Source organism: Streptomyces sp. NPDC043861 (assembly GCF_056435905.1).
Map to the genome: position 1 here is coordinate 287,218 of NZ_JBWKDP010000001.1, position 57,493 is coordinate 344,710.

Sequence of the window (57,493 nt, forward strand, 5' to 3'; positions counted from 1 at the left end):
CTGAGCGAGGAGGAGCTGGCTGCCCACGGGGCCCAAGGACTCGCCTTCTTCGGCGAACGGCTGGCCTCCCAGCCGCTGGCCGCGCTGCCGCTCGTCGCCCTCATGTTCTCGGCCGTCGCTTCGCTCCAGTCGGGCGTGATCCCCGCGGCCCGCGGGATGTTCGCGATGAGCCGGGACCGTACTCTCGGCCCCGTGTGGGCCAGGGTCAGCTACCGCTACGGAACACCCGCCGCCGGGACGCTGCTCATCGGGGCGCTCGCCGCCGCCGTGGCCGTGCTGGCGCTGGTCGTCCCGAGGCTCGGCGACATGATCCTGGCGTCGGTCAACGCCATCGGCATCGTCGTTGCCCTGTCCTATGCGCTGATCGCCCTCGCCGCGGCCGTCAGGTTCCGCGGGCTGCTGCGCGAGGCCCCATGGCAGGGCGTGCGCACCGTGGTCCTGCCCGCCCTGAGCGGTGCGGCGCTCCTCGCCCTGGGCTGCTACCTCGCCTGGAGCTTCGCCACCTCCACCGACCACTTCGACGTCAGCCCCGACAACGGCTGGTTCATGCTGCTGGCCCCGGCACTGATGGTTGCCTCCGGTGTCGTGGTGGCGGCCTGGGCCAAATGGGTGCGCAGATCACCGTACTTCCGCACCGGTCGTGGCACGGACGCCGACGCCGTCACACTGCTCACCACCGAGTCGGCGACCACCACCTCCTGACGGCAGCACTCCCGACGACCGGGCGCCCGGCGGCCGATGCCCGGACAGGACTCATCCCCGGCCCCCCGCCCCCGGCCTCCCGACCCCCCGACAAGCGAACACCCCACGACCGAAACGGACGTCGTATGCACCCCCGTCACGCCGACCTCGTATTCACGGGCGGCCCCGTCCTCACCCCCGGCGCCGCCCCCGACGGCCGCTCGGCCACGGTCGCCGTCACCGGCGGTCGCATCACCGCGGTCACACATGACGACGGCGCCGTAAGGGACCTGGCCGGTCGGCGGACCGAAGTCGTCGACCTCGCGGGCCGGTTGCTGATGCCCGGCTTCCAGGACGCCCATGTGCACCCCGTGCCGGCCGGGTTGGAGCTGACCCAGTGCGACCTCACCGGAGCGAGGACCGCGGACGACACCCTCGCCGCCGTGCGCGCATACGCCACCGCCCACCCCGACCGGGAGTGGATCACCGGCGGCGGCTGGTCCATGGAGGCCTTCGAGGGCGGTACGCCGACGAAGGAGCTGCTCGACGCGGTCGTCCCCGGCCGGCCGGTCTATCTGCCGAACCGGGACCACCACGGCGCCTGGGCGAACAGTGCGGCCCTGAGGCTCGCCGGAGTCACCCGGGACACCCCCGACCCGGCCGACGGCAGGATCGAGCGCGATGCCTCGGGCGAGCCCACGGGCATGCTCCAGGAAGGAGCCATGCAGCTGGTCGCCCGTCTCACACCCCCGGCCACGGCCGCCGACCGGCTCGCCGCGCTCCTGTTCGCCCAGCAGCATCTGCACGCCCTCGGAATCACCGCATGGCAGGACGCGCTCGTCGGTGACTTCCTCGGCATGGACGACCCTTCCGGCGCCTATCTTGCGGCCGCCCGCGACGGGCTGCTCACCGCCCGTGTCGTCGGCGCCCTGTGGTGGGACCGCGACCGCGGGGCGGAGCAGATCCCCGAGCTCGTCGAGCGCAGGGCCGCGCTCACCCACGGCCGCTTCCGCGCCACCAGCGTCAAACTCATGCTGGACGGTGTCGCCGAGACCGGCACCGCCGCGCTCCTGGACCCTTATCTCGACCGCTGCGGCTGCGCCACTGCCAACCGCGGCACCAGTTTTGTCGACCCGGCACGACTGGGCTCCTGTGTAACCGAGTTGGACCGGCTCGGTTTCCAGGCGCACTTCCATGCCCTCGGCGACCGCGCCGTGCGGGACGCCCTGGACGCGGTCGAGGCCGCGAGGGCCGCCAACGGCAGGACCGACACCCGCCCGCATCTGGCCCACCTTCAGATCGTTCACCCCGATGACGTTCCCCGGTTCCGCCGCCTCGGTGCCACGGCCACCGTTCAACCGCTGTGGGCCGCCCACGAACCGCAGATGGACGAACTGACCATCCCGTTCCTCGGGCCGGAACGCGCCGCGCAGCAGTACCCGTTCGGCGCACTGCTGCGCTCCGGGGCAACCCTCGCCGCGGGCAGCGACTGGCCGGTCAGCAGCCCGGACCCCATCCAGGGCATCCATGTCGCCGTCAACCGCGTGCTTCCGGGCGGGAACGGCCCGGTGTTCCTGCCCGACGAACGCATCGATCTGACCACCGCACTCACCGCGTACACCGCGGGCTCGGCCCATGTGAACCACCTCGACGACAGCGGAGCCGTCCGCACCGGGGCGCTCGCCGATCTGATCGTGCTGGACCGCGACCCGTACCAGGGGCCGCCCGGGGCCATCGCGGAGACCAGGGTCGCGCTCACCTACGTCGGGGGAGAACGGGTCCACGCAATGCCCGACGCCTGAGAAGGAGGCGGGCCGGACGGCCGGGGCGACCGGACCTGCTGACAGCGGGTCAGTGCCGCGCCTACCGTGACGGCATGGCAGCAGAGGACGGGGGGTCCGCCGCCACGGCCGACCGGGCCCCTCTGGTGGTTCGGGGCGTTTTCGCCTATGTCGGGGTGTCCCTCGCCATCGGCGGGCTGATGGCGGCGGTGCTCTTCGGCGCGAAGGTTCTCGCCGGTGCCGGGTGGGTCGGCACCCCGGGCCGACTGGCGGTCGAGAAGTGCGTGGACGTCACGTCGGCCTCGGCCGACCGTGGCGTCGTCCGAACGCACTGGTGCTCCGGCACCTTCCGCCCGGACGACGGCGGACCGGAGATCGGTCACGTCATCCTCAAGGGCGGTGCCGGCGAGGCGTACGTGCCGCCGCGGCCGGGGAGCCGGTGCCACGGCGACCGGCCGGACCGGCCCTGGTGGTGCAAGGGTGACCGGCCGACCTCCGTGGCGGTGCGCCATCTCGACGGCCAGGCATGGATGTTCGGCAGCGGCATGTTCCTGCCGGGTGCCGTGGCGCTCCTCGGCCTGTGCGGATTCGGTCTGGGACTGCTGCTGGTCGTCCATCAGCTGGTGTGGCCGGACCCCGAACGGCGGCCGCGGTGGCTGCGGCGCACCACGTACCGCGTCGGCATGATCGGGGCACTCGCCGCGGTGGGGCTGGTGATCGCCCTGGCGTTCGAGGTCAACGGCTGAGGCCCGCCGCTCCGCCGGTCCCTCGACGGCACGGTGGAGCGGCGCGCGCGCCGTCACACGACGCAGAACTCGTTGCCCTCGGGGTCCTGGAGCACCACGGCGTAGTACTCCATGTCCGGCTCGTCCATGGTGCGCAGCACGGTGGCGCCGGCCTTCGTCAGCCGCTCCACGGTGCTCGTGACCCGCTGCGTACGGACCGCGACCGGTACCCCACGGCCGCCGCCGACCTTCAGATCCAGATGCACCCGGTTCTTGGCCGTCTTCGGCTCGGGAACCTGCTGGAACCACACCCGTGGTCCCCGGCCCTCGGGGTCGACGATGGACTCGGGCGTGTCCCCGGCGCCGTCGGTCAGCTCCTCCTCGGGCACGCCCATGTCCGCCCAGTAGTCCCGCCAGGTGGCATGCCCCCCTGGCGGCGGTTCCGGCACATAGCCCAGGGCCTCGCACCAGAAGGCCACCAGCCTCCGGGGGTCGGCACAGTCGATGGTCAACTGCAGTGTCGTCTCCATGCGGCGAGCATCCCAGACGGGTCCGACAACCCGTTCGGCAACCAGGTCCGAGAACCAGGTCCGGCAGCTTCTGCGCAACCGTTGACCGGGACGGCACAAAAAGCGTTTCATTGCAGGTGAAAGGGCTGATTCACGCTTCCGAGGAGGCGGCCCGCAATGACCACACACCCGAGCATCGAGCAACACCCCGACCTGGCCGAGATGCGCGCCCGCTTCGAACGGGCCACGAGCACTCCCCGCGCCCAGGCGATAGAGACTCTGGCCCTGCTCACGGGCCTCTACCTGGCGGCCTCTCCGTGGATAGCCGGGTTCAACGGCCTGACCACGCTGGCCATGTGCAACCTCATCACCGGTGTCGCCTATGTGCTGTGCATGAGCGGGCTCGGCTCGGCGTACGAGCGGACCCATGCCATGGCCTGGTGCGCCATAGCCATCGGCGTATGGACGATCATCAGCCCGTTCGTCGTCGCGGGTGATGTGGCCGTCGCGCGCACGATCGTCAACAACGTCATCGTCGGTGTCCTGGCCCTCTGCCTGGGGCTGGCCATGGCGGCCATGACGGAAGGAAGCCCGGACGGCCGCAGTCGTTCCTACCGGGCACCCATGCGCGGTGGCCGTTCGAACATCGACCCCATGCGGTGACACGCCCCCTCCTTCAGGAAGGTCCCGGCCCCCGCAGGGCCGGGACCCCCATCTGTGCGCCGGGCCCTCTTCAGTCGCGCACACGGGCGATCAGCAGCGCCACATCGTCCTGGCCGGTGCCCGGCCGCAGTGACTCGAGGAGCCGGTCGCAGGTCTCCTCCAGCCCTGGATGCGGGTCGTCGAGCAGGCCGAGCAGCACCTCCAGGCGGACATCGATGTCCTGGTCGCGGGTTTCGACGAGCCCGTCGGTGTAGAGCACGAGCCGGTCGCCGGGGGCGAGGTCGACCGTGACGGCACGGAACGGGACGCCGCCGACGCCGAGCGGAGCGCCGGTGGGCAGTTCGAGTAGCCGCGGCGGGCTGCCGGGCCGTACCAGGACCGGAGGCAGATGGCCGGCGGTGGCAATGGTGCACTGCCCCTGGTGGGGGTCGTAGAGCGCGTAGAGACAGGTGGCGATGTACGACTCGAGCCCGATGGTGATGGCGTCGAGGTGGCGGAGCACCTGTGCCGGGTCGAGGTCGAGCACGGACAGGGTCCTGGTGGCCGTGCGCAGCTGGCCCATCGCCGTGGCGGCGTTGATGCCGCTGCCCATGACGTCGCCCACCACCAGGGCGGTCCGGTCACCGCTGAGCGGCAGGATGTCGAACCAGTCGCCGCCGACCTCCCCCGCTGCGCCGGCCGGCTGGTAGCGGGACGCGACCTCCAGCCCGACCACGGGCGGCGGTTTCTGGGGCAGCAGGCTGCGCTGGAGCGTCAGCGCGGTGTTGCGCTGCTGCTGGTACCAGCGGGCGTTGTCGATGCACACCGCCGCCCGGGCGGCGAGTTCCGAGGCCAGGAGGACATCGTCCGAGTCGAAGGGCAGCGGGTTGCGGAACCGCTTCAGATCCAGTGCGCCGAGCACCTCGCCGCGGGCGATGAGCGGCACGGCGAGATACGAATGGACACCCGCCTGGGCCAGGAGCACGGCGGCGTCGGCGTCCCGCGCGATGTTGGGCAGGTCCGCTTCGCCCACATGGGGCACCACGACGGGTTCGCCCGTCTGCACGCATTTCGTGACCAGGCGGTTGGCCGCGTATCTGGCGAGTTCGCCGGGGGTGTCGGCGGCCCGGACCGCCGGCGTGGGATGGGTCGCGGCCACAGCGAGGGCGCGGATGACCGCCTGTCCGCCCGCGGGAATCATCTCCCGGCGGCCCTGGACCGCGGAGTCCAGGACGTCCACCGCAGCGATGTCGGCGAGCTCGGGCACGGCGACGTCGGCCAGCTCCCTGGCGGTCTCCCGCAGGTCCAGGGTGGTGCCGATCCGCACCGATGCGTCGGCGACCATGGAGAGCCGGTGCCTGGCCCGTTCGGCCGCCCGGGCGGCCTGGTGCCGGTCCGTGACGTCCACGACCGAGGCGGCCACCCCGAGGATCCGCCCGCCGGGGTCCTCCAGCCGGTACAGGGACACCGACCAGGCGTGCTCGGTGTCCGGGTCGGCCGGGGTCCGGCCCAGGACCTGCCGGTCCAGCACCGGGGTTCCGGTGTCCAGGACCTTGCGCATGGCGATCTCGATGGTGCCGTCGTCCCGGAACGGGAGCGTCTCGCCCGCAGGGCGGCCGATCTGCTCGGCCGCCGGGATGCCGTTGACCCGCTCCAGTGCCGCGTTCACCGCGACGTAGCGCAGGTCCGAGTCCAGGACGGCCAGCCCGATGGGGGACTGGTCCACAAGGCGTACGGACAGGGCCAGGTCACGCTCCACCCGGCGCAGGGTCGCCTGCTCGGTGGCCAGGCCGAGCGCGTAGTAGCTGCCGTCCTCGTCCTGCAGCCGCATGTTGCGCATCTCGAGGAGGCGGATGCCGCCGTCCTTGTGGCGGATCGGGAAGACACCGGCCCAGCTCTCGCCGCTGCCCATGACCTGCGAGAACAGCTGGAGCACAAGATCGAGGTGCTCATCGGCGACCAGCAGCTGGGCCGCGAACTCGCCCAGTGCCTCCTGCGAGGTGTAGCCCAGCAGCTGCTCGGCCTGCGGACTCCACAGGGCGATCCGGCCTTCCCCGTCCAGCACGATCGCGGCCATGCGCAGGACGTCCAGCAGGCCGCCCGGCGGGGCAGGCCCGAACTCCACGTGACCGACCGGGGCCGGGCCAGCGGAGAACGCGTCCGTGCCACCCATTCCCAAGCAGCTCCTCCCGCCGCCGTCACGGCGTACTCGTGCCGGCCGTGCCCACCCCACCGGACCGCGCGCGTTCCATACTCCCTCCGCGACCATGGACACGCACCCCCCGCGTGCGGCTTTCTCCGCGCGGGGGACCGATGAATCCGGCCGCACGGCGGGGTCGACACTGTATGAGAGACCTCGTGATCACCGAGAACATCACGCTCGACGGCGTCATCGACGCCTCGAAAGGCTGGTTCGCCCCGGCCGCGGAGGACGAGGCCGAACGGTCGGACATCGAAGCGGTGCTCCGTGCGCAGATGGCCGCGGCCGACGCGTTCCTGGTCGGTCGTGTGACGTTCGAGCAGATGCGCGACTACTGGCCGAAGCGCACGGACGACACGACCGGCATCTCCGAGTATCTCGGCACCGTGTCGAAGTACGTCGTCTCCCGCACGCTGGCCGAACCCGGATGGGACCGGACCACCGTGCTGCGGGGCGGCCTCCGCGAGGAGATCACGGCGCTGAAGGCCGCCCCGGGCCGGGACATCGTCACGACGGGCAGCATGACCCTGGTGCACGGCCTCGTCGCCGCCGGGCTCGTCGACGAGTTCCGGCTGTTCGTGCACCCCGTTGTCCTCGGGCACGGCCGCCGGCTGTTCGAAGGGCCCGGCGGTATTGCGCAGCTGCGCCTGGTGGAGACCCGGCCCTTCGCATCGGGCATCGTGCTGCTCCGCTACCGGACCGACCGGTGAGGCGGACGCGATGGCTCTGCCGGGGGACCCGCGGCGTCCGGCGCAGTCGACCACCGGGCGGCCGCGCTCGGGGGCGCACTGGGCGAGTCCGGCATCGCGGCGTGGGGGTGTCTCCCGGGTCCGGCGCGGTCGACCACCGGGCGGCCGGCCTCGGGGGCGCACTGGGCGAGTCCGGCGTCGCGGCGTGGGGGTGTCTCCCGGGTCCGGTGCGGTTGACCACCGGGCGGCCGGCCTCGGGGGCGCACTGGGCGAGTCCGGCGTCGCGGCGTGGGGGTGTCTCCCGGGTCCGGAGGGCCACGGGGGAGTGCCGTCGCAGGGCGCCGGGGAGCCGGTGAACCCCTTCTGTCGCCGCACCAGGCCGTTTCCTGCGGACAGCGTCGGGTGGGGATCCGAAGTGCCCCGGCCGCGGCGGATGCGGTGGTGCGGCCCCGGTCCGCCGCCGGTGCACGGTCGCGACGGGAGACCGGCTTCCGTCCCGGTGCACCGTTGCCTGCCCCACCGCCCGGTCATAGCGGTGCAGGTCGCGCTATGTTGAGCACGAGTGGGACAAGAAGGAGGCACACGGTGCCATCAGGGCAGCAGGCGCGTGCGCAGGCGTCCGCGATCACGCCGGGTCGGCAGACCCAGGACGCGGAACCGTCCCCCGCGGACAAGGTCCGCGCTCTGTTCGGCGGCCACCGCCTGTCTCCTGGGCAGCGGCGCATCGCGCAGTACATCACCGATCACCTCACCGAGGCCGCGTTCCTGTCGATCACCGACCTCGCGGAACGCGTCGGTGTCAGCCAGCCCTCGGTGACCCGCTTTGCGTCGTCCCTGGGCTTCAGCGGCTACCCCGCACTCCGCGAGGCCCTCCAGCCCATCGCCCTGAGCGCGGTCGCCGGCTCCCCGGACACGGGGGACGAGCTACGGCGCAACGAGCTCCAGGCGGCCGTCGACGCCGAGATCGCCAACCTGGAGAGCCTGCGCCGTGTGTTCGCCGACACCGAAAAGGTGCTGGACATCGGCCGCGAGCTGGCCAGATCGGTCCCGCTGACGGTTCTCGGGCTGCGGATCTCGGAGTCGCTGGCGGAGTACTTCGCGTATGCGGCGCGCCGGATCCACCCGGACGTACGTCTGGTCTCCCGTGGCGGCAGCGTGGCCTACGACGCGCTCCTCCAGTCCCGGGAGGCGGGCGGGACATGGGTGCTGGCCTTCGCCATGCCGCGGCATTCCAAGGAGACCCTGGCGGCGGTGCGCGCCGCCCGCAGCACGGGCCTGCGTGTCGCGCTGATCACCGACCTGACGCTCGGCCCGCTCGTGGACGAGGCCGACGTGGCCCTGAACGCAGGCACCGGTTCCCGGCTGGTCTTCGACTCCTACGCGGCGCCCGGTGTGCTGTCCGCAGCCATTCTTCAAGCCATGGCCGACGCAGACCCCGAGCGCACCCAGCTCCGGCTGGAGAAGTACGAACAGGCTGCGGAGCAGCACGACTTCTTCCTCGAGTACTGACGGAGGAGACGGTGTGCGTGCGATGACTTTCAGCCGTCGGCCAGCATGAAATTTTTCATACCCTTGCTTACTTGGCAGTATATATATTTACTGTGCTGGCACCCGGACGACACTCCTCCTCGTCGGACCACGGTGTTCTGCAGGTAATCCGCTCCCCTCGGAGTGCCTGCTCCGGCGAGCCCCGGCCGACCCCTGGGTCGGGGCCGCCGGGAAAGTGACGACCGGCAGTCCGCCGGTACGCACTTCCCGGGCCGAAGCGCGGTGACAACCCCTCGGCCGGACGGTCTCGCTCCCGCGCAACGGGTTTCCCGCCAGTCGGATCACTGTCCCACGAGCAGCGGTGTCGTCTCACCCGTATCGGCGGGACGGGGTGAAATGCAGGACCTCAGTCCGCGCCGCCCGGGGAGAAGGTCACCGGCAGGCTCATGGGCCCGCGCAGGCCGCCGAGCCGCCAGCGCAGCTCCCCGGGCGGCACGGCCAGGGCGAGGCCCGGGAGGCGGCGCAGTACGGTACCGATGGCGATCTGGCCCTCCAGTCGGGCCAGCGGCGCACCGAGGCAGTAGTGGATGCCGTGGCCGAATGCCAGATGGCCGTTGTCCTGCCGGGTGATGTCCAGCCGGTCCGGGTCGGGGAAGCGCTCGGGGTCGCGGTCGGCGATGGCGGAGGCGATCAGCACGGTCGCCCCACGCGGAACGGTCACGCCCGCGATGTCGATGTCCTCGCGGGCGAACCGGGCGATGCCCGGACTGACCGGTCCGTCGTAGCGCAGGAACTCCTCGATGGCACCGGGCAGCAGCTCCGGGTCGTCGCGCAGCATCTTCAGCTGGCCGGGATTGGCGAGCAGCGCGGCGATACCGCCGCCGATCAGATTGACCGTGGTGATGTAGCCGGCCGCCAGCAGCAGGAACGACATGGCGATCAGTTCGTCCTCGTCCAGCCGCTGCTCCTCGTCCCGTGCGGAGATGAGTGCGCTGAGCAGATCGTCCCCCGGTCGGGCCCGCTTGGCCTCGAGGAGTCCGGTGAGATACGAACGCATGTGCCGCCATGCCGCGTCCACCACGGCCGGATCCGGCTGTTCCGCCCTGCGCAGGATCATGTCGTCGGTCCACCCCTGGAAGTCGTGCCGGTCCGTCACGGGAACGCCGAGCAGTTCGCTGATCACGGTGACCGGAAGGGGCAGTGCGAAGTCCGCGACGAGATCGGCGCGGCCGGCCGGTGCGATGTCGTCGAGCAGCCGGTCGGTGACCTCCTGGACGCGCGGCCGCATCCCGGCGACCCGGCGCGCGGTGAACGCCTTGGAGACCAGCCGGCGCAGCCGGGTGTGGTCGGGCGGATCGCTGCGGAGCATATTGCTGAGCAGGGACTCCCGTTCCGTCGCCGGCAGCTGCTCCATCAGCCGGGGGTCGGAGGCGTCGCGGACGTCGCTGCTCAGCCGTGGATCGGAGAGGGCCGCGAGGCCGTCCTCGTAGCGCGTGACGAGCCACGCCTCCAGGCCGCCCGCAATGATCGCGCGGCGGACCGGGCCCTCCTCGCGCAACTGCTCGTAGACCGGAAAGGGATCCGCGACGAAGGCCGGATCGGCATAGGGGAGAAGGACCGGCTGCTGGCTCATCGTGCCTCCCGAGGCGTCGCGACCGACGGCGAGCTGTTTATGCGGTTTCGTCAGGATTTGAGGGTATAGGTAACGAGTGCGGCAGGCCGCGGGACTTCCCCGAAGGGAGCGGTTGTGACGGAACGGACCACGTGCTGCGTAGTGGGCGGCGGCCCGGCGGGAATGGTCCTCGCCCTGCTGCTGGCCAGGGCGGGCGTGGCGGTGACGGTCCTGGAGAAGCACGGGGACTTCCTGCGGGACTTCCGCGGGGACACCGTCCATCCGTCGACCCTGGCGCTGCTCGACGACCTGGGGCTGGCCGAACGGTTCGCACGGCTGCCGCAGCGGCGCGTCAGGACGGTGCAGCTGCCACTCGGCCCGGACCGGTCGCTGGTCACCGTCGGCGACATCGGCTCGCTGCGGGGCAAGTACAACTACATCGCGATGGTGCCACAGTGGGACCTGCTCGACCTCCTGGTGGACGAGGCGCGGCGGGAGCCGTCCTTCTCCCTCCGCATGAGCACCGGGGCGACCTCCTTCCTGATGGAGCGGGGACGGGTCACCGGGGTGCGGTACCGCACGTCCGACGGCCGCACCGGCGAGCTGCGGGCCACGCTCACCGTTGCCTGCGACGGCCGGGGCTCGCTGGCCCGGTCGCTGCCCGAACTCGGACTGGAGAGCTTCCCCTGCCCGATGGACGCCTGGTGGTTCCGGCTCCCGAGGCGGGAGGGCGACCCGCACGGGCTCGTCGGCGGCGTCGGCGAGCGGTTCTTCACCGCGCTGATCGACCGGGGGGACTACTGGCAGTGCGCCGCGCTGATCCCCAAGGGGAGCGACACGGAGCGCCGTGCCGCCGGTCTCGAGCCGTTCATGGCCGCGTTCACCGAGGCCGCCCCCTGGCTGGCGGACCGGGCGCATTCCCTGCATTCGTGGGACGAGGTGAAACTGCTCGACGTACGGCTCGACCGTCTTCGGCGCTGGCACCGGCCGGGGCTGCTGTGCATCGGTGACGCTGCGCACGCCATGTCCCCCGTGTTCGGCATCGGCATCAACCTCGCCGTGGAGGACGCCGTGGCCGCGGCACGTCATCTCGTCGGGCCGCTGCGCAGGGGCAGGGTCGGCCTGCGTGACGTACGTGCCGTCCAGCGCCGCCGCCGGCCGACCACGGCAGCGACGCAGGCGCTGCAGCGGTTCGCGCATGCGCGGGTCATCGAGCCGCTGCTCGCAGGGCGCCCGGCCTTCGGCAACGCGAAGAGGGCGCAGCGGATGACGGAGCTGATCACCACCTCGCGATGGCTGAACCGGGTCCCGGCGTACTTCCTCGCCTACGGCGCCGTGCGGGAACGGCCCCCGGCCGCCTCGGTGCGCTAGTACTGCGGCCGAGCGGGGCTCCGGTCGCCCGTCCGTACGGAGCCGGCCGGTGGGACGGCGCGGGGGTGCCACGGATCGGCCGTCGCCGCGCCGACCACACCTGCCCCGCCCGGCCAAGGCACCAACGGGCAGCCGTGATCCGCGCCGCCCCTCGACGGCCGGTGGACCCGCGACATATGCGGGGCCCGCTGTGCTGCCCCTCAACTGCCCGCCCCCTCACAAGAGTTCACCGGGCCACACTCCCGTTGCGGGCGCCCGCCGTGCCCGGCGCACCTCGACGCGGAACGGCACGCCCCTCGGCACGGCGACGGACGTCATGCACGGTCGGGTGAGCTTCGCCCGCGTTCGTGTCGATCGTGCCCCTACCCCCGGCACCGCAACCCGGGGCCCACCAACCGGGTTCCGGTGCGACACCGACGGCGACGATCCGCCGGTTGCCGGGCAGGAGAGTGCGGCGGTGCTCCAAGATGGGGCAGTCATGTCGTGGACCATCAGCAGCCGCGCCGCGCGCCGCACCGGGCGGGAGCCCGTCGTCGGTGCATGTGCTGCTGCCGCCGTGCGGGCCGGTGTCTTCGGCGCGACGGGTACGGTGCTCGCCGCCACCGGCCACGGGCTGGCCTCCGGGCATCCGGTGTCCTGGCGGACGACGGTGCTCGCCGGTCTGGTCCTCTTCGTCCTGGTGCTGCCGGCCGGGCGCTCCCCACGCTCACTGCCCGAGGTCGTCTCGGCCACGGCGGCGGCACAGTGCGCCCTCCACCTGTGGTTTGTGCACGCCGCGGGGCACGGAACGCACGCCACGTCCGGCGCAGCCGGTCACAGCGGCGGCGCCCCGAACGAGCCATGGCGGACGGACGGTCACGGTCTGACGATGACCGCCGGGCACATCGTGGCGGCGCTGCTGGTGGCCCGGTGCCTGCAGCGGGCGGACGCCGCCGCCAGGTCCGTCGAACGGCGCCTCGACGACGTGGTCGTGGGCTTCCTCGTGCGGCTGCTGCCGACAGGACCCGTTCCGGTCGCCGAGGGCGCCCTGCGGGCGGCGCGGGAATGGGGGCCCGAGCCGTCGTGCCGCTCCCGGGTGCTGGCGCACCCGCTCGTGCGCCGGGGGCCACCGGCGGCAGTGCTCTCGCCGTCCGACCCCCGGGCGCGCCCCGGCGTGCCCGCACACCGCACAACACTCTGGGAGCCACCGTGGCCCGTATCGCCCGCACGCGCACCGCGCGCCGTCTGTCCGTCCTGACCGGAGCCGTCCTCACCGCCTCCTTCGCCCTCGCCGCCCCTGCGTCGGCGCATGTGGAGATCGAGGCGGAAGGCGCCTCGGCCCTCGCCGAGAACGTCACCCTGGAGTTCGACGCCGAGTCGGAGTCCGACAGCGCCGGCATCACCAAACTGGAGGTGATCCTCCCCGAGGGCATCGCCCCCGCCGACATCACGTACAAAAAGGGGCCGACCGGCTGGAAGCTCACCCCCACGGAGCGCGGTTACGCCGTCTCCGGACCGGCTGCCGCCACCGGCGAGGACGTCGCGTACTCCGTGACGGTACGACAGCTTCCCGACGCCAGGTCGCTGGCGTTCAAGACGCTGCAGAGCTACAGCGACGGCAGGGTCGACCGCTGGATCGACCTGGAGAAGCAGAGCGGTCACGGGCACGGCAACTCCGCGCCGGTCCTGGACCTGAAGCCGGCCGCGCCGGGAGCCGAGCCCGTCTCCCCGACCGCCGGCGCCGAAGCCACGGCCGAGACGCCCGGTGCTGCCGCGAGCTCGCCCGCCGCGCAGGACGACAAGGCTGCGAAGACGGGGGAGGGCGCGAACAGGGCGGCCGGGCAGCAGGACGACGGCTCGTCCCCCGTGGTCCCGGTCGCCATCGGTGCGATCGTGCTCGTCGCCCTCGCCGGTGGCGGCCTGTGGTGGAGGCGCCGGAGCGCCGGCGCCCGGGGCTGAGCCCGGACCGGCGTCGCGGGAGGCCCGGGAGACCGGGCCTCCCGGGCCTCGGAGGCCGAGGGCTCAGGGCGACGCCGTTGCGCCAAGGCGCAGATTCCACCGCCCGGACCGCCCCGTCAGGGCGACCGTGGACAGCGGCGGAACATCGATCCGCCAGAACGCCGCCAACGGCGCATCCAGGGCGTGGACGACGGCGGCCCGCACGGCGGCAGGCTCGACGACGGCGAGCACCCGCCCCGCGTCGGCGGGCAGTCGCCGCAGCCAGTCACCGATCCGCTCGTGCAGCTCGCGCACCGACTCCCCGCCGTGCGGAGCGGCGCCCGGGTCGGTCGTCCAGAGACGGAAGCCGTCCGGGTCGGAGGAGGCCACCTCCCGTGCCGTGCGTCCGGTCCAGGAACCGAAAGCGCAGTCACCCAGGGCGGGTTCGACGACGGCGTCGAGACCCCACACCCCGGCGGTGTCCCGGCACCGCACCGAGGGCGCTCGGTAGCACAGCGCGTAGGACTCCGGTGCTGCGGGCGCCGAAGCCAGTGCCTCGCGCCGGGCCCTGTCGTCGAGCGGGCCGTCGCCGAACCGGGCCTCCCGCACGGCGGAACCGGCGGCCGCGCACACGAGCGTGAGCCGGATGGTCATGGCAGTGGTCCTCCCGCGCGTGGTCCGGCGTGCGCCGTGCGTCCACCGGGATGCTACGGGGGCCCGCCTGCCGTCCGGTCCCCGGGCACGGGCACTGTCGACGTGCGTCACCAACGTCTGTACCCTCTCCAGCGACAGGACGACAGCACCACGGAAGCCCGGTGGAAAACCGGCACGGTCGCGCCACTGTGAGCCGTGCGAGCGCCCCCGCGAGGGAGTGGCTGCACGGTGAGTCAGACCCGTTGCCGTCGTCGCGAGCTCCACATGAACGCGGGACGCGTGTTCCCGAGGAGGTACGCCATGGCGCAGTCCGCCATCACTCCCCATTCCACTCCGGCAACCACACCGGTCGTCGTGAAGCTCCCCCTCAAGGCGGTCGCGCCCTGGGCGGTCTTCTTCGGCCTCCTCATGCTCGTTCTGCTGTACTTCGTCGGCACCGAGCAGGGCGCCTTCTCGGTCTTCTCCGGTGAGAGCGTCCACGAATGGGTGCACGACGGCCGTCATCTGCTCGGCTTCCCCTGCCACTGAGCCGGGGGCACAGATGAACTCCATCACCGTGCGCACCCTTCTGGTGCGCGGAATGATCGCGGGCGTGCTCGCCGGACTGCTCGCCTTCGGTCTCGCCTACCTCATCGGCGAACCGCAGGTCGACGCCGCCATCGCCGTGGAAGAAGCTCAGGCCCATGTCCACGCCCATGGCGGCGAGGAGGCGGAGGAACTGGTCAGCCGGGCCGTGCAGTCGACCGCCGGCCTTGCCACGGCCGTTCTGGTGTACGGCACGGCGATCGGCGGCATAGCCGCGCTGGCGCTCTGCTTCGCGCTGGGACGCATCGGGGCCTTCGGGGCGCGCGCCACGGCCGCGCTCGTCGCTCTGGGCGGATTCGTCACCGTGGCACTGGTGCCGTTCCTGAAGTACCCCGCCAACCCGCCCGCGGTCGGCGACCCGGACACTCTGAACAAGCGCACCGCACTGTTCTTCCTGATGATCGTCCTCGGGGTGCTGCTGAGCATCGCCGCGGTGCTCATCGGACGGAAACTCGCCTCCCGCTGGGGCAACTGGAACGCCACCGTCGCCGCCGTTGCCGCCTTTGCGGCAGCTGTGGGAGTCGCCCTGGCCTTCCTCCCGGCGGGCGATCCGACCCCCAAGGAGTTCCCGGGCGACGTGCTGTGGGAATTCAGGCTCGCCTCACTGGGTGTCCAGGCACTGCTCTGGGCGGCACTCGGCCTGATCCTCGGGCACCTGGCCCACCGGGCGCTGGAGCCGGCTTCCGCGGCAGGGGACTCCGCCGATGCGGCGGACCCGGCCGCCGGCGCATCCGTACCGGCGCACTGACACCACCGCCGGATTCGGCATCCTGATCCGCCGGGGGCGCGCCCGGCGGATCGGACATGCACAGTATCCGGCTCGGTCCGGTCCGGTTCATCAACGGGTCCGCGCCTGACGTCCGTTCTCGGTTGGTACCGTCGAGGCGGAGGTCGGGCGGGAACATGAACGCGAGCACGTACGCACGAGCAGGCGGTGTCATCGGGCACCTCCTGCTCGTCGTGGTGCTCGCTCTCGGCATCTTCGTGATGCACACGCTGGGGCACCCGGACACTTCGTCCGCCTCCGGGGCCGGCTCCGCAATGGCCGACAGCGGAATCTCCCGCGCCGCCCGTACTGGGACCCTGGCCGAAGAGGTCGAGAAGGCCCAGGGCCCCGAGATACGCACCATGGCGTCCTGGCCGGCGTCCTGGGGGCGGCCGGGGCCGGGCAGCACGGAGCAGGGTGGCGGCGCCGGTCACGGCGGTCATGGCGGCACCACCGCTGATCCGCGTCAGGGCGCCTCCGGGATGATGTCCGACAAGGACATGGACGGGCTCGGGGCCGCCAAGGGCGCGGAGTTCGACCGCACCTTCGTCCGGCTGATGATCGCCCACCACAACGGAGCCATTGCGATGGCCCGGGACGAGCAGAGGAACGGCCGCGCCCCCAAGGCCAGGAAGCTCGCCGGCGATGTCGTGAAGAACCAGTCGACGGAGGTCGAGCGGCTCCGCAGGATTCTCGACCGTCTCTGAACACTCCTTGACCCTCCTTGCTCGGGCGTCCGGGCCGCCGGTGTGCCGTCCGCCGGTCCGACGCCCGAGCTCTCCGGGAAAGCCGGTGTCCCCCTGGCCGCAGCCGGGCACTGCTCGCCCGCAACGACCCGGGCAGAGGCGCTGCGTGCCCGACGCCGGCTGCGGCACGGCGCACGGGCCGCGCCGGTGCGCCACAGCACATGAGCGGCACCGGTTCCGGCGGTGAGAAGCAGGGCGACACCGCCGACGACGGGCGGGAAGCAGCATCGGCCGTGGGGCGAGCGAGCGCATCGATGCCGTGCGGGGGAACGGCACTCGGGCAGGCCGCCACGTGAGCGGCCCGGGGCCCAGGGGCGGTTCACCCGTCGTGCGCGCGAATGCCCCGGCGTCTGCGATGCGTCCCGGACAGATGCTGTGCACATGGCTAGAGTGCGGGAGGCAAAGCAGGTCGAAACGGTCTTGTCCCCCTGACGATCGAGGCGTTCCCATGAGTCTGAGCATCCGCAACCAGATCCCCGGAACCGTCACCGCAGTCAACCCGGGCGAGGTCATGGCGACCGTCAGGGTCCGTCTCGACGGCGGTCAGGACATCACGGCCGCCATCACGCTCGAAGCCGTGACGGAGCTGGGCATCGCCGAGGGCTCCGCCGTCCGGGCCCTGGTCAAGGCCACCGAGGTGTCGCTGGCCACCGGCCCGGTGGAGGGCGTGAGCATCCGCAACCAGATCCCCGGCACGGTCGCCGCCGTCTCCACCGGAGGCGCCATGGCCGGTGTCAAGGTCGACATCGCGGGCGGGGATCTCACGGCCGCGATCACCAAGGACGCGGTCACCGAGCTCGGTCTCGCGCCCGGGTCCCCGGTCGTTGCGCTGATCAAATCCACGGAGATTGCACTGGCCGGCGCCTGAGGCCCCGTCAGCGCAGCCGGACGACGACCTGCCCGGTCGCCGGTCGCCGGTCGTCGGTCAGGGCGTCCGGTCTGGAAGGCAATGCGCCCCGGCCCGAATCGGGACAGCCGCGTCCGCGCGGTGGTCCTGCCGGCCCCCGCCCGGACGCCCGCCGCCGTTTCGCAGACGATGCCGTTCCCATCCGGCCGGAGCCGACCGAGGCCCCCGACGACACCACCGCCCCCGACGACACCACCGCCCCCGACGACACCAGTGCAGGGGCCAGGTCCCCGGTCGTACCCGTCGGGGATCCCGAACCCCGGGCGACGACACGGCCGTCCGGGGTGCCGCCACTCCCGGGCCGTCGCTGCTCCCGGGCCGCCCGAATCGCGGACCGCCCGCAGGTCCGCGCGCCGGCCGAGGAGGCCGGCGAGGGCGGCGCGTGTCCTGCTCCCGGTGGGCCATTCCCGGCCGGCCGGAGCGGCACTTCTGCGGCCGGCGCGTCATGCCGGTGTCCGGCGCCCCCGGATGGAGATGCGGTGTCGTCGGTGGGAGTCGTGCTCGAGGACTCCCGTCCCGGACCGGATCCAGGATCCGCCAGGTCGGCGGCCGGAGCACGGTGAACGACCCGTTCCGCGGCGCCGAGTCCTGCCCGGGCGCCTGGGAGGCCACCGAACACCACCAGGTCGCCACCGACCTCGCCAGGGGGGAGCGTCCGTTTCGGCCAGCTCGACCGAGTGGAACCCATTCGTCCGCTATGTGCCCGGCCACGCCCTCGACGGCACCCGGGACGCCCACTGGGCCGGCGACCGGTGCCACGACCAGTGGCTGCGGATCGACCGCGGATCCACAGACCGGGTCGGCCGCGTCACCCCCGACGAGGGATCGGGCGTACGCCACGTCGTACCGCGTCGACCCCACCACGGACGGCGCCACCTGGCAAACCGTCCGGTCCATGACGTTCGGTGAAAACGGACCGGGCACGCCCCGCTCCGACGCACACCCGCCCGCTACGTTCGCGTCCACGGACCGCGGTGCGGCAGCGGATGGACTGTTCGCCGGATGACGTCGGCCGCCCACCGCCACTGACCGCCCGGCCGCACCGGCACCCCACCCGTCCCGCGGATGCCTGTGCGCCCCGTCGGCACCGTACGACTGTGGCCGGATTCATCATCTGACGGGTGTTCGAACACGGTGATACTCAGGGCTGGGCAATCCGCCCGAACCCCTACGTCCGGAGGCCATCCATGCCCCAGACCAGTGTGCACACCGCAGCCGTGCTCAACGCGTGGCTGACCGGTGCCGACACCGCGTACGGCCTGTCCAATCCGGCCGGCCCGCTCTACGTCGGCGGCGCCGCCGCCGAGGCCGCCCTCACCGACCCGAGCGACTCCCTCTACGGCTTCTGCTCCAGCCCGAGCGGCTCGCGCGGCAGCTGGTGCTGCTGACACCGTGATCACGGGGAACCGCGCTCATCGGCGCGGTTCCCTCGCTTTGTCCAGGCGCCTCGCGGGGCGCACGCGCGGCGGAGAGGGAGACGGCGGACGGTGAGCGGATCGATGACGGAGAAGCCGGAAGACCCGACGGCCAAGGAGCCGGAAGACCGGGACGCGACCGAGTGGTTCGACCGGCCCGTACGGTCCGTCGCCCGACGCTGGCGGGACGAACTGGCCCGGCGGCTGGCCGCCGTGGGCACGCTGGACGCGGACGAACGGAACACGCTCCTCGAAGCCGGCCACACCGCCCTGCTGAGGTCCCTGCACGCGAAGCTGTCCCGGCTCTTCCTCATCGAACTGCACGCCCTGCGCATGACCGCCGGCCAGAGCCCCACCGCCGAGGGGACCTCGCGGACCTGGGCCGCGTTCATCGAGCAGGCGGGAGAGGACGGCTATCTCGACCGGCTGACCGCCGAGCGGTATCCGACCCTCGCCCGGCGCGTCACCTCGGTGGCCCGGCTGTCGGTCGCGGCCACCGCCACCTTCGCCGAACGGCTCGCCGCGGACCGCGACCTGCTCACGCCCCTTCTGGGATCGGCCCCCGGCCGGCTGCGGGCCGTCGCCTTCGGCGAGGGCGACAGTCACCGGGGCGGCATGACGGTCAGCCGGGCCGAATTCACCGGCGGGACGGTCATGTACAAACCCCGCCCGTCCCGGGCCGACATCGCACTCGGTGAGCTACTGGACGACATCTACGCGGACTTCCCTGCCTCCCTGGCGCCGCACGAACGCATCCGGGTACCGCGGATCCTGGCCCGCGACGGCTACGGCTGGGCCGAGTTCGTCGCCCACCGCTACTGCGCCGACGAAGCCGAACTCGCTGCGTTCTACCGCAACGTCGGCCACTGGCTGGCCGTGCTCCGCCTCACAGGCGGCACCGACATGCATGCCGAGAACATGATCGCGGCCGGGCCGGTGCCGGTCATCGTGGACGCCGAGACACTCTTCGACGCCCCCGCCCCCTTCCCGCCCAGCGGGCGAGGCGACGCCGTGGACGTGGCCGCGGCCGCCATCCGGCGCACCGTGCTGCGCACCGGACTGCTGCCCGTGCGGGGCACCGGCTTCGCGCTCGGCGGAGTCGACATCTCCGGGATCGGGGCGCTCCCCGGCCAGCAGCCGCTCATCCCCAACCCGGTGATCGCCGACGGCGGCACCGGCGCTGCCCGCTTCCAGGTGGACCTCGTCGCGATGCCCACCGCGGGCAACCATCCCAGCCCCACCCCGGTACTGAGCACGTACTGGGACCGGATCCTGGCCGGCTTCCGCGAGATGACCGCGCATCTGCGCCGCCCCGGCACCGACCCGTACCGGCTGCTGCGCCGCTTCGAGGGCGCCGAGGCGCGGCGGATCCTGCGGCCCACGCAGGCGTACGTCGACATCGGCCGCATGCTGTGGCACCCGGCGTCCCTGCACGACGAGCCGGCCGCTGTCGAACGCGCCCGGGACATCCTGCGCCGCAACGCCGAAGTACTGCCCGGCGCGCCCCGCGACCGGGCTGCCATCGACGGCGAGATCGCGGAACTCCTCGCCGGAGACGTGCCGATGTTCACCTTCACCGTGGACACGGCCGCCGTACGTGCCACGGTGAAGGACTGGCGCTCGGCCGACCTGGCGTTCGAGGAGTCGGTGATCCAGGACGCGCTGGTCGGCGCCTACCTCAACGAACGCACCCTGCCGGGCCGGGTGCGGGCCCCCGCCCGGGAGCCGCACGCCCGGGACCGGGAGAGTCGCCGCCGTGACCTGGCGGCGCAGATGGTCCGGCGGCTGTGCGACGGCGCGGTGCGCGGCGAGGACGGCACGGTCACCTGGATCAGCCCCGTCTTCACCCCCGCCGGCTGGTCCATCAGAGTGCTGCCCGCCGATCTCTACACCGGTCAGGGCGGCGTGGCGCTGACCCTCGCCGAGTATCTGGCCGAGGTGCGGGCCGGGCGGGCCGACGAGGTGCCCGGCGTCGCCGAGACCTACGAGGGTGCCCTGCGCGTGCTGATCAGCACCGAGGACCACACGCCGACACCGTCCGCCGGGGCATTCAGCGGCGCCGGGTCACAGGTGTGGACATGGCTGGCCCTGCACCGGGTGCTTGGTGAACAACGGCTGCTGGACCGGGCCGCCGGCCGGGCCCCGCTCCTGGTGGACAGCCCTCTGGTCGAGGACGACGTCGAGGTGGACCTCCTCAACGGCGCGGCCGGCGGTATCGTCCCGCTGCTCGGCCTGGCCGCTGCGACCGGGCAGAACCGATGGCTGGATGCCGCCGCACACATCGGCCGTCGGCTCACCGGCCTGGCCACCGTCGACGCGAGCGGCGCCCGCTGGACGACCCGGCTCAACCCGGAGGGCATCGGAGGTTTCGCGCACGGCGCCACCGGCATCGGCTGGGCACTGGCCCGGCTCGCGCTCGGCGGCGCCGGTTCCGCGGCCGACCGGCGCGACTGGTTCCGCCTCGCCGAACTGGCCTTCGCCTACCAGGAGTCCCTGTACCGGCCGGAGCACGGAAACTGGCTGGACGTCCGGATCGGCGCTGAGGAGGACTTCTTCACCAGTTGGTGCCACGGCAGCGCGGGCATCGGCATCGGCATGCTCGACCTCCACCGGCGTACCGGCGAGGCGCCCCACCTCGACATGGCCCGGCGCGCCGCGCGCGCCTGCGCCGCCGAGGGTTTCGGCTGGAGCCACACCCTGTGCCACGGCGACCTCGGTTCCTGGGAACTGCTCACCGCCCTGGACCTCGCCGACCGCGCCGGCCTGGACGCCGAGATCCTCAGCGGCCTCGAACAACGCGGCCCGGTCGGGGGTCTGGCTCGCGAGGCGTTCTCGCCCAGCCTGATGTCCGGCCTCGCGGGAGTCGTGCACACCCTGCTGCGGATGCACCCCGAGTCCGATCTGCCCGATCCGCTCCTGCTCGGCTGAAGCCATGGCCTTGGTCCGACCGCGTGCCATCAGAACCCGCGGCACCACGAAGAACCGTCCACCCTCCTCAACGAGCCGCCTCCTTCAGGAGTCGCCTTTCCACGAGTCGCCTCCTGGGGTGGCGCTCGGCTCGGCTGTGCTCGTACACCGGGCTGCCGGATGCCGGCCTGCGGCTCCGTCGGGATGAGCGTGGGTGGGGCCGTCGCGCCGTTCCCCGGCCTGTGCGGCTGGATGGCGCTCGGCCGCCTGTTGCGACGGCGACCCGAACTCGTGCTCACCGACCAGGGCATTGCGCAGTGATGCCGGGAAAGAGGATCTGGGGCAGCGGCGGTGAGCTGAGGGCGCTGCCGCGCTTCCCGGGCGGAGCGCATTGTCCCCGGATGTTCCCCGGCGACTGGGCAGTGGCGTCAGCGACCATGTGCTTCGGGAAGCTGATTGAGCCGCTACAGCCAGTCGCGCTTCTTGAAGATGACGTAAAGGCTGACACAGACCACTGCCATCAGCAGGATCGCGAAGGGATAGCCACCCGCCCACTTCAACTCAGGCATGTCCTCGAAGTTCATGCCGTAGACGGTTCCCACGAGTGTGGGTGCGAACAAAATGGCGGCCCAGGAGGAGATCTTCTTGATCTCCTCGTTCTGCTCGAATCCCGCCTCGGCCAGTGCCCGCATCTCCGCGTTCTGCTGCTGCGTCATCAGCGTTGTGTTGACCGCGAGGATGTCCGCAAGGGCCTGGCGGAAACCGTCCACCCGCTCGCTGGTGTGGGTGACGTGGTCGGCGACGTCGCGGAGGTAGCGCTGGAGTTCCTCGTCCGTGCCGTACTTGGCGAAGCCCGCCATCAGACCGTGCAGCATGCCCACCAGGGGGCGGGTGGCCCGCTGGAACTCGACCATTTCGCGCGACAGTTCATAGATGCGGCGGGACACCGCCGGGTCGCCGCCGAAGACCTCGGTCTCGATCTCGTCGATGTCGTTCTGCACGCCTGAGACGACCGGGGCGTAGCCGTCGACCACGGCGTCGAGGATCGCGTACAGCACCGCCTCCGGGCCCAGGGCCAGCAGTTCCGGGTTGTCCTCCATGCGGTGGCGGACCGCCGAGAGGTCCGGGGCCGCGCCATGGCGAACGGTGATCAGGAAGTCCTTGCCGACGAAGACGTGGAGTTCGCCGAAGTCGACCTCTTCCGGGGCGTCGAGATACCGGGCGGCACGCAGGACGACGAAGAGGGTCTCGCCGTAGCGCTCGAGCTTGGGGCGCTGGTGAGCTTCCAGCGCATCCTCGACGGCGAGCTCGTGGAGGTCGAACTCCTCCGCCAGCGACAGCAGTTCGGGCTCGGTCGGCCGGTGCAGACCGATCCAGGCCATGCCCGCGGGTTCCTCGCGAAGCTGCCGGAAGGTATCGGCGAGCGACTCGGGCGTCGAGACCCGGCGGCCGTCGCGGTACAGCGCGGCCTGGACAATGCTGCCCTGGTCCTTCTGCACGGGCGCGGCTGTCTTCGGCGCCGCGCGGCCCGGCGGTGGGGCCGGGACTCCCGGGGCTGCCGGGGTGCGTCGCCAGGCGTGCTTCTTCGAGGCCGATGCGGGACGCGCCCGTCGGTCGGACATCCTGGTCACCTCCCGTGCGGCGTGTCCGCGGCCCTTCCCAGCGGCCAGGGAGCAGGATATCCGGGCTGAATTGCGCGGGCATGACGGGACCCACCATCCAGGAGCCATGAATCCCGGGCCCGTCCCCCCGCCCATGTGATGCGGACAAAAACTGTCCGCAAGGGCCGGTAGCGTGCCGGGCATGGCCTTGAAGACACGCCGTACCCATCCTGTGCTCGGCCCTCGCGCTCTCAACCGCGCCACCCTGGACCGCCAGCTGCTGCTGCGCCGTACCCCCGAGGACCGGATGACGGCGAAGGCCGCGGTCGAACACCTCGTCGGCCTCCAGGCGCAGAACGTCAAGCCGCCGTACTTCGCACTCGCCGCCCGTCTGCACGCATTCCGCCCGCAGGAGCTGTCCGGGCCGATGGAATCGCGCGAGATCGCGCGCATGGTCACGTTGCGCTCCACGATCCACACCCACACCGCGGCCGACTGTCTCGGCCTGCGTCCGTTCGCCCAGGCCGGCGGCCCGGACCGGGAACTGAAGATGTTCATGAAGCGGCTCGACGGCGTGGACCTCGGCCGACTCGCCGCGTTCAGCAGGGAACTCGTCGAGGAGAGCCCCCGCCCCGTCAAGGAACTCCGCGAAGCCCTTCTCACCCAGTGGCCCGACGCCGACCCGCTCGCCCTCACCACCGCCGCGCGCTGCCTGCTGCCGCTCGTGCAGACCACTCCGCGAGGACTGTGGGGCAGGAGCGGCCAGGTCGCACTGACCACCGTCGAGCAGTGGTTCGGCAGGCCCGTGGAGCCCGGCCCCACGCCCGAAGCGATGGTTCGGCGCTATCTCGCCGCCTTCGGCCCCGCCTCCGTGAAGGACATGCAGACCTGGTCCGGACTGACGCGGCTGCGGGACGCCTTCGAACGGCTCCGCCCCGAGCTGCTCACCTTCCAGGACGAGAACGGCGTCGAGCTGTTCGACCTGCCGGACGCACCCCGCCCCGAACCGGAAACGCCGGCTCCGCCGCGCTTCCTCCCCGAGTTCGACAATCTGCTGCTGTCCCACGCCGATCGCACCCGGGTCGTCGCCGACGAGTTCAAGGGGCGGACCTGGAAGGGCAACCAGGCCCACTGCGTCTTCCTGGTCGACGGATTCCTCGCCGGAGTCTGGAAACTCACGGAGACCGAGGACACCGCCGAGCTCGTCGTCCAGCCCTTTGCGCCACTGACGCGGGACCGGCGGACGGCCGTGACCGAGGAGGGCGGGCAACTGCTCGCAGCGATGACCCGGGCGACGGCGCCCGTCGTACGGTTCGGGGAGTTCACGGACTGACCGGCCCGCTCATCCAGCGACACCAGCAGCCGGTCGGCGGCCCGGGCGTCTCTCCGCGCCGCCACGGCTCGTTGGGGTCCTCCAGGGCCTCTCGTTCGGATCTTGCCGGGCGCGCGTGCCCGGCACGCACGCTCGCCGCGTTGTCGTCGGTCGCCCACGCTCCGCGTAGGCTCCTTCCTCCGCCCTTGCGAGCGCACGCACCGGAACCCGCTCACTCCAGCCCGATCCAACGAAGGACCCCAGACCGGCCCGGCCGGGGCGTTCCGGCAACTCGGCGAAGCGCGGGGCGCGTTCGTTCTCGGCTGCTTCGGCTGCTTCGCCAAGGCGGTGCAGTGTGATGTGCCGGTCGACAGCGGGCACGAGCCCGGCCGCACGCGACGCGCAGTGGGTGAGGTGCGGGAGCACCGCGCCATGGGTCCATGGACGCGGGTCCACGGTCACGACGGTCACCCCCAGCGGCTCGCTGAGAGCCCGCAGTGCGGGCTCCGCCAGCCCGACCCACGACTGCCACTCGCCCAGTACGGCCTTCAGACGCGCCTCACTGGTGAAGCCGACGGCGGAGCGTGCACCGAGGGCGGTGCGCATGAAGCGCAACTGGCGCCCTCCGGCGGAGCCGATCCGGAACGGTACGAACAACGGCCCGGCCGGGCCGGGTTCGTCGGGCTCCGCTTCCTCGGTGAGGCTGTGCAATGGTGCCCTCCGGGCCGAGTTCCGAGTGCCGTACAGGCGTACGGCCACTCCGGAGCATGGCCCGGCCCGCCCCGTGGACGAGCCGGATCACACGATTCATGACGCGTCACTGATCCGAGGGCGGTGCGCCCTGACGCTCTCCTGGCACCGGCCGGGTCAGTCCGCGCGCCCCGTCGCCGCGACCGTCACCCCGAGCCCGATCATGGCGAAACCACCTGCCCCGCCGACCATCGAGAGCCGCCGGTCGGAGCGGGCGAACCAGTTCCTGGCGGCTGCCGCGCCAAGGCCCCACAGAGTGTCCGTGACCAGTCCGATCCCGATCGGGACCAGGCCCAGAAGCAGCATCTGCACGGGCACATGGCCCAGGGAGCGGTCCACGAACTGGGGGAGCACGGCCGCGAAGAAGACGATGCCCTTCGGATTGGTGACCCCGACAAGTACGCCGTCCACGACCGCCCGCAGATCCTCCCTCGCCCGATCCGTCCGGGACGGCGGACCTGCCTGGGCCGGCCGCCCCTCATGAACCGGCCGGTCCTTCGGATCCGCCGGACCTGCCGGGGCGGGCGCGATCGTGGCCGCCTTCAGGTCACCGCGGTGCCGGAACGCCTGCACACCCAGGTACACCAGATATGCGGCTCCTGCGAGTTTCACGGCGAGGAACAGGGTCACCGAGCTCTCGACGAGTGAGCCGACGCCCAGGGCGACGGCCACCACGAGCACATATGAGCCGAACACATTGCCGAGGACGGTCGCGAGTGCGGTGCGGCGCCCGTGCGCCAGGGCCCGGCCGATCACGAACAGCACACTCGGTCCCGGAATCACGATCACCAGGAGGGACATCGCCGCGAAGGCGAGGATCCTGTCCGCCGAAACCATCCCGTGCACCCTTCGTGCTCGTCCTTCGCGGTACCTGTGCTGCGTCACGTGTCACTGTTCCGCCTCACGCCCCACATCAGTGCGATATCACACCTCGCCGTGGCGCCGGCGCCGAATGTCGCGCGCCGGCCCCGCGGCGGCGCACCTCACGGCAGCAACCCTGCCCGCCGCGCCGCACCACCGCCTCCAGGCGGTGCCGCGCCGCACCACCGCCTCCAGGCGGGTGTGGGCACCCAGTCTGCGCATGGCGGACCGCAGACTGCCCTTGACCGTCTCCGGCCGAAGGCCGTGGCGCAGTCGGCCGCGGCCGCGTTCGTGGAGCCTGTCGCAATGCAGGCAAGCACATCCAGCTCCCGCGGCGCCAGGGCCGGGACCGCCGAGGCCCATGTGCGAATCCCCGCGCTGGCCGGACGGGGTCATGTGATTCCGGCCCTCCAGACCGCACAGCACCCCCGTACGGGGGTAGTGACACTTGCGTCACCGATTGCACGATGCCCATGACCGGTCCCGCAATGAGGAGGACACATGACGGCAGGCGAAGAGACGGAGAGGTTCCGGGCCGCCCGGGACTTCCTGATCGAGCACCGGGAGGACTACGCGGCGGCGTACAAGGGGTTCGCCTGGCCGCGCTTCGAGCGGTTCAACTGGGCACTGGACTGGTTCGACGCGATCGCCGAAGGCAATGAACGGCCGGCGCTGCACATCGTCGAGGAGGACGGATCCTCGGTCCGCCTCACCTTCGCCGAGATGAGATCCCGCTCCGACCGCACCGCGAACTGGCTCCGTTCCCAGGGGGTGCACGCCGGCGACCGCATCCTCGTGATGCTCGGCAACCAGGTGGAGCTCTGGGAGACCGCACTGGCCGCGATGAAACTCCGTGCCGTCGTCATCCCGGCCACACCGCTGCTGGGCCCGGTCGATCTGAGGGACCGTATCGACCGGGGGCGGGCCGGACATGTGATCGTCCGTTCCGAGGACACCGCCAAGTTCGACGATGTGCCGGGCACTTACACGCGTATCTCCGTGGGCGGGGCACCGGACGGCTGGCTGCGGTACGAGGACGCGTACGCAGCCCCGGAGAGCTTCGAGCCCGACGGGCCCACCCGTGCCGACGACCCTCTCATGCTCTACTTCACTTCCGGCACCACCGCGCAGCCCAAGCTCGTCGAGCACACCCATGTCTCGTACCCCGTCGGCCATCTGGCCACCATGTACTGGATCGGGCTCATGCCGGGGGACGTCCACCTCAACATCTCGTCGCCCGGCTGGGCCAAGCACGCCTGGTCGAATCTCTTCGCGCCCTGGAACGCCGAGGCGACCGTCTTCATCCACAACTACACCCGCTTCGACGCCGGCCGTCTGATGGCGGCGATGGACCGCGCGGGCGTCACGAGCTTCTGCGCCCCGCCCACCGTGTGGCGGATGCTCATCCAGGCGGACCTGAGCCAGTTGCGTACACCCCCGCGCGAGGTGGTCGCGGCCGGGGAGCCGCTCAACCCGGAGGTCATCGAGACCGTGCGCCGCGAGTGGGGCGTGACGATCCGGGACGGCTTCGGGCAGACCGAAACCGCCGTTCAGGTCTCCAACAGCCCTGGCCAGCTGCTCAAGGCGGGCTCCATGGGCCGTCCCAGTCCGGGGTACCGCGTGGAGCTCCTCGATCCCGTCAGTGGCAAGCCGGGTGCCGACGAGGGCGAGATCGTCCTCGATCTGTCCAGCGGCCCGGTGGGACTGATGACCGGCTACCACGGTGACCCGGAGCTCACTGCCGAGGTCATGGCCGACGGCCACTACCGGACCGGCGACATCGGCTCCCGTGACGCCGACGGCTACATCACGTATGTCGGCCGCGCCGACGACGTCTTCAAGGCATCCGACTACAAGATCTCGCCGTTCGAGCTGGAGAGCGCGCTGCTCGAGCACGAGGCGGTGGCAGAGGCGGCTGTCGTGCCGGCGCCCGACCCGGTGCGCCTCGCCGTGCCCAAGGCCTATGTGGTGCTGGCGGAGGGCTGGGAACCCGGCAGCGACACCGCGAAGCTGATCTTCGCCCATTCCCGCGCGGTGCTGGCGCCGTACAAGCGGATCCGGCGTCTGGAGTTCGCCGAACTGCCCAAGACCGTCTCCGGGAAGATCCGCAGGGTCGATCTGCGCGAGCGCACCGCGCAGGGCAGCACGGCCGAGTACGACGAAGGGGACCTGCGATGACGCGACCGGTGACGGAGCCGACGGCATCCCCGGCGACGCAGCCCGCATCGCTCTCGTACACCCACGGCACGGGAACGGTCCCGCTGCTCGGCGACACGATCGGCCGCAGTCTCGACCGGGCGATCGCGGCGCACCCCGAACGGGAGGCCCTGGTCGACGTGCCGTCCGGGCGCCGCTGGACCTATGCCGAGTTCGGCGCGGACACGGACGACCTCGCCCGGGCGTTGCTCGCGCGCGGGATCGGCAAGGGCGACCGGGTAGGCATCTGGGCGGTGAACTGTCCCGAGTGGGTTCTCGTGCAGTACGCCACCGCCCGCATCGGCGCGATCATGGTGAACATCAATCCTGCCTACCGGGCCCACGAGCTGGAGTACGTCCTGCGCCAGGCGGGCATCTCGCTGCTGGTCGCATCCCTCGCCCACAAGACGAGCGACTACCGGGCGCTCGTGGAGCAGGTCCGCGGCAACTGCCCGGACCTGCGATCGGTGCACTACATCGGTGACGACAGCTGGACGGACCTCCTGTCGTCCGCGACGGCCACCGTGGACGAACTCGCTGCGCGGGAAGCGCAGTTGTCCTGCGACGACCCGGTCAACATCCAGTACACGTCGGGCACCACCGGGTTTCCCAAGGGCGCGACCCTCTCCCATCACAACATCCTCAACAACGGCTATTTCGTGGGGGAGATGATCGGCTACACCGAGCAGGACCGGGTCTGTCTTCCCGTTCCGTTCTACCACTGCTTCGGCATGGTGATGGGCAACCTCGGTGCCACCTCGCACGGCGCCTGCATCGTCATCCCCGCACCTTCCTTCGAACCGGCCGCCACGCTGCGCGCCGTCCAACAGGAGCGCTGTACCTCCCTCTACGGAGTTCCGACGATGTTCATCGCGGAACTGAACCTCCCCGACTTCGCGACGTACGACCTGAGTTCGCTCCGTACCGGCATCATGGCGGGCTCGCCCTGCCCGGTGGAGGTGATGAAACGGGTCGTCGCGGAGATGAACATGGCGGAAGTGTCGATCTGTTACGGCATGACGGAGACCTCGCCGGTCTCCACCCAGACCCGGCGCGACGACGACCTGGAGCGCCGTACCGGCACCGTCGGCCGGGTGCTCCCGCACGTCGAGGTCAAGATCACCGACCCGGTCGGCGGCGTGACCCTCCCGCGCGGCGAGGCGGGCGAGCTCTGCACCCGCGGGTACAGCGTGATGCTCGGCTACTGGAACGAGCCGGAGAAGACCGCCGAAGTGATCGACGCGGGCCGCTGGATGCACACGGGCGACCTCGCCGTCATCCGTGAGGACGGCTACGTCCAGATCGTCGGCCGTATCAAGGACATGATCATCCGCGGTGGCGAGAACGTGTATCCGCGTGAGATCGAGGAGTTCCTCTACGGCCATCCGAAGGTCGCCGACGTCCAGGTGGTCGGGGTCGCGGACGAGAGGTACGGCGAGGAGATCCTGGCCTGCGTCATCCCGCGCGACCCGGCGGATCCGCCGACGCTGGACGACATCGCCTCCTACTGCCGGGAAAGGCTCGCCCACTACAAGATCCCCAGGCGGCTGGAGATCCTCGACTCCTTCCCGATGACGGTGAGCGGGAAGGTGCGGAAGGTGGAGCTGCGCGAGCGTTACGGCTGAGCCGGCTCACGGCGCATGCACACCCGCGGCCAGCGGTCCAGGCCGTGCGCCGCCTCCTCCCGGCGGATCTCCCTCAGCCCGTCGGTGAGTTCGTCCTCGTCGAGCTCACGGAAGCCGAGCCGCGCATAGTAGGGCGCGTTCCACGGCACGCCGGTGAACGTCGTCAGGGTGAGGGCGGTGAGGCCCTCGGCCGTGGCCACAGCGGCCAGATGGTCGATCAGGGCGCGGCCGAGACCGCGGCGGGCGTGGGACGGGTGGACGGACAGCTGCTCGATATGGGCGGCTCCGTCCACCGGGTCGCTGAGCAGATAGGCCACGGGCAGGCCGTCGTCGTCCGCCGTCGCCCAGGCGCGGCCCGAGCGTCGGTAGTGCTCCAGGACGTCGAGCGACGGCGGTGAGTCATCGGCGATCGCGGCCATGCCGAAGGCGCGGAACGGCTCTCCGGCCGCCCTTTCGATGTCCTGGAGGAGGGGCAGATCGGCTGGGGTGACCGGTCGGATGCGCATGCGCCGAGTATCGCCCAGGGCGGGGGTGCGGCGGCCGTGTTCGGGACGAAGCCGGCCGGCGGCCGCTCCGTTCAGGCCGTCGGCCGGGCGCCGCACGGCGGCGGGAGTCACGGCAGGCGCGACTCCCGCCGCCGTGCGACCCGCACCGGCGCCCGGGCCCGCACGGCCCGGCCGCACAAGGCACGGCGCCCGGCCGCACAAGGCACGGCGCCCGGCGAGCCGGTGGGCCAGCCGGGTCCGGCCGTGGGGTGGGGATGAAGGCCGATGGCCCGGCCGGCCGCGAATCCCTCATCGTCGTCGAGCCGCTGCCCGAGCAGGGAATCGGCGGTGAGCCACAGGGCCGACGCCCCGGCGCGGAACCCTCAGGGCCGACCGAGCAGGCCCGTGCCCCAGGTGACGAGGAAGAACGGGCCGATGATGCCGTTCCCGGGGCCCGTCGGGCTCGACGAGTCTGCGGGCCCGTGCGTCACCCCGCGCCGCGCCGTGCCACGTCGCCGGCGCTCCGGGCCGGCTCGCCCCCTGGCCGGCCCAGGACGAGGCGTCGCGTACGCCTGCTGTCAGGCACCGGCCGACAGCAGCTCGTCCGCGGGGCCGTTCACGGGCTGCGGGGTGCCGGTGAGGTCCATGACGAACAGGGGGACTCCGAGGTCGTCGGCGCGGGCCCGGGCATCCGCCGCGTAGCCCGCGAGGGAGAAGAAGACGCTCAGCGACGACGAACTCATCCCGTTCAGCCAGAGGCATTCGACGGCTCGCAGGGTGGCCGGGCGCGTGGTGGGGTCCACCTGGGCGACCAGGCCGGGACCGTGCAGGTCGATCCCGGGGGTGGTCCGCTCCTCCGGCTGGACCACGTCCTGGAAGCCAAGCCACCGCAAGTAGCGTGCGGCCGCGGTCACCGCGTCGCGAGCCGTGCGGATCGTGACCGGGCGGAAGTCTGGACGCGGTACGGACGCGGTGCGCGGCAGCGGGATGTTCGCCGGCAGGGCGGCGGAGCCCCCATGGGTTTCCGCGGCGGCCGGACTGCCGGTGGGCGGAGATCCCTGCGGTCCGGCGGGCGCAAGGGGGCCGGCCGGACCGGACGCGGCCGTCGCCGTTCGGGGCCATGCCGACGCCGACGACCTCGGTGCCGCCGACACCGGCCGCACCGGCACCCTCAGGACGGTCCCGCACGGGCATCCGAGCTCGGGCTGCGGCCACTGGTCCTGCCGCCCGCAGGCCTGGCAGCGGACGGTGACCCAGTCCTCGGTCCAGGTGCGGTGCCGGATGGGTTCCGCCGGTGCGCCCCGCATCAGCGGAGGGGCGACGGGCGCACCGCATGCGCACGGGTAGACGGGCGCGGCGAAGGTGTGCGTGCGGCGGCAGACCGGGCAGCGAACCGGTAACTGATCTCCCATGTCCGTCCCCCCTCAGGCCTGTTCGGCGCCGCCGGCGCCGTCGGCCGCGCTTCGGGGTCCATCGTCCACCAACCATGAGCGCTTGGGGAGAGAGTTCGGCCATCCCTCCTTGCGCCCGCGGCCGCCTTCCCTTGACTGCACCGATCGCGCGTCCTACATTACTTCCGAATAGTAGAAGTAAACTTCCGCATTACGGAATAAGCACGGAATCGATGCTCTCAGGTGGCGCGACAGAGCCCGATCCGCCAGGTCGAAGCAGGAGCTCCCATGCCTCGTATGACCGCCGCCCGAGCGGCCGTTGAGATCCTCAAGCGCGAAGGCGTCACCCATGCGTTCGGTGTGCCGGGCGCGGCGATCAACCCCTTCTACAAGGCCCTCCAGGAAGGTGGCGGCATCGACCACACCCTCGCCCGCCATGTCGAGGGCGCCTCGCACATGGCCGAGGGTTACACCCGGACAGGCCCGGGCAACATCGGTGTCTGCATCGGTACGTCCGGACCCGCGGGCACCGACATGATCACCGGCCTCTACTCCGCCATCGGCGACTCGATTCCGATCCTGTGCATCACCGGGCAGGCGCCCACCGGCGTGATCCACAAGGAGGACTTCCAGGCCGTCGACATCGCCTCGATCGCCAAGCCGGTCACCAAGGCGGCCACGACCGTCCTGGAGGCCGCGCAGGTTCCGGGCGTCTTTCAGCAGGCATTCCATCTGATGCGCTCGGGCCGGCCGGGACCGGTCCTCATCGACCTGCCGATCGACGTCCAGTTGACCGAGATCGAGTTCGATCCGGAGACGTATGAGCCGCTGCCGGTCTACAAGCCGTCCGCGACCCGGGCCCAGATCGAGAAGGCCTTCTCCTACCTTCTGGAGTCCGAGCGCCCGCTGATCGTCGCCGGCGGCGGCATCATCAACGCCGACGCCTCCGACCTGCTGGTCGAGTTCGCCGAGCTCACCGGGACGCCCGTCATCCCGACGCTGATGGGCTGGGGCGCCATCCCCGACGACCACGAGCTGAACGCAGGCATGGTGGGTCTGCAGACCTCGCACCGCTACGGCAACGCGAACTTCCTGGAGTCCGACTTCGTCCTCGGCATCGGCAACCGCTGGGCGAACCGCCACACCGGCTACAAACTCGACGTCTACACCAGGGGCCGCACGTTCGTCCACGTGGACATCGAGCCCACCCAGATCGGCAAGATCTTTCCGCCGGACTACGGCATCACCTCGGATGCCAAGGCCGCTCTGGAGCTCTTCGTCGAGGTTGCCAAGGAGCTGAAGGCCGCGGGCCGGCTGCCCGACCGTTCCGGCTGGACGGCCGCCACACAGGAACGAAGGGCCACGCTCCAGCGGCGGACTCACTTCGACGACGTGCCCATGAAGCCGCAGCGGGTGTACGAGGAGATGAACAGGGCCTTCGGCCCGGAGACGCGTTACGTCACCACGATCGGACTCTCCCAGATCGCCGGCGCGCAGATGCTGCACGTGTACCGGCCGCGCCACTGGATCAACTGCGGCCAGGCGGGACCACTCGGCTGGACGATCCCGGCGGCGCTGGGTGTCGCCAAGGCCGACCCCGGGGCCCAGGTCGTCGCGCTGTCGGGCGACTACGACTTCCAGTTCATGATCGAGGAACTCGCGGTCGGCGCCCAGCACCGGATCCCGTACGTCCACGTCCTCGTGAACAACTCCTATCTCGGCCTGATCCGCCAGGCCCAGGCAGGGCTGGACATCAACTTCCAGGTCAATCTGGAGTTCGAGAACATCAACTCGCCGGAACTCGGCGTGTACGGCGTCGACCACGTCAAGGTCGCCGAGGGCCTCGGCTGCAGGGCCATCCGTGTCACCGAACCGGACGACCTGCTGCCCGCCTTCGAGGAGGCGAAGAAACTGGCCGCCGAGTACCGCGTCCCGGTCGTCGTCGAGGCGATCCTGGAGCGGATCACCAACATCTCGATGAGCCGCACCGCCGACATCAGCGATGTCTCCGAGTTCGAGGAGCTCGCCACCGAACCGGGCCATGCGCCCACCGCGATCCGCCCGCTCGCCTGACAGCGCGGTCGCGGACGGACTGTGACGCCGGCCCCCGCCCCGGGACTCCGGGACGGGGGCCGTGACGTGTGCGGCCCGTTGCGTGTGTGCGGTCCTGCGCGCGCCGTTGTGGTCCGCCGGGCGGGGATCAGCCCTGACAGATCCCCCGGGCGTAGTCGAAGGTGGCGGTCGCCTGCGAGTACCTCCACTGCGGCTCCAGCAGCCCGGCGTCGAGCTGGGCGGCCGCCTCGGGGCTCTCCACGATGTACCCGAAGTCCTGCAGCCAGGAGGGGTAGAGGTTCTTCGAGCCGATGTAGAACGCCGATCCGTCCACCGAGACGAGCTTGTGGTGCTGCGCATAGGGCTTGCCGTCGGCCCACGTCTCGCTGTCGGCGGCACGGCTGCGGGCCAGCTGCAGACCGTCGCACATCGCCGACGTCGCCTCCTGGCGGCCCCCCGTGATCAGGGCGAGACGTCCCCGCAGCGCGTCGCTGATCTCGTTCAGCGACTTGATCTGCGAATAGCCACCACTTCCGACGGCACCGCGGTTCGCCGGGTCGCTGACCACGATACGGACCTTCACTCCGGCGGCGATCTTCGCCGCGAGGGCGTCGTAGAGCCGGATGTCGTACCGCGGCAGCGGCGGGCACGTGGCGTTGAGGTCCTGCTGCGAGATCTCGATGTGGCTGTCCGCGCTCTCGATGAGCGCCCGCAGGGCACTCTCCTCGGGGTTGACCGTGTCGTAGTCGCGGTCGGCATTGGTGCGGTCGTGCAGGCCGACGACGCACTTGGTGTCGGACGCCGTCGGCAGGACCGGCCGGAACGCCGACGACGGGTCGGAGTCCCTGATCCCGACCCCGAGGCCGCCGACGGCGATCACCGGGACGTTCCCGGTGGCGGGTGCCCGGTCGGGGCCGGTGTCCTTCTCCAGGGCCGGCATGCAGTCGGCACCCGGCGACGAGGCGAACCAGACCTTGGCGAAGTTGTTCCTGTTCCGGCACGTCCAGGACCAGAGCTGGTCCAGGTATCTTCCGGCCGAGCCGGCGGCGGGACCGGTGAGCGCGAGATCGACGTCGGACACCGGGTGGGCGGTGTCGATGTAGTCGTTCTTCCAGTGGTTGATGCCACCGGTGATCGCCGATCGGCCGTCCACCACGAGCAGCTTGGAGTGGTTCCACGAGAACGCCGTCCTCGAGGTCGTCATCGACGCGACGTTCAGGGTGATGTCGTCGGCCGCCCCACCGAGCCGGGACCGGAGCTCGTCACGGTACTTCGACGGCACCACGTTCATGTGGTAGATCGGCGCGGCCCCGACGAGAACACGCACCTTGAGCTTGTTGCCGGCGCCGGCCGACTTCCTGAGACCCGCGACGACGGCGTCCTGGAACGCCCCGTCGGGGAAGGGCGCCAGGGTGGATATGTCGACCGTCCGCTTGGCGTTCGAGATGTTCTCGGTCATCTTCGCCAGCAGTCGCCGGGTGCCGGGACGTTCAGCGCATGCGGCGTCTCCCCAGCAGCCGGGGGTCTGCAGGAGCCAGTCGTCGGGCGCCCCCGGCGAGCTGTCCAGCCTGTTGCCGCCGGTGCGCTCCCACACCTGGCCTTCGAGACCGGGTGACACCTGCCGCAGTGTGCGCTCGACCGCATCGAGGTGCGGCGCGTCCGACGCGGCGGACGCAGGGCTCGCGGGCAGTACGGAGGCGGCCACGGCAAGAGCCACCGCGGTGCCTGCGCGACGGTATAAGCGGTGCAGCGGGGTGTGGGCCAATTTCGCATCCCTATCGTGGAGTCGATGTGTGGCAGGGGCGCCGGCATACGCGGCACGGCAGGGCAGCGCGCGGCGGTCCGCAGGCCGAGAAGGGCACCGCGGATGATCAACACGATGAAGTTACCAGGCAGTCGGCGAGCGGGACGCACCGCGGATGCCGCGACGGCGGACGGACATCGATGGCCGCAGGGCGCCGCCCGAACGGGTGGAGCCGCGATGAGTTTCCAGCCGCGATGAGTTTCCGGGCCGGCCGGAGTCTCTCCTGTGTCACCCGCGACCGCGGACGACCACTGCCGGAAGGACGACAGACATGACCATCGCCCACACCCTCGATGTCCCCGGGGCACGCCTGTACTACGAGGTACGCGGGACGGGACCTCTCCTGCTGGTCATGGGGGCGCCTATGGACGCCTCGGCCTTTGCGCCGCTGGCCGAGGCCCTCGCGGCCGACCACACCGTCGTCACACACGACCCCCGAGGCATCTCGGGCAGTGCCCTCGACGACCCCTCCCAGGACTCCACTCCCGAGCTGCGGGCGGATGACGTCGCCGCCCTCCTGGATGCCCTGGGCGCAGATTCGGCCGATGTGTTCGGCAGCAGCGGGGGTGCGGTGACGGGTCTGGCGCTGGTCGAGCGGCATCCCGGGCGGGTACGGACGCTCGTCGCCCACGAGCCGCCGCTGCTGGAGCTGCTCCCCGACGCCGAAGGGCAGCGCGCCGCGACCGACGACCTGATCGAGACGTACCGGCGGGAGGGGCTGGGGGCGGCATGGGCGAAGTTCATGGCCAACGCCGGATTCGACCACGAGGACTGCGCAGACCCGACCTCCTCTCCCCAGGAACCCTCGGCGCAGGACCTCGCCAACGGCGCCCGCTTCTTCGCCCATGAGCTGCGCGGTACCACCCGCTACAGGCCCGACACGGCCGCGCTGGCAGCCGGCCGGACCCATGTGGTCGTCGGCGTCGGCATCGCCTCGGGCGGTCTGCTCACGCATCGGACGTCCACGGCACTTGCCGCGCAACTCGGCACGCCGCCCGTCGAGTTCCCCGGCGACCACGGCGGTTTCCTCGGGCAGCCCAAGGAGTTCGCCGAGGCGCTGCGGGACGTTCTGGGCGGGTGAGCGGCGGAAGCGCTGCGGGTGTCCCTGGTCGGGACGGTCGAACCATGGGCACAGGGACACCGGGGCGCCTGAGACGCGGCGGTTCCGATGTGTGGCCCGATCCCGGCCGTGGGGCTTCTGCGACCCGCCGGTGCGCAAGGCCGGGATCGTGTGGAGCTGCGGGGCCGGGAGGTGGTTGCCGCCCGACGGTGCGAGGCTGCCGTGTCAGGACGTTCGCGCCGCCGGGTGGCGTCTGTGGGGGCCCGGTCCGGGGGAGGGGCGTGGGACCGCGGCGGGGCGATGGGCTCTCCGGCCGGCCCTTCCTTCGGGTCTGGAAGGGGGCGGGCGGCCCGTACCACCGCACTGGCTCGCACGCCGCCGCGGTCCGCTTGTGCGGCGCCGTGCGCATGGCCGGCGCCGCGCCCTCGCCGCAGACCACCCCTCATGAGGGTCTGCGGTTCGGACGGCGTACGGGAGGCGGACTTACCGGCCGACTCCCGTACGCGGTCTGGGTGTTGTCGGACGACCCAGCCGCTCAGTCCTCGCGCAGGGCGCGGACGGCCTCCTCGACGCGCTTGCCGTAGTCCGGGTCGGCGCTGTGGAAGTGGGCCAGGTTCTTCTCGATCACATCGTCGCGGGAGACCTGGGACAGGCCACCGGCGATGTTGGCGACCAGGCGCTTCTTCTCCTCTTCCGACATGAGTCGGTAGAGCTCGCCGGCCTGGAGGAAGTCGTCGTCCTTGGTGTGCTGCGGTGTCTCGTGCGTGCCCGTGAAGCCGTGGACCGCCAGTGGGGCCGACAGGGCGGAGTCCGTCTGGGCGGGGCCCGCGTACGAGTTGGGCTCGTAGTTCCTGTCGTGGCGTGAGCCGTTACGGGTCGCCATGAAGCCGTCGCGGCCGTAGTTGTCGGCGGATCCGCCGGGAAGGGCCTTCGGAGCGTTCACCGGGAGCTGGGTGTGGTTGACGCCGAGGCGGTATCGGTGGGCGTCCGCGTAGGCGAAGAGGCGTCCCTGGAGCATCTTGTCCGGCGAAGGGCCGATTCCCGGAACGAAGTTGTTCGGGGAGAACGCGGCCTGTTCGACCTCGGCGAAGACATTGTCGGGGTTGCGGTCGAGCACCAGCCGGCCCACCCGCTGCAGTGGGTAGTCGGCGTGCGGCCACACCTTGGTCAGGTCGAACGGGTTGAAGCGGTAGTCCGCCGCCTCGGCCGCGGGCATGATCTGCACATACAGGGTCCACGACGGGTTCACACCGCGCTCGATGGCCTGCAGCAGGTCGGTCTGGTGGCTGTTGGCGTCCTTGCCGACGAGCTCGGCGGCCTGCTCGGACGACAGGCAGCGGATGCCCTGGTTGGTCTTGAAGTGGTACTTGACGAAGAAGGCCTCGCCCTCGGCATTGGTCCACTGGTACGTGTGGGAGCCGTAGCCGTTCATGTGGCGGTACGAGGCGGGGATGCCGCGGTCGCCCATCAGCCAGGTGACCTGGTGTGTGGCCTCGGGGGCGTGGGCCCAGAAGTCCCAGACGTTGTCCGGTTCCTGCCGTCCCGTGAACGGGTCCCGCTTCTGGGAGTGGATGAAGTCGGGGAACTTGACGGGGTCTTTGATGAAGAACACCGGGGTGTTGTTGCCGACGAGGTCGTAATTGCCCTCCTCGGTGTAGAACTTCAGCGCGAAGCCCCGGGGGTCACGGACCGCGTCGGCGCCGCCGAGCGAGTCCGCGACGGTCGAGAAACGGAGGAACGTCTCGGTCCGCCTGCCCACTTCGGAGAGGAAGGCCGCCCTGGTGAAGCCGGTGACGTCGTCGGTCACCTCGAAGTAGCCGTAGGCGCCCGAGCCGCGGGCGTGCACGACGCGCTCCGGGATGCGCTCCCGGTTGAAGCGGGCGAGCTTCTCCAGCAGATGCTGGTCCTGGAGGAGGAGCGGGCCGCCGACGCCTGCGGTGGCGGAGTTCTGGTTGTCGGCGACCGGAGCACCGGACTCGGTCGTGAGCACGCGCTTCGACATGGTGGCGGGGGTGACCTTCCGTGCGGGAGCTGCTGAGCGTGCGAGGAGCGTAGGTTCACCCCATCGAAAACGTCAACAGTTTGTTGAAATGAAGGTGAGGGATCCGGGCCGTGGCTGCACTTGGGCGCGACAGGACAGGTGTCAGCACAGCCACGGCCCGGACGTGCAAGGGGGCGATGGGCCCCGGGGTCGAGCGCGGGCGGTCAGGCGGCCCGGCCGCCCGAGAGGCGCTCGACGGCGCGCAGCAGGGCCGAGTGGTCGAGGCCGCCGTCGCCCTGTGTGCGCAGGGAGGCGACCAGCTGGGCGACCACGGCGCCGACGGGAAGCGCGGCACCGACGTTGCGCGCGGCGTCGGTGACGATGCCCATGTCCTTGTGGTGCAGGTCGATTCGGAAGCCCGGCCTGAAGTCCCGGTTCAGGAAGTTCTCCTTCTTGCGGGTCAGGACCGTGGAGCCGGCCAGGCCGCCGTTCAGCACGTCCAGGGCGGCGCTCAGGTCCACGCCCGACTTCTCGAGGAAGACGACGGCCTCCGCACAGGCCTGGATGTTGACGGCGACGATCAGCTGGTTGGCGGCCTTCACCGTCTGTCCCGAACCGTGCGGGCCGCACAGCACGATGGTCCTGCCCAGCGCCTCGAGGATCGGGAGGGCGTCGTCGAACACCTCCTGCTCACCACCGACCATGATCGACAGCACCGCCTCGACGGCGCCGGCCTCACCGCCGGATACCGGGGCGTCCAGGACGCGGATGCCCTTCTCCGCCGCGCTCCTCGCCAGGTCGACGGAGGTCTGCGGAGTGATCGAGGACATGTCGATGAGCAGTGCGCCCTGCTTCGCGTTCTCCAGGATGCCGTCAGGGCCGTAGGAGACGGCCTCGACGTGGGGGGACGCGGGCACCATCGTGATGACGACGTCGGCGTCGCCGACGGCCTCGGCGATCGAGCCCGCGGCTGTGCCGCCCGCCGCGGTCAGGCGGTCCAGCTTGTCCTGTTCCAGGGTGAAGCCGGTGACCTGGTAACCCGCCTTCAGCAGGTTCTCGGACATGGGGGAACCCATGATGCCGAGGCCGATCCAGGCAACCCTGGGGAGGGCTGGGCCGGAGGAGTCCGCAAGGGACGGACGGGAGGAGTCCGGGAGAGTGCTCATGAGGGTGCCTTCCTGAATGCTGTGGTGCGTCGGCGAGTTCAGCGGGCCGCGCGGGCCCCGGCCGGAAGCCAGTCGAACGCCTCCTGGCTCGGGCGGTCGCCGGGCTTGTACTCCAGGCCGACCCAGCCGTCGTAGCCGGCCTTCTTCAGTTCCCCGAGGAGCCGGCCGAGGGGCAGTGTTCCGGTGCCGGGCGCGCCGCGGCCCGGGTTGTCGGCGATCTGCACATGGCCGGTCCTGTCGGCGTACTCCGCGATGACCTGGCTGACGTCCTCGCCGTTCATCGACAGGTGGTAGATGTCGAGCAGGAACTTCGTGTTGCCGAGTCCCGTCGCCGCGTTGACCTTGTCCACGACCTCGATCGCGGCCGGGGCGCTCACCAGCGGGTAGAGCGGGGACTCCGGCTTGTTCAGGGTCTCGATCAGCAGGATCGCCCCTACCCGGTCGGCCGCACGGGCTGCCGTGACCAGGTTTCCGAGGGCGAGTTCGTCCTGGACGCCCGGGTCGACGCCCTCGACGCGGTTGCCGTACAGCGCATTGAGCGCCTTGCAGCCGACCGATGCCGCGAAGTCCGCCGCCACGTCGACGTTGGCGCGGAAGCGGTCCGACTCCTCGCCGGGCACGGAGAGGGCGCCGCGGTCCGGACCGGGCAGCTGTCCCGCGTAGAAGTTCAGGCCCACCAGGCGGGTGCCCGCGTCCACCAGTGCCTTCCTCAGGGCGTCCAGCTCGCTCTGGTCGGGTGTGGGGGTCGTGGTCCATGGCCACCACAGCTCGACGGCGGTGAAGCCGGCCGCGGCGGCGGCCGCGGGGCGCTCCAGGAGCGGGAGTTCCGTGAAGAGGATCGAGAGGTTCACATCGAAGCGCTGGTCCGTGACTGCGCCTTCTGGGAAGCGGGCCATGAGGGCGGCGCTCCTTCCGTATTGCGGAAGTTCATTTCTGCTTAATGGAAGATTGCCCGGGGTGGGCGAGGCCTGTCAAGAGCGGCTCGCGAAAACGCGTGCACGACGGCGTACGTACGCCGCAGGCAGGGGCGGCGTGAGAGGCGCCCCCGGGCCGGGTGGTGGAAGTCGGCCTCCGGCTCGGTCTCGTCCCAGCTCAGGAGGCGTGTGGGGCAGGGCCCGTGGGTTGGTCCGCATCCGGCGCATTCCATCGCCGGGATCCGGTCGCGTCGGGTCGCGGGTCGCGATCCGGGTGGGCGTCGTGCCGTGGGCCCCGGCCGCCTGCCCGGTCCGCCTGGCCGATGGCGGTGAGCGGCCGTCGGCGCGGCCGGCAGCCCGCAGCCCGGTCTGATCGGTGGCGCGAGTCCCCTCGGCCGTACGCGGCCCGGACAGTGACCGGCGGCGTTCCGCCTGAGTGCCGCCCCTGTGCAGCGTCCGGGCTGTCCGCCGCGCCCATGGGTGCGTGCCCGTGGCTCCGTGCACCGCAGCGGCGGAAGCCCGCTGCGGTACGGGGATCCGCCGCAGGCACCCGCCCCGACGGCAGGAGCTTCTGTGCGGCCGTGCGGCCATGTGGCCGTCGCGCCCCCTGCGGACCGTGCCCGACGGTCCTGATGGGCATCTGGATGCCGCCCCCCGACGGCCTTGCCGTCGCGCGCCGCATCACCGGGAACGAGGGCGCCTCCGGGGCGGCCGGTGCCGCCGGGCCGCGGTGACGACGACCGGCGCCTTGACACCTCTGCGCCCCTGCCCTGTCATGATGCAAACCCCTTCGGCGCCGCCGTTCCGCGGCCTCCGTCACCTGCTCCATGCAGCACGCGCGGGTCCGTCGTGCGGAGTCGTGCTTCTTCCGCGCCGGGAGGGCCGGAGGCGAGGGAAAGGGCGCGGCTAACGTGGGGGCATGGTGCGACTGAGAGTGGAGTTCACGACAGAGCCTTTCGACCTGGACGAGGCGCCGGCCCATGCAGTGGTCGCCCGCGAGGTGATCCAGGCCGCCGATCTGGAAGCCGTGGACGTGGGGCCGTTCGGCAATACGGCGGAGGGTGCCGCCGACGCCGTGCTCACCGCCGTCGACGCACTGCTGCGCCGGTCGCTGGGCGCGGGTGCCACCCGGGTCTCCTTGCAGGTCAATGTGATCGGGGAGGGCGAGAAGTGACCGGGCCCGGAAGCCACCCCCTGGTGGCCGCCGTGAAGCCGCTGGTGGACGCGATGGGTGCGGAGGTCCTGCCGCCGGAGCAGGCGAAGCCCGACGACGTCGTCCTGACCTGGGAGGGTGAGCAGGTCCTCGCGGTGCGCCTGCCGCAGCTCTCGGACTCCCTCGATCACATCCTGGCCGCCATGGAGCGCCAGCACGGCATGCCCCTGTCCGCTCTGGACCGCAAGGTGAAGCAGTCGGTCGTGCGCACGCTGGAGGCGCGTGGAGCCTTCTCCGTACGGCACGGTGTCGAGACCGTGGCCGGTGCTCTCGGCGTCAGCCGCTTCACCGTCTACAACTATCTGAACCGGGAAAAGGGTGCCTGAATGCCACATGTTGAGACCGGAAACTCCGGATGCGTGTTCGAGGCTATGTCGCCGACGCCGTCGGACGCGCATACTGGCACACAATGACGAAGCCATCCGCGCCCCGGCGCCACCTGCCCACCAGCCCTTTCAGGGCCCGCGCTACCCGCGCGATCGAAGACTTCGACCTCGGAGACCGCGTCTCTCACGACCAGTACGGCCTAGGAAAGATCATCGGTACGGAGCTCGGAGGCGGAGCGATGCTCGTCGACTTCGGCACCAGCAAGATCCGCATTGTCAGTCCCTTCACGGGGATGCACAAACTCTGACCGCCGTTGTCAGTGGCTGCCTCTACCGTGGCCTCATCCATCCGCGCTTGCTGGCTGCAGCGCGTACTCGAACCCGCCCGCCGGACAGCACACGGCGGGCGGAGTCGTGTCGGGGCCGACTCCTCCGGTGACCGTCGCGGCCGCGGACGACCGCCCCGCACCGGGATGAGTCGCCACGGGTGACGGCCCGTGGCTCCTTGCGCACAGCCGCCGTCCGGATGCCGGGACGGCGGCTTTTGTGTTCACTGGATTTCAACAAAGTGTTGACGAGGCTGAGGTGGAAGGCGTTAGCTATCCGCAGCCCGTCCGACGCACAGTGCAGCACAGCCAGCCACGGAGGCTCCCGTGACTTCGACTTCCGCACCGGGCCTCGCCCGGTTCAACACCTCGGCGGACAGTGCGGCCGAGGCCGCACTGCACGAGGTGTGCGCCAGCTCGGCGTGGGGCAGGAAACTGCTCGCCCGGCGCCCGTACGCCACCGTGGAAGCCCTCTTCGCCGCCAGCGACGCCGCCATGGCCGAGCTGACCGCGGACGATCTGGCCGAAGCGATGGCAGGGCACCCGCCGATCGGCCGGCCGAAGCCGGGAGACGCGACCTCCTCCCGCGAGCAGCGTGGGATGGCCGCCGCCTCCGATGGACTCAAGGCCGAGATGCTGGAACTCAACCTGGCCTACCAGGAGAGGTTCGGCCATGTCTTCCTGATCTGCGCCACCGGCAGGACCGCTGAGCAGATGAGGGACGCCGTCCGCGAGCGGATCGACAACACACCCGAGCAGGAGCGCGAGATCGTCCGCACCGAACTGGGCAGGATCAACCGCATCCGGCTGAGCCGTCTCGTGGAGGAAGAGAGCGCATGAGCACCGGGACAGCGGCATCGCCGCACACGTCCGTGTCCACCCACATCCTGGACACCAGCATCGGGCGCCCCGCCGAGGGTGTCGCCGTCTCCCTGTCGGCCCGCACGGGCTCCGGCGCGGAGTGGGTGGCGCTCGGCGCATCCGCGACCGACCGGGACGGGCGCTGCAAGGACCTGCCGGCGCTGCCGGGGGGCACGACCCATGTACGTCTCGACTTCGGGACCGAGGCCTATTTCCTCGATTCCCCCGAAGCCGCCGAGAAGCAAGCCGATGCGCAGCAGGACGCCCCCGCGAATCGGGACAGCGGTGCGCCCGGTGTGTTCTTCCCCGAGGTGGCGATCACGTTCGCCGTCGTACCGGGCGAGCACTACCACGTACCGCTGCTGCTCAACCCGTTCGGCTACTCCGTATACCGAGGGAGCTAGCAGAAATGACCGATCGTTCCCGCCTCGCCCGCCCTGCGGTTCTCGCCCAGAACCAGTACGGCAAAGCAGAGAACCGCGTCGTCAGGATCACGCGGGACGGCGCCACCCACCACATCAAGGACCTGAACGTCTCGGTCGCCCTCTCCGGCGACATGGACGACGTGCACTACTCGGGTTCGAACGCCAACGTCCTGCCGACGGACACCACCAAGAACACGGTCTACGCGTTCGCCAAGGAGCACGGGATCGAGTCCGCCGAGCAGTTCGGCATCCACCTCGCCCGTCACTTCGTGACCTCGCAGGACCCGATCCACCGGGCACGCATCCGCATCGAGGAGTACGCCTGGGAGCGCATCGCAACCTCCGACGCCAACTCCAGGTTCATCGGCGCGGACGAGGTCAAGCACTCCTTCGTCCGCAAGGGCCAGGAGACCCGGGTCACCCAGGTCACCTATGACGGGTCGTCCTGGGAGGTCGTCTCCGGCCTCAAGGACCTGGTGGTGATGAACTCGACGAACTCCGAGTTCTGGGGCTACGTCAAGGACAAGTACACGACGCTCCCCGAGGCGTACGACCGCATCCTGGCCACCCAGGTGACCGGCCGCTGGCGGTTCAACTGGAGCGACGACGAGCAGCGGATGCCGAACTGGGAGAAGTCCTACGAGCAGGTCAGGAAGCACATGCTCCAGGCCTTCGCGGAGACCTACTCCCTCTCCCTGCAGCAGACGCTGTACCAGATGGGTGCGCGCATCATCAACAACCGCGCGGAGATCGACGAGGTCCGCTTCTCCCTGCCCAACAAGCATCACTTCCTCGTCGACCTGGAGCCGTTCGGCCTCAAGAACGAGAACGAGGTCTACTTCGCCGCCGACCGCCCGTACGGTCTGATCGAGGCCACCATCGTGAGGGACGGCGTCGAGCCGCGGATCCCCGTCGACCTGACCAACCTCTGACGCGGGCCCGGCCGGCACACGGCCCCGCCACCCTCCCCGCCACAGGGCGGGGCCGCGCGCCGACGTGGTTTGCTGGACAGACGACGCCGCACAGCCGCCGGGCGTGTCCGTACCGGTCCCGCCCCACCCGTACCGTCCCCTCTCGGCACCCACGGTCCCGCGGGCCGTGGCACTCAAATCCCCCAGGGTCCTGCCGTGCCCTCACCGCCACTGAAACACGAAGGACACAGCCCATGGCAGCACCGGCAGCAGCCCCGCGCATCGTCATCGAGAACTGTGCGATCGCGACCGTGGACGCGGACGACACCGAGTACGCCTCCGGTCATGTGGTCGTCGCCGGCAACCGGATCGAGTCGGTCGGCGCGGGCAGGGCACCCGCGAACCTGGAGAACGTGGTACGCCGCATCGACGCCACCGGGCACCTCGTGACCCCGGGCCTGGTCAACACGCACCACCACTTCTACCAGTGGATCACCCGTGGCCTCGCCACGGACCACAACCTCTTCAACTGGCTGGTGGCGCTCTACCCGACATGGGCGCGCATCGACGAACAGATGACGTACTCCGCCGCCCAGGGCTCGCTCGCGATGATGGCCCGCGGCGGTGTCACCACCGCGATGGACCACCACTACGTCTTCCCCCAGGGCTCGGGGGACCTCTCCGGCGCGATCATCAGGGCCGCGTCCGAGATGGGCGTCCGCTTCACCCTGGCCCGCGGCTCCATGGACCGCAGCCAGAAGGACGGCGGCCTGCCGCCGGACTTCGCCGTCGAGACCCTCGAAGGCGCCCTCGCCGCCACCGAGGAGACCATCGACCGGCACCACGACGCCTCCTTCGACGCGATGACCCAGATCGCCGTCGCCCCCTGCTCGCCCTTCTCGGTCTCCACCGAACTCCTCAAGGAGGGTGCCGAGCTCGCCCGGCGCAAGGGCGTGCGGATGCACACCCACGGCTCGGAGACGGTGGAGGAGGAGAAGTTCTGCCACGAGCTGTTCGGGATGGGCCCGACGGACTACTTCGAGTCGACCGGCTGGCTCGGCGACGACGTGTGGATGGCCCACTGCGTCCATATGAACGACGCCGACATCGAGGCCTTCGCCCGGACGAGGACCGGAGTCGCCCATTGCCCGTCGTCCAACGCCCGCCTCGCCGCCGGTATCGCCCGCGTGCCCGACATGCTCGCCGCCGGTGTCCCGGTCGGCCTGGGAGTCGACGGCACCGCCTCCAACGAGTCCGGCGAGCTGCACACCGAGCTGCGCAACGCCCTGCTGATCAACCGCCTCAGCACCGTGCACCGCGAGGCCGCCCTGAACGCACGCCAAGCCCTGCGTCTCGGCACCTTCGGCGGCGCCCAGGTCCTCGGACGCGCCGGACAGATCGGCTCGCTCGAGCCCGGCAAGCTCGCCGACCTGGTGCTCTGGAGACTGGACACCCTGGCCCACTCCTCCATCGCCGACCCGGTGACCGCCCTGGTCTTCGGCGCGGCAGCCCCGGTCACCCTCTCGCTGGTGAACGGCAGGCCGGTCGTCGAGGACGGTCGCCTCCTGCACGCCGACGAGGAGGCCATCGCCCGCTCCACCCGGGCGCAGGCCCAGCGCCTCGCGCGGATGGCCGCCGGTTCCTGACACCACTGGAACTCCGGCCGAGGGGGACGGCCCTCGGCCGGCGGCCGTGGACCCGAGCGGGGTCCACGGCAGCCGTCACCGGGCGGTACGTACGCCATGTACGTACCCCCGGGGGCGGTGACTCGTGTCGCCGACCCCCGCGGCACATGACTCATGGGCGCGCAGCAGAGCACCTCAGCTGCATCACGCATCACTTCGCACCACCTCCCTGACATCCGCGTCACCGCCGACGTGCTAACCGACCGGAGGAAGAGCCCGTGGCCGCACAGCCCGAGAACCGCACCGGAGCAGACACAGCAGAAGCAGCAGACACAGCAGAAGCAATGGACACCGACGCGGATGTCGCGCCCGAAGACCCGAAACACCCGGTCGACGCCACACTCCCGCCCCTCCGGATGCTCGCCGGCGGTCTGCAGCACGTGGCGGCGATGTACGCCGGCGTGGTGGCCCCTCCACTCATCGTCGGTGCGGCCGTGGGGCTCTCCGCCACCGAACTCACCTTCCTGACCGGCGCCAGTCTCTTCACCGCGGGTCTCGCGACCTTCCTCCAGACCCTCGGTGTCGGGAAGATCGGTGCCCGGCTGCCCTTCGTCAACGGCGTCACGTTCGCCGGAGTCGCCCCCATGCTGGCCATCGTCGACACGACGAAGGACAAGGACGACGCACTCCCGGTCGTCTTCGGCGCGATCATCGTCGCGGGGATCCTGGGCTTTGTCGCGGCCCCCTACTTCAGCAGGCTCGTGCGCTTCTTCCCGCCGGTGGTCACCGGCACCGTCATCACCCTCATCGGTGTCTCGCTGCTGCCCGTCGCGTTCGGCTGGGCACAGGGCCCCGACCCGGCGGCGGACGACTACGGTTCGGCCACCCAACTCGCCCTCGCGGGCATCACCCTGATCGTCGTCCTGGCACTGCGCCGTTTCACCCGTGGGTTCCTCAAGCAGATCGCCGTACTCATCGGTCTCGTCCTCGGCACGCTGGTCGCGATCCCCTTCGGCGTCACCGACTTCAGCCCGGTCGCCGATGCGGAAATCGTGGGGTTCCCGGTCCCGTTCCACTTCGGGGCCCCGCAGTTCGCTCTCGCAGCGATCGTCTCCATGTGCGTCGTCATGGTGGTGTCGATGACCGAGTCGACCGCCGACATGCTGGCGCTCGGCGAGATCGTCGAACGGCCCGCCGACGAGAGGACCATCGCGGCCGGACTGCGGGCCGACACCCTCGGCTCGGCCCTCAGCCCCCTGTTCAACGGCTTCATGTGCAGCGCCTTCGCGCAGAACATCGGCCTCGTCGCGATGACGAGGATCCGCAGCCGATTCGTGGTCGCATGCGGCGGCGGCTTCCTCGTCCTGATGGGTCTGTGCCCCATGGCCGCCTCGCTGATCGCCGTCGTGCCGCGTCCCGTGCTCGGCGGCGCGGGTGTCGTGCTCTTCGGATCGGTCGCCGCGAGCGGCATCCAGACGCTGGTCGGAGCCGGCCTGGAGAAGGACAACAACGTGCTGATCCTGGCCGTCTCACTGGCCGTGGGGATCATCCCGGTCAGTGCGCCGGACTTCTATCACGCCTTTCCGGAGACGGCGAGGATCATCCTCGACTCGGGCATCTCCACCGGCTGCGCAGCCGCCGTCCTGTTGAATCTCGTCTTCAACCACCTCGGCAGGGGCCGCGACGCGGATGACGTCACGGCACCGACGGCGCCGGGCGGGGAACTCTCCCCGACGCACTCCGCGACGACGCAGCCGGTGCACTGAACCGGCGTGGTCTCACGAGCGCTGCACGGAAAAAATGCTGCAGTTGGGCCCGTGCACGGTGCCGTCCAGATGACCCGGTGTGCCGGGGTCGTACTGTGCATCGAGGTCGACCATGAGGAAGTCCGGGGGCTGTTCGATCCAGTGGTCGCCGATGAGCGAGAGCTCACCGTCCTGGTAGGTCCCGCTCATGGCGAACGAGCCGCGCGGCACCAGTGGATTGGACGGAGCGGGGAAGAAGCTGAAGACGGCCGAGACGTCTCCCCCGCCCTGGTCCTCGATGGTCAGCGACAGACCGGTGATGCCCTGGTTGCAGACATAACTGCCGAGCCACCGGCCGGTGACCGCCTCGACACCCTCCTCCTTGCCGGGATCCGGTTCGGGTTCGCTGCTCTCGCTCTCCGCCATCGACGTCTCGGAGGGGTCACTGCTCGGCACCGCCTCCTCCGTCGCGCTGTCGCTCGGTGAGGGCTCGTACGCGTACGACTCCGAAGGAGTGGGCGAGTACTCCGTCGCCGACGGGTACGGAGAGGTCCCTTCCGAAGCGCTCGAGGAGGAACCACCCGAGCCGAAGATCGCCTCCGCCTGCCAGGCGAAGACGCCGATGAGCACCACGGCCGCGGCGGACGCAAGGGCCAGGCGCCGCCGTGTCGTGGTCACCGTGGGAGAGGCCGGTGTGCCGTCCCATCGGCCCGCCGGGCCCCAGCCCGTTCCCGTCCCCGGGCCCTGCGGCGGCGGTGACGTCGGCACGGAGGACGAGGGAGGGGGTGTGGAGGGCACTGTGGGCGGTGGTGTGGACGGCACCGAGGGCAGCGGCGTGGGCGGCGACGGCGGCAGGGGAGGAACCCCGCCGCCCGGTGCCGTGCGTGTCTCGGCGTCGGCCTGCCGCGAGACGGTACCGGGGCCACCGGCGTCCCGATTCGCCGCCTCCTCGGTGACGGTCTGGGCGTACTCACGGACCGTCCGCGCGATGGACTCGGGCAGCCATGAGGCACTGGTGAACAGCAGTGTGGTCTTCGCGGCACCCGCGGTGTCGGTCAGCTCCGACAGCAGTTCGCCGACCGAAGGCCGGTCGTCGGGTTCCTTCGCCAGGCAACGCGCCACCAGCGGACGCAGCCCGGGTGCAACGGCGTCGAGGTCCGGTTCGGCGTACACGATCCTGAACATCAGGCCCTGTGCCGAGCCCGTTCCGAACGGTCCGGTGCCCGACGCCGCGAACGCCAGGACGGCCCCCAGCGCGAACACATCGCTCGCCGGACCCACATGACCCCCCGTCAACTGCTCGGGCGACATGAATCCGGGCGTGCCGATCACCGCCCCGGTGCGCGTGATGGCGCTCACCTCGCTCGCGACGGAGATCCCGAAGTCGATCACCCGGGGCCCGTCCGAGGCCAGCAGTACGTTCGACGGCTTGAGGTCACGGTGCACCAGACCCGATCCGTGGATCGCCTCCAGTGCCTCCGCCAGCCCTGCTGCCAGTGACGACACCGGCCCTTCCGGCCAGGCCCCGGACCGTGCCACCGCCACGTCGAGGGACATGCCCGGCACATAGGCCGTGGCGAGCCACGGAGGGTCGGCGTCGGGGTCGGCGTCCACGACCCCGGCGGTGAACACCCCGTTCACCCGTCGAGCCGCCGCCACCTCCCGTGCGAAACGCTGACGGAACTCGTGATCCTCGGCGAGTTCGGGCCGCACCACCTTCACCGCGACGGCCCGCCCGCCGCGTGAACGGCCCAGATACACCCGGCCCATTCCGCCCGCTCCCAGCCGCGCCACCAGCCGGTACGGGCCCATCCCCCGCGGATCGCCCGCACCCAGCGGTTTCAGCGGATCCATCACCCCACCCCCAAGTCCGCGTATGCACACCGCGGATGGCTGTCATGGTGCAGCAGGCAAGCGCTCACATGGGCAGTTATGCGGAAATGCGGCCCGCAGTCACGATCGCACGCCGTACGTGCGCGCACGGCGCCCTCGAGTGAGGCGCGCGCGCTCCGGTGCGCCGTGCCGCCGCAGGGCAGGGCCGCGGCGCGGCGGAGAGCTCGTCAGCGGTCCGACGGCCAGGACGGTCTCGCCGAGGTCCGTGTGCTGCCAGTCGGCGAGCTGCGCACGAATCTGTTCGGACTGTCCGCCGAGGCTCATGTTCCCGGCGATGAGGAGGCCTCCCGGGCGCAGCGTCGCGACCAGGGCGTTCGACAACGGCGGTGGTGGGCGCGTAGCCGTCGAAGAAGGCCACGTCCGCGCCGGTGCCGGCGAGGGCGGGAAGGATGTCGGTGCCTTCTCCGGTGTGGAGGGTGACACGGTCGGCCAGACCGTGGCGGCCAGGTGGTCGTGCGCGAGCAGGCTGTGGGTGGAGTCGCGGTCGATGGAATGGCAGGGTGGGGAGCACCTACCGCATCGGCGCGCAGGGGGAGCACCTAACGCCTCGGATCCGGGTTCGCCTCCGGATCCCACAGCATGAGGTTGCTGAACAGCTCCGCCTGCTCGACCGCGTCGTCCAGGGCGTGATGCGTGTGCCGCCGCCGGGACAGCAGCCCCCGTGGCATCACTCCTTTGGCGACGGCCCGCAGCGGCAGCCCGGCCTTCGTCGCGTAGAGGGTCTTCATGTCGAGACAGCCCGAGTGCCCGAAGGGACTCGCACCGGTGAAGCGGATCAGGTACCAGTACAGAAAGCTCCAGTCGTACGCGGCCGGATAACCGCACATCACCGGCTGCGCGCCCGTGGACACCTCCTGCACCCATGCGGAGAACTCGCTCATGGCGGTGGCCGCATCACTGCCCTCCCTGAGCAGCCGGTCCCGGTCGAGACCGCTCACCGCAAGCGCCTGGGGGACGAACTCCTCACTGATCGGCCGCAGCTCGCGGTAGAACGTGCCCGCCTCCGGGTCCTCGGCCGGGACGTACCCGTGCTCGTCCTGCCGGCCCGCGACCGCTGCACCGAGGCTGATCATCGAGTACGGGCCCGGGATCGGACCATCGGCCTCGATGTCGACGGAGATGTACAGACTGGGCTTGACGCGACGTGCTGTTCGTGGAGACATGTGCCGAGCCTGGCAGGCCGACAGGCCCCGGGTCACCGGGATTTCCCGGCAGTCGTGCCGCCGGTGCGTGCCGCACCCCCGGCCGGTGGTGCACCAACCCCCCCGGCGCACCTGTCCGTCCCCCTCCCCGGTGGACCGGCGGAAGGCGTCACCCGGGCGGCCCGTGGGCGGCTGCACGGCGAGGCGGTGCGCCGGACACTGAGCGTGACATGGGCACTCTCGGGAAGCTGACGCCACGGCAGCGCGCTGCCATGGCCGCCACGATGACCGCGAGCGCCCTGCTGTTCTCCAGCCTGACGAGCGTCGTCGTCGCCCTGCCCGCGATCCAGCGTGACTTCGGCATCAGCAGTTCCACACTGCACTGGGTGATCGTGGCCGCGCTGCTGCCGCTGTGTGCCGTGGCCGTGGTGACCGGCCGGCTGGGCGATGTGTTCGGCAGGCGCCGGGTGTTCCTGCTGGGCATGCTCTTCTTCGCCGTGGGCTCGACGCTGTGTGCGACAGCCCCGGACGGGTACTTCCTGGTGGCGGCACGCGCCGTGCAGGGACTCGGCATCGCGCTGGCCGTACCGCTCGCCCTGGCGAATCTGACGGCGGCACTGCCCGGGCACCTGCTCGGATGGGCGATCGGCGTACAGACCGCGGTGTCCACGTTCTTCGGGATCGCCGTGCCACTGGGGATCGCCCTGCTGGTGGAGTACGGGAGCTGGCGCTGGGCTTTCGCCGCCACCGTCCCGGTCGCGGTGCTCGTGATCGTCCTGGCACGCCGGTACCTGTACGAGACCCGCGGCCCTGCCGGAGCGTCGATGGACATCAGGGGATGCCTCCTCATGGGCTCCGGACTCACCCTCGTGGTCCTCGGCTGCGAACGGTCGTCGGACTGGGGCCTCTCGGACATCCGCACCCTGCTCCCGCTGACCCTCGGCATCGCACTGCTCGGCGCCTTCGTCCGGGTCGAACGGCGCGTCGCCGACCCGCTCCTCGACCTGCGGCCACTGCGCCGGCCCGAGGCATCCGTTCCGGTGGCCGCCCTGGCGCTCGCCCAGTGCGCGGCGCTCTGCCTGGTCATCTACGTGACCTTGTACCTGCAGCATGTGCTCGACTTCGGCGCACTGCACACGGGCCTGCTGCTCATCAGCACCGGCCTGGGCACCGTCGTGCTCTCACCGCTCGTGGGGCGGCTCACCGACCGCGGCCACGGCCCATGGCTGATCGTCACGGGTCTGACCGTGCTGGGACTCGGCCTGCTGTGGCTCACCTACGGGGTGACGCACCGGCACGACACCCTGCTCGTCCCGGCGCTGGTGCTCTTCGGCATCGCGCCGCCGCTGGTCTACCCGTCGTCGACCGGGCTGATCATGGCCGCGGTGTCCGAGTCCGCGCGGGGCGTGGGCGCGAGCCTGTCGGTGCAGAGCCGTCAGATCGGCGCGACGCTGGGGCTCGCACTGATGAACGCGCTGTTCACCACGGTCGAATGGCAGGAGCGCAACAGTCTGCGGGCGAGCTCGGGCACCGCCTTCACGGTGGCGGAACAGAACGCGTTCGACGACGCCCTGTCACAGGAGACGGAGGGAGGCGAGCTGCCGGCCCGGCTGCCCGGTGTGTCCCGGGCCCGGGTCCGTGCCGCGGCCGACAACGCATTCGTCGCCGCGATCGAGATCAGCTTCCTGGTGCTGGCCGGACTGCTGCTGCTCGCCGCCCTGGTCGCGTGCGCCGTGTACGTCAGCCGGGCCGCTGCCCGGCCCCGGAAGAGGTCCCCGGAGCCCGACTCCGCCAGGCGACCGGGCCGCGCCAGCCGTGGCGGAGAGCCAGCAACCGAAGGCCGAAGGTGGCGAGCATGGCCGCGCCGGCGCTGATCGGCCCGAGCGCGCCGAACTCGAGCAGCACGGCCACGGTGCCCGCCCCGAGAACGGACGGCAGCGCATACATCTCGCGGTCACGCCGGAGCAGAGAGGGGATCTCCCCGGCGAGGAGGTCCCGCAGCACGCCACCCCCCACGGCGGTCGCGACCCCGATGGCGGCGGCGTGGAACGGCTCGATGCCCCAGAAGGCGGCCTTCACCGTGCCCGACACGGAGAACAGCCCGAGCCCTGCCGCATCGACGACCTGGACCGCAGCGCCGATGCGGTTGATCGCCGGGTGCAGGAAGAACACCACCGCGGCGGCCACGAGCGGCGTGGTGAAGTAGCCCATGTCCCTGAAGGCCGCGGGCGGTACGTCCCCGATGACGAGATCGCGGAACACCCCGCCGCCCAGGGCGGTGATCTCTGCGAGGGCCGCGATGCCGAAGACGTCGAAGCCCTTGCGGACGGCCACCAGCGCTCCGGTGACGGCGAAGATGAAGATGCCCGCCAGGTCCGCGACCGTGTGCACCGAGTGTTCGAACAACTCGTACACGTTCGACACACGGGAAGTGTTCCTGGCCGGGGCAGCCGGAAAGCTCCGCCATTGGAGCGGCGTACGGCAGCGGCGCCCGCAGCCGCCGCCCCAGGGCCTCTCGTTTGGATCTTGCCGGGCTCGCGTGCCCCGGCACGCACGCTTGCACGCACCGGACCCCGCTCACCGATCCGGCCTGATCCGAACGGAAGACCCCAGGCGCATGGATCACCCGGCGGCGGCAGGCGTCCAGCCCGGGTCCCGCCCGCTCAGCCCGATGACCCGGTCGAGCAACGGGGCCTGCTCGGCGACCGGGACGACGGGTCCGAACATGCCCCCGCCCCCGGAATCGTCCCCCGAGGCCTCCAGCAGGCGGTACGACACCTGCAGGCTTGCCTCGTCCGGGTCGTAGTCCTGGCCCGTGGCACGGGCCAGATCCCAGCCGTGGACGAGCAGTTCGTTGAGCGCGACCCGGCCGGCGATCGCCGCCGGGAAGGTCAACCCGCCCGCCTGTGTCTCGCCGTCCCAGGCCCCCGGGGCGCGCCACGCCGTGGCCATTTCGTCCAGCAGGCGCGGCAGCGCCGTACGCCAGTCGTCCGCCAGCACCGGAGTGACCGTGCTCGGATCGGTGCCCGTCGACGGGCCGAGATCCTTGCGCGCGGCGTCCCGGAAGGCGACGGACAGCCCCACGACATGGGCGAGCAGTTCCCGCACGGCATAGTCGGGACAGGGCGTCGGCCCCCCGAGGCTCGCGTCGTCGACGTTCTCCGCCAGCCGCGCCATCCCGGAGGCCACCGGTCCGAGGTCCAGAGTGTTCATCTCGTTCGTCTCCATGAAGGGAAGACCTTCCCCGGTGCGGAAATTCATCGCCCACCGGCCGGGGACAGGCGATCCGGGCTCCGCCGCCCGCCGGACGGCGGTGCAGCGGCGTGACCGTACGCCCGATCGGGCGAGGCGCACGTGGCAGGACGCGCCGGGCGCCCTCGGCGCCCATACGCTCCCGTGGGTGACCCGTACCACCCGCACCAGTGCCCTGAACACCGGCCTCGGCGACTTCCTCGCCTGGGCGGAGACGGAACGGGGAGCCCCGCTGCCCGTACGCCCCGCCGATGCCGTGCTGACGCTGCTCGCCCTGCGCGGCGCGGACCGCAGGGCGGGCGTACCCGAGCCGACCCCGGAGCTCCTGCGCCGCGTACTGCTCGAGGACCTTCCGCTGTTCCTCCAGGCGACCGCGGACGAACTCGCGGCCGTGCCCGACGTCCTCACCGCCCTCGCCGACCGGGTCCGTGCGGCGAACCGGCTCAATGCCAAGCGGCACGAGCGGCTCCTCGCGGCGATCCCGGACGCACTCCCCGAGTTCGGGCGGGTCATGAACGATCCCCGCAATCTGACCTGGCCGCGCTGGTACGCATCGCTGCTGCGCGACGAGGGTGTCGACGCCGAGGACTCCGACGCGGTACGCACCTGGCTCGCCGCACTGGACGCCTCGCCCCACGAGGACCGGCCCCGGCTTCCCTCCCCGCTGCACCGTTCCGACGTCACGACCGCCACCTTCGTCGCCCGGGTCCGGCTCACCGAGGCGCTGCTGGCCGCATTCGCCCGTGATGTCGAAGGCCCGTCTCCAGCGGGCCCGCTGCTGCCCGCCACCCCCGCGCTCTCCGCCGACCGTCCACAGGACGCGCTCGTCGACGAGCTGGAGGCCCTCGCGGCCGCGCTGACCGACCACTGGACGGCCGCGGGCCTCACCGCCGCCCTCACGGGCCCGCACGAGGGTCTGGCCCCCGGTCCCGAGGCGCTGCCGCACGTCGTCCTCGCCGACCGACTGCTCGACGAACACCTCGACTACTACGGCGACCCCGCCGTCCCGCTCCCTCCGCCGGCCGCACTGCCGGCGCCCGACGAGATCAAGGCACTCCTCCACGCCGCCCCGCTCCCCGCCTCGCTCCCGGCCGGGGCCGGCGACGTACGCGAACTGGCCGAGCTCTGCGGTTTCCCCGGCCCGGCCGACGACGTATGGACCGGCGGAACCCCGGAGGAGCTCACCGAACTCGGCGCCGACATCCTGGCCGCCGTCGTCGAGCGCATCGCCGCCGACTCCGGCCCCGACGACGAGTACGTGCTCGACGCGGCCCACGTTCTCTACGCGCTGTACGAGCGCGGCGGCACCCCCGACTCCGTGGCCCGGAAGGCATCCGACCACGCCGACTGGATGATCGCCCCCGAACTGGAGGACGCCCCCGTTCCGGTCCCGGACACGGCGCCTCCCGGCTACACGACCCCCATGCCCGCCGAGCTGTCCACCCTGTTGGGCCTACCCGGCCTGGAGGAGGCCGACCGCACGGAACTCGACGGCCACGCCCGCGCCCTCGCCGCCGTCGTCGACGACCTGGCCGCGACCGGATGCGTCTTCCGCACCGGCGACACCTACGGTCTGACCCCGCTCGGCAGTGCCGTCCTGCGGCACGTACTGGCAGTGGGCCATGTCGCGGCACCCGATGACACGACCGTCTCCGCCTGGGACGCCACGGAGACCGTCACCGCGGTCCAGTACTGGCCCGAGCACATCGCCGCCGCCACACTGGCGCAGTGGACCGGCGCCCGCGGCGGTACCGACGCGGCCTGGAGCGAACTCCTCGACGCGGCCTCGGCCGCCCACCCCTCGGTCTCCCTGCCCGAACTCTTCGTCCGCCTCGACCGGGTCCCCGTCCCCGCACCGTCACTGCGCACAGCCCTCGGCGACCCCGTGACCGGCGACTACGCCCGACACGCCCTGCTCGCCCGGGGCGAGGACGTCCCTGCGGACAGCATCCCGCCGACCGCCCGGGCGACGCGGGTACTCGACGAACTCTCGGCCCGCGCGGCAGAGGACATGCGCGCCTTCGTGGACGCCGCCGCCGAGGACCGCGAACCCGCCAGGGCCCCCACGGCCCTGCTCGACGCCTTCGACGAGGCCGCCGCCGACTGGCCCGGCGGCGCCGGGGCCCTTCTCACCGCGCTCGCCGCCGCCGACCCGACCACCTCCCCCCGCGTCCTCGAGGATCTGCGCGACCGCCATCCCGACATCGGGGTGGCGGATCTGGCGTCACACGCGGCGAAAACGGTCAGGGGCGCCGGGCGGGCACGGCAGCGGCGCCACTGACCCCCGTCACGGCCGGGACCCTCCGGGCAGCAGGGCCGCGGCCGGCCGCTCTCCCCGAGCGAGCCGGCCGCCGCTCTCCCGCTCCGATCAGCCGCCGTCCCGCCCCGCAGCACGCCAGCAGGCCAGCAGCACCGGCTCCGGACGGTGGAGCCCACCGGGCACCACGTCGAACACCTGCATGGCACGCAGGCCCCGCACGGCACGGGCCGCGTCCACGGCGCCGAAATCGCCCGCCGTCGTGATCGCGGCGGCGAGGTCCTCCGCCGTGAGCCCCTCCTCGGTCATGAACTCCACCACCGCACGGAAGGCCGTCCACAGCGACGTCCCGGGCCGCAGACCGGCCTCGGCGAGGAATTCCGCAGAGCCCGCCTCGGACTCCAGCCGGTCGCCCACCGCGCGCAGCGCCTCCCCTTCCGTCCCTCCCTGCGCCAGACCCTGCGCCAGCCGGTCCACCAGACACGGCCAGCCGCCCGTGACCGCCCTGAGCCGCTCATAACCCGACTCGGACGTGAACGCGCCCACGTCCAGCGACCAGGCCCGCAGACCGTTCGCCGTGAAGCGGCGCAACGCCACGACCTCGGCCGAGATCTCCGGATCGTCACCCAGCACCGCCGTCCAGAGCGCGTCCTGGTCCGGGCCCGCCACCAGGACCGCGGACCGCGTGACACCACGCCGCTCGGGAAACCGCGTCTGCGCGATG

General features: G+C 71.4%; 48 protein-coding genes and 2 pseudogenes (2 of these 50 running past the window's edge). 30 read left to right on the plus strand and 20 right to left on the minus strand.

The window, feature by feature from the left end; genetic code table 11:
- The 3 genes from AC068D_RS01125 to AC068D_RS01135 form a co-directional block, all read left to right on the plus strand.
- Nucleotides 1-702, plus strand: partial view of an APC family permease gene (locus AC068D_RS01125; RefSeq protein WP_478820805.1) — the end only. The gene continues 822 nt to the left of window position 1, outside the view; only the last 702 of its 1,524 coding nucleotides appear in the window; the start codon falls outside the window, past its left edge; its stop codon occupies nt 700-702.
- A 125-nt stretch (nt 703-827) separates the two neighbouring features.
- Nucleotides 828-2,483, plus strand: coding sequence for an amidohydrolase (locus AC068D_RS01130; protein ID WP_478820806.1), 1,656 nt, complete (start codon nt 828-830; stop codon nt 2,481-2,483).
- 74 nt (nt 2,484-2,557) lie between these two features.
- Nucleotides 2,558-3,208, plus strand: a complete 651-nt coding sequence (locus AC068D_RS01135; RefSeq protein WP_478820807.1) for a hypothetical protein — start codon at nt 2,558-2,560, stop codon at nt 3,206-3,208.
- 53 nt (nt 3,209-3,261) lie between these two features.
- On the opposite strand, the gene AC068D_RS01140 is transcribed toward AC068D_RS01135, so the two are convergent.
- The gene (locus tag AC068D_RS01140) at nt 3,262-3,717 is read right to left on the minus strand and encodes a VOC family protein (RefSeq protein ID WP_478820808.1); all 456 of its coding nucleotides are present in this window, start codon (nt 3,715-3,717) and stop codon (nt 3,262-3,264) included.
- A gap of 156 nt (nt 3,718-3,873) precedes the next feature.
- Between AC068D_RS01140 and AC068D_RS01145 the strand changes: the two genes are divergently transcribed.
- Complete coding sequence (locus AC068D_RS01145; protein WP_478820809.1) at nt 3,874-4,359, plus strand: SPW repeat protein; 486 nt, start codon at nt 3,874-3,876, stop codon at nt 4,357-4,359.
- A gap of 70 nt (nt 4,360-4,429) precedes the next feature.
- Here AC068D_RS01145 and AC068D_RS01150 read toward each other — a convergent pair whose 3' ends face one another.
- Entirely contained in the window at nt 4,430-6,511 is a 2,082-nt protein-coding gene (locus tag AC068D_RS01150) for a SpoIIE family protein phosphatase (RefSeq protein WP_478820810.1), read from the minus strand.
- A gap of 173 nt (nt 6,512-6,684) precedes the next feature.
- Between AC068D_RS01150 and AC068D_RS01155 the strand changes: the two genes are divergently transcribed.
- The gene (locus tag AC068D_RS01155; protein WP_478820811.1) at nt 6,685-7,248 is read left to right on the plus strand and encodes a dihydrofolate reductase family protein; all 564 of its coding nucleotides are present in this window, start codon (nt 6,685-6,687) and stop codon (nt 7,246-7,248) included.
- A 564-nt stretch (nt 7,249-7,812) separates the two neighbouring features.
- Complete coding sequence (locus AC068D_RS01160) at nt 7,813-8,736, plus strand: MurR/RpiR family transcriptional regulator (protein WP_478820812.1); 924 nt, start codon at nt 7,813-7,815, stop codon at nt 8,734-8,736.
- Between the two features lie 385 nt (nt 8,737-9,121).
- Here the strand turns inward: AC068D_RS01160 and AC068D_RS01165 are convergent, their stop codons facing one another.
- Nucleotides 9,122-10,348, minus strand: coding sequence for a cytochrome P450 family protein (locus AC068D_RS01165; protein WP_478820813.1), 1,227 nt, complete (start codon nt 10,346-10,348; stop codon nt 9,122-9,124).
- A gap of 114 nt (nt 10,349-10,462) precedes the next feature.
- Between AC068D_RS01165 and AC068D_RS01170 the strand changes: the two genes are divergently transcribed.
- The 3 genes from AC068D_RS01170 to AC068D_RS01180 all read left to right on the plus strand — a co-directional run bounded on the left by AC068D_RS01170 (nt 10,463) and on the right by AC068D_RS01180 (nt 13,636).
- Complete coding sequence (locus AC068D_RS01170) at nt 10,463-11,698, plus strand: FAD-dependent oxidoreductase (RefSeq protein ID WP_478820814.1); 1,236 nt, start codon at nt 10,463-10,465, stop codon at nt 11,696-11,698.
- A gap of 478 nt (nt 11,699-12,176) precedes the next feature.
- Nucleotides 12,177-12,935, plus strand: coding sequence for a hypothetical protein (locus tag AC068D_RS01175; protein ID WP_478820815.1), 759 nt, complete (start codon nt 12,177-12,179; stop codon nt 12,933-12,935).
- On the plus strand, nt 12,887-13,636 hold the full coding sequence (locus AC068D_RS01180; protein ID WP_478820816.1) for a DUF1775 domain-containing protein: 750 nt from the start codon (nt 12,887-12,889) through the stop codon (nt 13,634-13,636). The genes AC068D_RS01175 and AC068D_RS01180 overlap by 49 nt, the downstream gene beginning before the upstream one ends.
- 63 nt (nt 13,637-13,699) lie before the next feature.
- Here the strand turns inward: AC068D_RS01180 and AC068D_RS01185 are convergent, their stop codons facing one another.
- Nucleotides 13,700-14,269, minus strand: coding sequence for a histidine phosphatase family protein (locus AC068D_RS01185; RefSeq protein WP_478820817.1), 570 nt, complete (start codon nt 14,267-14,269; stop codon nt 13,700-13,702).
- Between the two features lie 300 nt (nt 14,270-14,569).
- Here AC068D_RS01185 and AC068D_RS01190 point away from each other — a divergent pair, with 300 nt between their 5' ends.
- The 6 genes from AC068D_RS01190 to AC068D_RS01215 all read left to right on the plus strand — a co-directional run bounded on the left by AC068D_RS01190 (nt 14,570) and on the right by AC068D_RS01215 (nt 21,616).
- Nucleotides 14,570-14,797 carry a CbtB domain-containing protein gene (locus tag AC068D_RS01190; RefSeq protein ID WP_478820818.1) on the plus strand — a complete coding sequence of 76 codons (228 nt, stop codon included), beginning with the start codon at nt 14,570-14,572 and terminating at the stop codon, nt 14,795-14,797.
- A 13-nt stretch (nt 14,798-14,810) separates the two neighbouring features.
- A complete protein-coding gene (locus tag AC068D_RS01195; RefSeq protein ID WP_478820819.1) occupies nt 14,811-15,602 on the plus strand; it encodes a CbtA family protein in 792 nt (263 codons plus the stop codon).
- Between the two features lie 155 nt (nt 15,603-15,757).
- Nucleotides 15,758-16,327 (plus strand): DUF305 domain-containing protein, encoded by a 570-nt coding sequence (locus AC068D_RS01200; RefSeq protein ID WP_478820820.1) that lies wholly within the window; start codon nt 15,758-15,760, stop codon nt 16,325-16,327.
- Nucleotides 16,328-16,814: 487 nt separating this feature from the next.
- Entirely contained in the window at nt 16,815-17,234 is a 420-nt protein-coding gene (locus AC068D_RS01205) for a TOBE domain-containing protein (RefSeq protein ID WP_478820821.1), read from the plus strand.
- A gap of 1,226 nt (nt 17,235-18,460) precedes the next feature.
- Nucleotides 18,461-18,661 carry a DUF6229 family protein gene (locus tag AC068D_RS01210; RefSeq protein ID WP_478820822.1) on the plus strand — a complete coding sequence of 67 codons (201 nt, stop codon included), beginning with the start codon at nt 18,461-18,463 and terminating at the stop codon, nt 18,659-18,661.
- Between the two features lie 99 nt (nt 18,662-18,760).
- Nucleotides 18,761-21,616, plus strand: coding sequence for a type 2 lanthipeptide synthetase LanM family protein (locus AC068D_RS01215; protein WP_478820823.1), 2,856 nt, complete (start codon nt 18,761-18,763; stop codon nt 21,614-21,616).
- A 443-nt stretch (nt 21,617-22,059) separates the two neighbouring features.
- Here the strand turns inward: AC068D_RS01215 and AC068D_RS01220 are convergent, their stop codons facing one another.
- Complete coding sequence (locus AC068D_RS01220) at nt 22,060-23,217, minus strand: magnesium and cobalt transport protein CorA (protein ID WP_478820824.1); 1,158 nt, start codon at nt 23,215-23,217, stop codon at nt 22,060-22,062.
- 181 nt (nt 23,218-23,398) lie between these two features.
- On the opposite strand from AC068D_RS01220, the gene AC068D_RS01225 reads away from it, so the two are divergent.
- Nucleotides 23,399-24,529, plus strand: coding sequence for a winged helix DNA-binding domain-containing protein (locus AC068D_RS01225; protein ID WP_478820825.1), 1,131 nt, complete (start codon nt 23,399-23,401; stop codon nt 24,527-24,529).
- A 9-nt stretch (nt 24,530-24,538) separates the two neighbouring features.
- On the opposite strand, the gene AC068D_RS01230 is transcribed toward AC068D_RS01225, so the two are convergent.
- From AC068D_RS01230 to AC068D_RS01240, 3 genes and pseudogenes are all read right to left on the minus strand, one after another.
- Nucleotides 24,539-25,114 carry an SAV_915 family protein gene (locus tag AC068D_RS01230; protein ID WP_478821372.1) on the minus strand — a complete coding sequence of 192 codons (576 nt, stop codon included), beginning with the start codon at nt 25,112-25,114 and terminating at the stop codon, nt 24,539-24,541.
- 261 nt (nt 25,115-25,375) lie between these two features.
- Entirely contained in the window at nt 25,376-26,095 is a 720-nt protein-coding gene (locus AC068D_RS01235; RefSeq protein ID WP_478820826.1) for a LysE family translocator, read from the minus strand.
- 146 nt (nt 26,096-26,241) lie between these two features.
- Nucleotides 26,242-26,502: pseudogene (locus AC068D_RS01240) on the minus strand (response regulator transcription factor); the annotation flags it as partial.
- Nucleotides 26,503-26,620: 118 nt separating this feature from the next.
- Here AC068D_RS01240 and AC068D_RS01245 point away from each other — a divergent pair.
- Both AC068D_RS01245 and AC068D_RS01250 read left to right on the plus strand, forming a co-directional pair.
- Entirely contained in the window at nt 26,621-28,297 is a 1,677-nt protein-coding gene (locus AC068D_RS01245) for an AMP-binding protein (protein WP_478820827.1), read from the plus strand.
- Nucleotides 28,294-29,940 carry an AMP-binding protein gene (locus AC068D_RS01250; protein WP_478820828.1) on the plus strand — a complete coding sequence of 549 codons (1,647 nt, stop codon included), beginning with the start codon at nt 28,294-28,296 and terminating at the stop codon, nt 29,938-29,940. Before AC068D_RS01245 ends, AC068D_RS01250 begins: the two co-directional genes overlap by 4 nt.
- Here the strand turns inward: AC068D_RS01250 and AC068D_RS01255 are convergent.
- The gene (locus AC068D_RS01255; RefSeq protein WP_478820829.1) at nt 29,931-30,446 is read right to left on the minus strand and encodes a GNAT family N-acetyltransferase; all 516 of its coding nucleotides are present in this window, start codon (nt 30,444-30,446) and stop codon (nt 29,931-29,933) included. The two genes, AC068D_RS01250 and AC068D_RS01255, sit on opposite strands and share 10 nt — an antisense overlap.
- 557 nt (nt 30,447-31,003) lie before the next feature.
- Complete coding sequence (locus AC068D_RS01260) at nt 31,004-31,837, minus strand: hypothetical protein (RefSeq protein WP_478820830.1); 834 nt, start codon at nt 31,835-31,837, stop codon at nt 31,004-31,006.
- A 267-nt stretch (nt 31,838-32,104) separates the two neighbouring features.
- Between AC068D_RS01260 and gcl the strand changes: the two genes are divergently transcribed.
- The gene (gcl, locus tag AC068D_RS01265; protein ID WP_478820831.1) at nt 32,105-33,889 is read left to right on the plus strand and encodes a glyoxylate carboligase; all 1,785 of its coding nucleotides are present in this window, start codon (nt 32,105-32,107) and stop codon (nt 33,887-33,889) included.
- Nucleotides 33,890-34,016: 127 nt separating this feature from the next.
- On the opposite strand, the gene AC068D_RS01270 is transcribed toward gcl, so the two are convergent.
- Nucleotides 34,017-35,585, minus strand: a complete 1,569-nt coding sequence (locus tag AC068D_RS01270) for a phospholipase D-like domain-containing protein (RefSeq protein ID WP_478820832.1) — start codon at nt 35,583-35,585, stop codon at nt 34,017-34,019.
- A gap of 358 nt (nt 35,586-35,943) precedes the next feature.
- Between AC068D_RS01270 and AC068D_RS01275 the strand changes: the two genes are divergently transcribed.
- Entirely contained in the window at nt 35,944-36,753 is an 810-nt protein-coding gene (locus AC068D_RS01275) for an alpha/beta fold hydrolase (RefSeq protein WP_478820833.1), read from the plus strand.
- Between the two features lie 514 nt (nt 36,754-37,267).
- Here the strand turns inward: AC068D_RS01275 and AC068D_RS01280 are convergent.
- From AC068D_RS01280 to AC068D_RS01290, 3 genes are all read right to left on the minus strand, one after another.
- Nucleotides 37,268-38,734, minus strand: coding sequence for a catalase (locus AC068D_RS01280; protein ID WP_478820834.1), 1,467 nt, complete (start codon nt 38,732-38,734; stop codon nt 37,268-37,270).
- Between the two features lie 203 nt (nt 38,735-38,937).
- Nucleotides 38,938-39,879 carry a 2-hydroxy-3-oxopropionate reductase gene (locus tag AC068D_RS01285; RefSeq protein ID WP_478820835.1) on the minus strand — a complete coding sequence of 314 codons (942 nt, stop codon included), beginning with the start codon at nt 39,877-39,879 and terminating at the stop codon, nt 38,938-38,940.
- Between the two features lie 38 nt (nt 39,880-39,917).
- Nucleotides 39,918-40,775: a TIM barrel protein gene (locus tag AC068D_RS01290; protein ID WP_478820836.1), complete on the minus strand. Its 858-nt coding sequence runs from the start codon at nt 40,773-40,775 to the stop codon at nt 39,918-39,920.
- Between the two features lie 940 nt (nt 40,776-41,715).
- Between AC068D_RS01290 and AC068D_RS01295 the strand changes: the two genes are divergently transcribed.
- From AC068D_RS01295 to AC068D_RS01330, 8 genes are all read left to right on the plus strand, one after another.
- On the plus strand, nt 41,716-41,967 hold the full coding sequence (locus tag AC068D_RS01295; RefSeq protein WP_478821373.1) for a YkoF family thiamine-binding protein: 252 nt from the start codon (nt 41,716-41,718) through the stop codon (nt 41,965-41,967).
- Nucleotides 41,964-42,332: a helix-turn-helix domain-containing protein gene (locus AC068D_RS01300; protein ID WP_478820837.1), complete on the plus strand. Its 369-nt coding sequence runs from the start codon at nt 41,964-41,966 to the stop codon at nt 42,330-42,332. Before AC068D_RS01295 ends, AC068D_RS01300 begins: the two co-directional genes overlap by 4 nt.
- A gap of 83 nt (nt 42,333-42,415) precedes the next feature.
- On the plus strand, nt 42,416-42,640 hold the full coding sequence (locus AC068D_RS01305) for a hypothetical protein (protein ID WP_478820838.1): 225 nt from the start codon (nt 42,416-42,418) through the stop codon (nt 42,638-42,640).
- A 345-nt stretch (nt 42,641-42,985) separates the two neighbouring features.
- Complete coding sequence (gene uraD / locus AC068D_RS01310; protein WP_478820839.1) at nt 42,986-43,498, plus strand: 2-oxo-4-hydroxy-4-carboxy-5-ureidoimidazoline decarboxylase; 513 nt, start codon at nt 42,986-42,988, stop codon at nt 43,496-43,498.
- Complete coding sequence (uraH, locus tag AC068D_RS01315; protein ID WP_478820840.1) at nt 43,495-43,923, plus strand: hydroxyisourate hydrolase; 429 nt, start codon at nt 43,495-43,497, stop codon at nt 43,921-43,923. Before uraD ends, uraH begins: the two co-directional genes overlap by 4 nt.
- A 5-nt stretch (nt 43,924-43,928) precedes the next feature.
- Nucleotides 43,929-44,876, plus strand: a complete 948-nt coding sequence (gene pucL / locus AC068D_RS01320) for a factor-independent urate hydroxylase (RefSeq protein ID WP_478820841.1) — start codon at nt 43,929-43,931, stop codon at nt 44,874-44,876.
- Nucleotides 44,877-45,109: 233 nt separating this feature from the next.
- Nucleotides 45,110-46,501: an 8-oxoguanine deaminase gene (locus AC068D_RS01325; protein ID WP_478820842.1), complete on the plus strand. Its 1,392-nt coding sequence runs from the start codon at nt 45,110-45,112 to the stop codon at nt 46,499-46,501.
- Between the two features lie 323 nt (nt 46,502-46,824).
- Nucleotides 46,825-48,246: a nucleobase:cation symporter-2 family protein gene (locus AC068D_RS01330; protein ID WP_478821374.1), complete on the plus strand. Its 1,422-nt coding sequence runs from the start codon at nt 46,825-46,827 to the stop codon at nt 48,244-48,246.
- Nucleotides 48,247-48,258: 12 nt separating this feature from the next.
- Here the strand turns inward: AC068D_RS01330 and AC068D_RS01335 are convergent, their stop codons facing one another.
- The 3 genes from AC068D_RS01335 to AC068D_RS01345 all read right to left on the minus strand — a co-directional run bounded on the left by AC068D_RS01335 (nt 48,259) and on the right by AC068D_RS01345 (nt 51,281).
- Entirely contained in the window at nt 48,259-50,079 is a 1,821-nt protein-coding gene (locus AC068D_RS01335; protein WP_478820843.1) for a serine/threonine-protein kinase, read from the minus strand.
- A 99-nt stretch (nt 50,080-50,178) separates the two neighbouring features.
- Entirely contained in the window at nt 50,179-50,439 is a 261-nt protein-coding gene (locus AC068D_RS01340; protein WP_478820844.1) for a hypothetical protein, read from the minus strand.
- A gap of 218 nt (nt 50,440-50,657) precedes the next feature.
- Nucleotides 50,658-51,281, minus strand: a complete 624-nt coding sequence (locus AC068D_RS01345; protein WP_478820845.1) for a 3'-5' exonuclease — start codon at nt 51,279-51,281, stop codon at nt 50,658-50,660.
- A gap of 209 nt (nt 51,282-51,490) precedes the next feature.
- Here AC068D_RS01345 and AC068D_RS01350 point away from each other — a divergent pair.
- Nucleotides 51,491-52,705: pseudogene (locus AC068D_RS01350) on the plus strand (MFS transporter); the annotation flags it as partial.
- Nucleotides 52,706-53,000: 295 nt separating this feature from the next.
- Here AC068D_RS01350 and AC068D_RS01355 read toward each other — a convergent pair.
- Together AC068D_RS01355 and AC068D_RS01360 are read right to left on the minus strand one after the other, a co-directional pair.
- The gene (locus AC068D_RS01355) at nt 53,001-53,684 is read right to left on the minus strand and encodes a trimeric intracellular cation channel family protein (RefSeq protein WP_478820846.1); all 684 of its coding nucleotides are present in this window, start codon (nt 53,682-53,684) and stop codon (nt 53,001-53,003) included.
- Nucleotides 53,685-53,882: 198 nt separating this feature from the next.
- Nucleotides 53,883-54,488: a TIGR03086 family metal-binding protein gene (locus tag AC068D_RS01360; RefSeq protein WP_478820847.1), complete on the minus strand. Its 606-nt coding sequence runs from the start codon at nt 54,486-54,488 to the stop codon at nt 53,883-53,885.
- A gap of 172 nt (nt 54,489-54,660) precedes the next feature.
- Here AC068D_RS01360 and AC068D_RS01365 point away from each other — a divergent pair, with 172 nt between their 5' ends.
- Complete coding sequence (locus tag AC068D_RS01365) at nt 54,661-56,793, plus strand: hypothetical protein (RefSeq protein ID WP_478820848.1); 2,133 nt, start codon at nt 54,661-54,663, stop codon at nt 56,791-56,793.
- Between the two features lie 87 nt (nt 56,794-56,880).
- On the opposite strand, the gene AC068D_RS01370 is transcribed toward AC068D_RS01365, so the two are convergent.
- A protein-coding gene (locus tag AC068D_RS01370) for a hypothetical protein (protein WP_478820849.1) crosses the window boundary here: on the minus strand, nt 56,881-57,493 show its final stretch. The gene runs 6,104 nt beyond the window's last position; 613 of the gene's 6,717 nt are visible here — the last part of the coding sequence; its start codon lies off the right edge, out of view; it ends in the stop codon at nt 56,881-56,883.

Coding starts and splice junctions, on each gene's coding strand:
- AC068D_RS01130 (WP_478820806.1), top strand. CDS start 828: ATGCACCCCCGTCACGCCGACCTCGTATTCACGGGCGGCCCCGTCCTC.
- AC068D_RS01135 (WP_478820807.1), top strand. CDS start 2,558: ATGGCAGCAGAGGACGGGGGGTCCGCCGCCACGGCCGACCGGGCCCCT.
- AC068D_RS01140 (WP_478820808.1), bottom strand. CDS start 3,717: ATGGAGACGACACTGCAGTTGACCATCGACTGTGCCGACCCCCGGAGG.
- AC068D_RS01145 (WP_478820809.1), top strand. CDS start 3,874: ATGACCACACACCCGAGCATCGAGCAACACCCCGACCTGGCCGAGATG.
- AC068D_RS01150 (WP_478820810.1), bottom strand. CDS start 6,511: ATGGGTGGCACGGACGCGTTCTCCGCTGGCCCGGCCCCGGTCGGTCAC.
- AC068D_RS01155 (WP_478820811.1), top strand. CDS start 6,685: ATGAGAGACCTCGTGATCACCGAGAACATCACGCTCGACGGCGTCATC.
- AC068D_RS01165 (WP_478820813.1), bottom strand. CDS start 10,348: ATGAGCCAGCAGCCGGTCCTTCTCCCCTATGCCGATCCGGCCTTCGTC.
- AC068D_RS01175 (WP_478820815.1), top strand. CDS start 12,177: ATGTCGTGGACCATCAGCAGCCGCGCCGCGCGCCGCACCGGGCGGGAG.
- AC068D_RS01185 (WP_478820817.1), bottom strand. CDS start 14,269: ATGACCATCCGGCTCACGCTCGTGTGCGCGGCCGCCGGTTCCGCCGTG.
- AC068D_RS01190 (WP_478820818.1), top strand. CDS start 14,570: ATGGCGCAGTCCGCCATCACTCCCCATTCCACTCCGGCAACCACACCG.
- AC068D_RS01195 (WP_478820819.1), top strand. CDS start 14,811: ATGAACTCCATCACCGTGCGCACCCTTCTGGTGCGCGGAATGATCGCG.
- AC068D_RS01200 (WP_478820820.1), top strand. CDS start 15,758: ATGAACGCGAGCACGTACGCACGAGCAGGCGGTGTCATCGGGCACCTC.
- AC068D_RS01205 (WP_478820821.1), top strand. CDS start 16,815: ATGAGTCTGAGCATCCGCAACCAGATCCCCGGAACCGTCACCGCAGTC.
- AC068D_RS01210 (WP_478820822.1), top strand. CDS start 18,461: ATGCCCCAGACCAGTGTGCACACCGCAGCCGTGCTCAACGCGTGGCTG.
- AC068D_RS01220 (WP_478820824.1), bottom strand. CDS start 23,217: ATGTCCGACCGACGGGCGCGTCCCGCATCGGCCTCGAAGAAGCACGCC.
- AC068D_RS01225 (WP_478820825.1), top strand. CDS start 23,399: ATGGCCTTGAAGACACGCCGTACCCATCCTGTGCTCGGCCCTCGCGCT.
- AC068D_RS01230 (WP_478821372.1), bottom strand. CDS start 25,114: ATGCGCACCGCCCTCGGTGCACGCTCCGCCGTCGGCTTCACCAGTGAG.
- AC068D_RS01235 (WP_478820826.1), bottom strand. CDS start 26,095: ATGGTTTCGGCGGACAGGATCCTCGCCTTCGCGGCGATGTCCCTCCTG.
- AC068D_RS01245 (WP_478820827.1), top strand. CDS start 26,621: ATGACGGCAGGCGAAGAGACGGAGAGGTTCCGGGCCGCCCGGGACTTC.
- AC068D_RS01250 (WP_478820828.1), top strand. CDS start 28,294: ATGACGCGACCGGTGACGGAGCCGACGGCATCCCCGGCGACGCAGCCC.
- AC068D_RS01255 (WP_478820829.1), bottom strand. CDS start 30,446: ATGCGCATCCGACCGGTCACCCCAGCCGATCTGCCCCTCCTCCAGGAC.
- AC068D_RS01260 (WP_478820830.1), bottom strand. CDS start 31,837: ATGGGAGATCAGTTACCGGTTCGCTGCCCGGTCTGCCGCCGCACGCAC.
- gcl (WP_478820831.1), top strand. CDS start 32,105: ATGCCTCGTATGACCGCCGCCCGAGCGGCCGTTGAGATCCTCAAGCGC.
- AC068D_RS01275 (WP_478820833.1), top strand. CDS start 35,944: ATGACCATCGCCCACACCCTCGATGTCCCCGGGGCACGCCTGTACTAC.
- AC068D_RS01280 (WP_478820834.1), bottom strand. CDS start 38,734: ATGTCGAAGCGCGTGCTCACGACCGAGTCCGGTGCTCCGGTCGCCGAC.
- AC068D_RS01285 (WP_478820835.1), bottom strand. CDS start 39,879: ATGAGCACTCTCCCGGACTCCTCCCGTCCGTCCCTTGCGGACTCCTCC.
- AC068D_RS01290 (WP_478820836.1), bottom strand. CDS start 40,775: ATGGCCCGCTTCCCAGAAGGCGCAGTCACGGACCAGCGCTTCGATGTG.
- AC068D_RS01305 (WP_478820838.1), top strand. CDS start 42,416: ATGACGAAGCCATCCGCGCCCCGGCGCCACCTGCCCACCAGCCCTTTC.
- uraH (WP_478820840.1), top strand. CDS start 43,495: ATGAGCACCGGGACAGCGGCATCGCCGCACACGTCCGTGTCCACCCAC.
- pucL (WP_478820841.1), top strand. CDS start 43,929: ATGACCGATCGTTCCCGCCTCGCCCGCCCTGCGGTTCTCGCCCAGAAC.
- AC068D_RS01325 (WP_478820842.1), top strand. CDS start 45,110: ATGGCAGCACCGGCAGCAGCCCCGCGCATCGTCATCGAGAACTGTGCG.
- AC068D_RS01330 (WP_478821374.1), top strand. CDS start 46,825: ATGGACACCGACGCGGATGTCGCGCCCGAAGACCCGAAACACCCGGTC.
- AC068D_RS01335 (WP_478820843.1), bottom strand. CDS start 50,079: ATGGATCCGCTGAAACCGCTGGGTGCGGGCGATCCGCGGGGGATGGGC.
- AC068D_RS01345 (WP_478820845.1), bottom strand. CDS start 51,281: ATGTCTCCACGAACAGCACGTCGCGTCAAGCCCAGTCTGTACATCTCC.
- AC068D_RS01360 (WP_478820847.1), bottom strand. CDS start 54,488: ATGGAGACGAACGAGATGAACACTCTGGACCTCGGACCGGTGGCCTCC.